Consider the following 57,671-nt stretch of genomic DNA (forward strand, 5'->3'; position numbering starts at 1 on the left):
CCTTCATCACTTCAACACTTTAAAATATACCAACAACAAGAACAAAGACAACAAAAAACCCGAATTAATTTTTTTAGACCTCAATATGCCAGTTATGGGAGGCTGGGAGTTTTTAGACCATTTCACTTCTTCTGACTATAAAGAATTCAACACCGCAAGTGTCATCGTATTATCTTCTACAATTGACCCAGAAGATTTAGCCAAGGCAAAAAAATATCCAATAATAATAGACTTCCTTTCAAAACCTATTACACAGCCAATGCTGGAATATCTTAAAAAGAAAATAGATCTTTAGATTAAATCCCAATACTAAAATTCCAAATTCCAACTTTACAAGAGCGGGGATTTGGAATTTTTTTATTTCAAAAAGAGATTTTGCGCTTCAAAACTTGAAACTTGAAACTTGAAACTTGAAACTTGAAACTTGAAACTTGGAACTTGGAACCTGGAATTTGATATAAACAAAAAAAGTCCTCGAAAAGAGGACTTTTTAATATCTAATAAATTGTTTTAATTACAATTTAGCAACATGTTTCGTTAATTTAGACTTCAAGTTAGAAGCTTTATTATTGTGGATGATGTTCTTTTTAGCTAATTTATCAATCATAGAGATTACAGTTGATAATTTTGCAGTAGCATCAGATTTATCAGTAGCTAATCTTAATGCTTTGATAGCATTACGAGTAGTTTTATGTTGGTATCTGTTAAGAACTCTTCTTTTTTCGTTGCTTCTGATTCTTTTTAAAGCTGACTTATGATTTGCCATTTCTTTTAATTTTAGATGTAATAATTATTATAAATACTAGTTAAAAAAGAAAAACCTCCCACAATTGCAAAACAATCACTTTGGTTTTAACTAATAAAACAAAAACCGAGACACCAATTTTTGTTTTACAAAACTTATTTACAACTAATTTTGTAGTCCGTAGGGGAATCGAACCCCTGTTACCAGGATGAAAACCTGGCGTCCTAACCCCTAGACGAACGGACCTCAATTCTCCTAAGTTGGAAATTATTCAATATGTAATATAACTTGTAGTCCGTGGGGGAATCGAACCCCCCTTACCAGGATGAAAACCTGGCGTCCTAACCGATAGACGAACGGACCGCGCTTCTGTATTGCGGATGCAAAGATACATCTATTTTTTATTTGCGCAACACCTAACGCAAAAAAATATATTATTTTTTAGTACGCCTTAGCAAAAAGCACTCTTTTAGATGAAGGATTCCCAGTAAACACGCAGGTTCCCGCCTCTTCAACAGCATCCAAAGGAATGCAACGAATGGTCGCTTTTGTCAAATCTTTTATCTTTTCTTCTGTCGCTGCAGTTCCGTCCCAGTGAGCAGAAATAAAACCTCCTTTGCCTTCTAAAACTTCTTTAAATTCCTCAAAATTATTCACTTGTGTAATATGAGTATTTCTATATTCAAATGCTTTAGTAAATAAGTCATTTTGAATCTGCTCAAGCAAATCATTTACATAATCAACGATTTTCTCCGCTGCAACAACTTCTTTTGACAAATTATCACGTCTTGCCACTTCAAAAGTTCCATTTTCTAAATCTTTTGGACCTACAGCAATACGAACAGGAACTCCTTTCAATTCCCATTCAGCAAATTTGAATCCTGGTTTTTGAGTCGTTCTATCATCATACTTCACTGAAATTTTCAGCTTTCTTAGTTTTGCTGTCAATTCATTAACGGCTGCTGTTATCTGCGCTAATTGCTCATCTGTTTTATGGATTGGCACAATTACAACTTGTATTGGAGCCAAATTTGGAGGCAACACCAAACCTTGATCGTCAGAATGCGTCATAATCAACGCCCCCATAAGACGAGTAGAAACTCCCCAAGAAGTTCCCCAAACATGTTCTTGTTTTCCTTCTGCATTTGCAAATTTCACATCAAATGCTTTTGCAAAGTTCTGCCCCAAAAAGTGAGAAGTTCCAGCCTGCAATGCTTTTCCGTCTTGCATTAATGCCTCAATACAATAAGTTTCATCTGCACCAGCAAAACGCTCAGTTTCCGTTTTAAGACCTTTCACAACAGGAATCGCCATAAAGTTTTCTACGAAATCCGCATAAACGTTCATCATTTTTTCAGACTCCTCAATCGCTTCTGCTTTAGTAGCATGAGCCGTATGTCCTTCTTGCCATAAAAATTCGGCAGTTCTCAAAAACAAACGCGTACGCATTTCCCAACGAACCACATTCGCCCATTGGTTAATTAATAAAGGCAAATCTCTGTACGATTGCACCCATCCTTTATATGTAGACCAAATGATCGCCTCACTTGTAGGACGAACAATTAATTCCTCTTCTAGCTTTGCATTTGGATCGACCATCAATTTTCCTGGTCTTTCCTCATCATTCTTTAATCTATAATGTGTTACAACAGCACACTCTTTTGCAAATCCTTCCGCATTTGTTTCTTCTGCCTCAAACATGCTCTTCGGCACGAACAAAGGAAAATAAGCGTTCTGATGCCCCGTTTCTTTAAACATTCGATCTAATTCAGCCTGCATTTTTTCCCAAATAGCATATCCGTATGGCTTAATTACCATACATCCTCTAACTCCTGAATTTTCAGCTAGGTCTGCTTTTACAACCAGTTCATTATACCATTTAGAATAATCTTCTGATCTTGTAGTAAGGTTCTTACTCATATTATATAGTTTGGCACAAATTTTGTTTTAAATAATTTTAACTAAATAGTTTGACAAAACTAACTATTTTTGTAATGTGCAACAATAAAAAACACCACAGATATGAAAACTTCTACTTATCTCCGCCAAAACTCAAGTTACTTTTACTTAATTGGACTACTGAGTTTTCTCCTTGCTTCGTGTGGCTCTTACCAAAACACTTCTTATTATGACAATGATGGGGTTTATGGCAAATCTACAAACACGTATGCACAAACGACTGTCACAAGCACTAATAGTCAATATAAAGATTACTTCAAGTCATTACAAGACGCGAATCAACCTACCGAAATTTTTACTGACGTAGATAATTACAGCAATTATGCTGTAAACGATAGCACACAAACAGCATCCGTAGCAGCTTATCCAGGCTGGGGAGGCTACAGCACAGAAACTTCTGTAGCTGTTTACTCTGATCCATCATGGTATTTTGGAATCGGATTTGGATGGGGATATCCTTATTATGGATACGGATGGGGATATCCATACTATGGCTGGGGCTATCCATACTACGGATGGGGATATTATCCAGGATGGGGATACCCAGGTTGCGGTTACGGATATTATGCAAATTACAATTATAGCTACGGAAGAAGAGGATCAGCTGCTTATTACGGATCTAGAGGATACGCAACAAGAAGCTCATCATACGCAGGAAGAAATTATGCTGGCAGAAGTTATGCCGGAAATGATTTCACAACAAGAAATTATGCTGGAAGAAGCAGCTACAATACAAATGGAAGAAGCTATTCAGATTACAGAAGAAGTTCTTCTGTAAACGGCAGAACCTATTCAAGTCCAACATTTACTGATAGAAGAAGCACTGCGCAAGGCCAAAGCAGTGGTTATGATTATTCTAACAGAAGATCAAGTGCAGGAATGACCAACAGAAGCTACAGCACTCCAAACAGCAGTTCATCCAGAACTTACTCTCCTAGCCCATCTCGTTCATCGATGAGCAGTGGCAGTGGTGGAAGATCCTACAGCGGTGGCGGTGGTGGCTACAGTGGCGGTGGCGGCGGAGGAGGAAGATCCTACGGCGGTGGCGGTGGCGGAGGAAGAAGATAATTCCTCTTTTTCACCAAATCATTCACTTACTTTAAAAATCTAACCAGATGAAAAAAATATTCTTCCTTTTTACTATAGGACTATCTTTTAGCGCCTTACATTCTCAAGAAATATCTGATGCTGTACGCTATTCACAAGACAACTTAACAGGGACGGCAAGATTCCGAGCCATGAGTGGTGCATTTGGAGCCGTTGGAGGAGATTTATCAGCCTTAACTGTCAATCCAGCCGGATCAGCAATATTCAACAACAATCAAATTGGGGTTTCTTTTAGTAATCAAACCAAAAAGAACAACTCCAATTATTTCGGAACTGAAACCAGCGAAAAAGACAATTCTTTTATCTTAAATCAAGCTGGAGCTGTTTTTGTTTTTCATGACCATAATCCAAATAGTAATTGGACAAAGTTTGCCATTGGAACAACTTATGAAAACACCAACAATTTCAATAACGAAATGTTTTCTGCCGGCACAAACCCTAGAAACTCAATTGACCAGTACTTTTTGACTTATGCTAATGGAATTCCTTTGAACAACATTACAAATATTCCTTATAGAGATCAATATTACGACGAACAACAAGCTTATTTTGGATACAAAGGATATGTAATAGATCCTGTAAATCCAAATGACGGCAACAATACACAATATGTTTCTGCCGTTCCTGCTGGAGGAAATTATTACCAAGAAAACTCAGTTTACACTACAGGCTACAACAGCAAACTAAGCTTCAACATGTCAACGTCATATAAAGACAGAATTTATTTTGGAGCGAACTTAAACTTACATATTTTAGATTACAGAAGATCAAGCAGTTTCTACGAAGACAATAGCAATCCATTAGAAGCACGCGAAACAATATCTAGCTTGCGTTTCAACAACGATTTATACACTTACGGAAACGGCTTTTCTTTCCAATTGGGTGCAATCGCAAAAGCTACTGATGCCTTGAGATTTGGTGTTGCTTACGAATCAAATACTTGGTACGATCTTTATGACGAGGTTTCACAGAGCTTAGGAACAACTAGACAAGCCGCAGGTGGTCCTGAAATAAACGAAAATGTTAATCCGAATATAATTAATGTGTATGACAGATACACTTTGCAGACACCTGATAAATTCACTTTCAGCGGTGCTTATATATTTGGGAAATCGGGCTTAATTAGCGTTGATTACTCGATCAAAAATTACGGAAACACAAAATACAAACCAACTAGTGATCCAGGATTCAGAGGATTAAATGCTGACATGAGCAATCAACTGACATCAAATGGAGAGCTAAGAATTGGTGCTGAATATAAAATCCAAAGATTAAGTTTGCGTGGGGGTTACCGTTTTGAGGGAAGCCCTTATAAAGACGGCAGAACAATTGGCGATTTAAACAGCTACTCAGGAGGTTTAGGATATAGCTTTGGAGCAACAAAATTAGACTTAGCTTATTCTTATATGGAAAGAAAATCAAATCAAGGATTTTTCGCAACAGGGTTTACAGATGGAGCAAACATCACTTCTAAACTAAACAATGTAACTTTAACTTTATTATTTGAATTGTAATTAAAAATCAAAATAGATGATTGAAGATTTCCGTCAAGTATTTTTCTTGGCGGATTTTTTTTTAGCTTAAAAAGAAGCGGTTTCATTTTACACCACTCAGAATCTATTAAAATTCAAAAAAAATATAGCGGACAGCGGGATTAGCTTCATAAAAAACATCTAAAAGAAACCGAAACAAGCGGTGTTTGAATAAAAAAGTGTAATTTTGCACTCCAATTTATAAAAGTATGAGAACCAAGTCTTTAAAAAAGAACAAAATTAACGTAATCACTCTTGGGTGTTCAAAAAATGTTTATGACAGCGAAGTCCTTATGGGACAGTTGCGTGCGAATGGAAAAGAAGTTGAACATGAGGCTCCTGCAGAAAAAGAAGGAAACATTATTGTAATTAACACTTGCGGTTTTATTGACAATGCAAAAGCCGAATCTGTTAATATGATTTTGGAATATGCCGACAAGAAAGACAAAGGATTAGTTGACAAAGTTTTTGTTACTGGATGTTTATCTGAACGTTACAGACCAGACTTAGAAAAAGAAATTCCGAATGTGGATCAATATTTTGGGACAACTGAGTTGCCTCAACTACTAAAAGCATTAGGCGCCGACTATAAACACGAACTATTAGGGGAGCGTTTAACAACAACTCCAAAGAATTATGCTTACTTAAAAATTGCAGAAGGTTGCGACAGACCTTGCAGTTTTTGTGCTATTCCTTTAATGCGTGGTTCTCACGTTTCTCAACCAATTGAAAAATTGGTAAAAGAAGCTGAAGGCTTAGCTAAGAATGGTGTTAAAGAATTAATTTTAATTGCACAAGACTTGACTTATTATGGTCTTGATCTATATAAAAAGAGAAATCTTGGAGAACTTTTGGAAGCATTAGTTAAAGTAGAAGGAATTGAATGGATTCGTTTGCATTATGCTTTCCCAACTGGTTTTCCTATGGATGTTTTGGAAATCATGAAACGCGAGCCAAAAATCTGTAATTATATTGATATTCCGCTACAACATATTTCTGATTCGATCTTGAAATCAATGCGTCGTGGTACAACCCAAGCTAAAACGACTCAATTATTAAAAGATTTCCGTGCTTCAGTACCAGGAATGGCAATCAGAACAACTTTGATTGTTGGATATCCAGGTGAAACTCAGGAAGATTTTGAAATTCTGAAAGATTTTGTTCAAGAAATGAAATTTGACAGAATGGGATGTTTTGCTTATTCTCACGAAGAAAATACTCACGCTTATTTATTGGAAGATGATGTTCCGGATGATGTAAAACAAGCTAGAGCAAACGAAATAATGGAATTGCAGTCACAAATTTCTTGGGATTTGAACCAAGAAAAAGTTGGAAAAGTTTTCAAATGCATTATCGACAGAAAAGAAGGAGCACATTTTGTTGGCCGAACTGAGTTTGACAGCCCAGATGTTGACAATGAAGTTTTGATTGATGCCTCTAAACATTATGTAAAAACTGGTGAATTTGTTAATATCAAGATAATTGAAGCAACAGAATTTGATTTATACGGAGAACCTGCTTAAATTTACGCTAACTATTATCAATTTAGATAAAAAACTAATTATGAAACCTACGAACATTTTTTTTCTTTTGATTTTTACTTTATGCTGTGTTAACGCAGCATCAGCTCAATATGGTGGCTATAACAGTGGTTATGGTGGAGGTTATGGCGGTTATGGACGTGGTGGCGGAATGGGAATGGACAGAAGCATGATGGCTGGCCCGCAAAGCACTCCAAGCAAGCCAAAAGAAATTCCTGCAGAGGAAACTGCCGCGAAAATCGTTGAACAAATGAGACCTGAACTAAAACTTGATGATCTTCAAGCAATTGCTATCACTAACGCTTTAGCAGATAGTATTAGAGAGCAAGGTGTACTTTTAAAAAACGAAAGCAGTAGTCAAGATCAAAAAGTAGAGCAAATTAATGCCCTAAGAGAAAGCACTACTAAAAAGATTAATGCTTTTTTGAATCCTGACCAAATAGAAAAGTACAAAGAATTCATGGCCAATTTCAAAGGAGTTCAAAAAGATAAATCAAAGAAGAAAAAAGACTCTAAAGATCACAAAGAAGCAACCGAAGAAGAAAAAACAAAAAAAGCTGAAGAATAATATTCAAAAAACTTCATCTCAAAATGTAAATGATCATGATAAAAAAACATTTATGTTATTTGGTTTTAGCAATTATAATAACTTCTTGCTCTACAAATCCATATAAAAGCACTGAAAAGGTTTACGATCAGCAGCTTAAAAATTTAGAAAATCAAATTACAAGCAAGGATCCACAAGCGATTCCTCCTGTAAGCCCAGTGGTGATTGATACTACTTACGCACAACAACTTGGCATTATTAAAGATACTTTATCAAAAACAGGTTCAACTCATTTAGTAAATGGCATCACAACAGAATGGATTGGAACTGTGAACTTTAATTTAAGAAAACCAAGCTTTATCATCATTCATCATACAGCGCAAGATTCTCTTAAACAAACGATAAACACTTTCACAAAAACCAAAACACAAGTAAGCGCTCATTATATTATTTCGGAAAACGGAAAAGTGGTGCAAATGCTTAATGATTATTTAAGAGCATGGCACGCAGGAGCGTCAACTTGGGGAAAAAATACTGATATCAATTCAAGCTCGATCGGGATCGAGTTAGACAACAACGGATTTAAACCTTTTACAGAAAGCCAAATCAGCAGTCTTGTTGCTCTTTTGACAAAATTGAAAAAAGATTATAATATTCCGACGCAAAATATTTTAGGACATTCTGACATTGCACCGGGAAGAAAACAAGATCCGAGCGCTTTATTCCCTTGGAAAACATTAGCCGAAAAAGGTTTCGGAATTTGGCCAGATGAAGTTTTAGAAGAAGCTCCTTTTGATTTTAAAATTGAGCCTGCTTTGAGAATAATTGGTTACAATACAAAAAATCTTTCGGCGGCGATTATGGCTTTTAAGTTGCATTACATTCAAACTGATGTAACCCCTACTCTAGACCGAAAAACAATAGATACTATTTATTCAATTTACAAAAAACAAGTTCAGTAATATAGTTCTGTAAAAAATACAAAGAGGCTGTTTTATAAAAACAGCCTCTTTTTTTATGCCAATATCTTAGTTATAATAGCACACAGATGATGCAGATCAAACAGGTTGTCGCTGTTTTTTTTTATCTGTAAAAATCTGTTTAATCCGCGTCATCTGCGTGCCATTTAAAGATATTATTTCAACAAGATAAATCTTCACAAAGAAAGGACGCACCGCAGTACGTCTCTACCATATAATACATAAATACATTACCGATTAACGCAATACATTTCACATTTTCACATTATCTCATTGTCCTCCTAATAAAAAAGCTGCCAAAACATTAATATGTTTCGACAGCTCCAAAAAAAAAAAAAAAATATCAATCTTTATCTCTAGAAAGAGTATGTTGTAGCAACCAGAGCAAAAATCGAACCGCCTGTTGGCATTGCATCTTTATCTAAAAAGATATCTTCTGATGCTGCATCGTATCTTAACTCAGGAATTATTGTCAATTTTCCAACTTTGTAATTTAAAGAAACAGTATTTGCAAAAACATTTGAGCCAGTCAATGTTCCTAAACTTGGCGCCGCGCTTTTAGCATCAAAATATTCCATTCTGTAAGCCAATAACAAAGACGGAGAGAATGAATAATTTGCATATCCTACTAATGAGAACCATTCCCCATCGTCAGCGCTTATAAAATCATTTTTAGTTTTTGCATAAGTTGCATTAAATCCAAGTGCGAAACTATCACTTAATGTTTTTGAAGCAACTAAGTCAAATTGCGTTTTATTTTCATCTGAAGCCGGATTTGAACTTCCTGATGTAAAATTCAAATATGCACTTCCTGTTTCACCTATATATCCAACTTGTCCGATATATGTTTTTTGTGACGAACCCGCATCCATTGCCGATTTAAAATCTGTTGGGTTAGTAATACCGAACATCGCTGTAAACTTTCCTGAAGTATATTGCGCTTTTAAACCTGTATTAAAGAACGGCCCATAAGAAAAGGCATATGACATACTGTAGTTTTTATTATCAACAGCATCTAAGACCTCATATCCTATGTGAGTACCAAAACTACCCACAACAAATTTGAATTTTTCGGTAACTTGGTAAGTGAAAAATAATTGTTTAATTAAAAATTTTGCATTTATATCTTTATCTGTTGTTTCATTATATGAAAATTCACCCGCTCTTTTTCCGAATCCTAAATCTACAAATACAGAGGCTTTTCCAAAAGTGTGTCCTGCTTCAACAGACGCCATTCCTAATTCAAATGAATCCTGAGAGTTGGTAAAGCTCGTTAATCCATTCATTTGTTTCGAAAAATCGTATTTATAGTACGCATCTGCTGATCCGCCCCATGTCGTCGCTGGTGAAGTTGCAGTTTCTGTATCATCTTGGGCAAAAGCAAAAGAACTCGTTAACATCGCGGCAAAAATGTGTAATACTTTTTTCATGTTTTAATTGGTTTTTGGTTATTAATTGATTCTGGTTAGTTAATCTTTATATATTTTAAAAAATAGTAAATAGCACTTTTAAAACCCTTAATCGCCCTCTAAAACCCCCTCATTTTCTTTAGCGAATTTATTAACTTTTGCATGAGTAGAACAATCCAAAAGTACTTTTTTGACGTTTTAGAAGCAGAATTATGGATTACAAAAATTAAACAAGCAATAATCGTTATTTGACATTTATACGGATTCATTTTTGAAAATTCAACAATGCATTTTTAATCACTAACCACTTTAAAACACACAAAACGCAAAACAAAACAACAAATGAAACCAAAAAACCACTTAAAAATACATTAAAAAACAACTACCCCCTAAATTTTTAGGGGGTAGTTGTAAAAAATAAAATAAATAAGAATTTACAACAAAAATAAGCAACCTTCGAAAACCTTTATTAACAGAAAATAAAATTCTTACAAAAACACCCCTACAAAACTTCTAAAACCTCATGATGATGCAGATCATTTTTTTGGTTTAAAAAAACAAAAAAGCCTGTCCAAAAATTGAACAGGCTCATAAAAGAAACAGGACGACTAAATTAATCCTGTGTATTGTATTTTTTCAAAAACTCCCTAACCTTGATTCCCGATTCTTTCAAATCTTCATCTTTCCATTTCCCTTCAGACTTTGCCGATTTCTTCAGAATAGAACAAGTTTCATCTTTATCAGAAACCGACCATGTAATCCAGCTGAGTTTTCTGGCTTCCATCCAATCAATGTATTCTTGCCAAGCTTTCATATTTAACGGCCCATCACCCGAAGCTTCCATTCCAGCAGATTCTGAAACAAAAACAGGTACTCCTTTTTTTATTGCTGCGTCGGTTCGATCTCTTAATTCCTTTCCATGCGTTGCTGCATAAAAATGCATCGTATACATTATATTAGAATATGCCATAATAGGATCTTCTGCCGGAAGATCAATATCTTGATCCCAATGCGGGCAACCAACCAAAATGATATTATTAGGATCATTTTCTCTAATTATACGGATTATTTCCTCGGCATATGCTTTGACTTCCCACCAGCTTTCATAATCCGGCTCATTAAACACCTCATATATTATATTAGGGTATTTAGCATACTTTTTTGACATCTCTGCAAAAAATGCCGAAGCTTCCTTCAAATTAATATTATGACTGTGCCAATCAATAATAACATAAATATCTGATTTGATAGCGCCATTTACAACTGCTTCAATCTTTTCTTTAGCAAACTGTGGATCTTTCATATAAGACATCTCCCCTAATTCGATTCCATTCGCCGCCCGAACCACATTGCAATTAAAATCTTTTTTCAGCCAGCTCACTGCTTTTTCATTATAAAATCGTGGCCACATACTATGCCAGCCAAAGCTCAAGCCTCGCAACACAATAGGTTCATTATTTTGATCCACTAACTGAGTGCCTTTCAAACTTAATTGACCGTGTTTTTTCACAAACTGAGCCTGCAAATTACCAACAATCAATAATAAAACAACAGTAAGGAAGTAAGCTTTTGATTTCATAAATTTTAAGTTTAAGGAGTTAGACGAAGTGTAATTACATCATGAGAAGCAAGATCTGAAATAAAATTCTTTTTAGTTGTACCTATTTCTTTATTTTTCCAAAGATCTTTTATTTTATAAGTCACTTTATTGAAATCAGCTTCAAAACCAAAATCAGCATCTTTAATACTATTCTTTTTAAAATCGAAATTAACCTTTTTAGCAACATCACTTCGGTTTAAAAAAGTAATTGCCCAATTTCCATCTGCTAAAGGCTTAACCCAAACTTCTAAACCATCTTCCACCGAATATTTAAATCCTTGAATCCCTAATTTATCTTGGTTAACTGCAATTAAATCCTTATTTGTCAAAATTGCCAATGTTTCGTTCGACATTTTTCGGTAGTCGTTTCCTGTAAATAATGGTGATGAAAGCATGCACCACATTGCAAAATGCGCTTTGTCTTCGGTATCATTCATTTCATTTCCAACTTCCATCATATCAAAATCATTCCAGTGATCTGGGCCAGAATATTTGCGAATATCTTTTCGCATTTCAGCAATTTTCATGAATCCCCAAGACGACCAATTTTCTGGATGTTTGAATTCACAATCAAAACAAGGATAAATATCGCCTGAAATCCTCCAAAGATTCCCAACAGGTTTCCCCCATTCCCAAGGCTGATTGTCTCCCCATTCACAAAGACTAAAAACAATTGGCCTACCAGCGGTTTTCAATGCGTTGCTCATTGTTGTATAAGCTTCGGGAGCTGTAATACCTTTAGTGTTACACCAATCGTATTTCAAGAAATCAATTCCTAATTTTGCATAAAAACGAGCATCTTGATATTCGTAACCGCGAGTCCCTGGATATCCCGCACAAGTTTGAATGCCGGCGCAATTGTACAAGCCAAATTTCAAACCTTTGCTGTGCACATAATCAATAAGCGCTTTCATTCCGCTAGGAAATTTAACTGGATCCGGAACTAAATCGCCATTTGCATCGCGTTCGTGCGTCATCCAGCCGTCATCTAATACTATATAATTATAACCCGCAGCCGCCAATCCTGAAGAAACCATAATATCAGCGGTTTCTTTTACAAGTTTTTCATTGATATCTGTCCCAAAAGTATTCCAAGAATTCCATCCCATTGGCGGTGTCATTGCCAAGCCTTCAAATTTCCCTCCCGTTTGATTATGTGTATTTCCTTGCCCAAAACTTAAACTCGAAACAAACAAAACGAGTACTGAAATAATCTTTTTCATTTTTAAAACTTCTAATTAATTATTCTAAAAAAAAGTATTCCCTAATTTTCTCAATTAGGGAATACTCAAACAAAACTCAAAACAAATTACTGCTTACTATTTCAAAACAAATCCCATGTCATCCATAAGAATTGTATTTCCTCCAAAATTCCCTGATTCCTGAAGCGTTAACTGATCAAAAGTTGTTGGATTTCCGATATCAGAAAACGGAATCTCAATTGTTGTCCATTGTGATGTAATTGTTTTTTTGATTTGGTAAGCCCAACCTCCAAAAACAAAGATCACACTCGCTGCAGTATTAGTTGAAACACTTTTCACTTTTACTCTGAATGCTTTGTATTTTGAAACATCTCTTGAATTAAACTTCATATCAGCTCCATTCCATCCTCCAAAAACAAATTTAATCGCAGCTTCACCCTGAACTTTATCGTCTTTGAAGTTCGTGTCAAATGTATCTCCGCCACTCCACATCCAGTGCCCAGCATCTCCTTGTAAAACATCATCATATAAAGCTGAACCAACAGCTTCTTCTGAAGTTGTAGACCCTGAAATATTTGTTACAGTCACATATTTATCTGTAGCATTTGCTGGCATTTTAAATTTAATTTCTGTCAATGTTGAAGAAATAACCGGCACATCAATTGTTCCCACTTTTACTGTTGGATTCAAGAAATAATCACCATAAACTGTTACAACATCGCCAGCAGCAGCATTAATTGAATTATAGCTATTGAATTTTGGCGTTGGTGGTGCCACTACAAAGTCGTATAAAACTGTCCCTTGCTTTGTAACTAACTTCAATTTGTTGCTTGAATTTGCATAAGGTGTTTTCTCATCAATCAATACAAATATTGCTGTATCTGTTACTAATGTAGGATTGAAATACGTATCAAAATCATTAAAGTAGATTTTTGTTACGGTTGAAAGTCCAGTTCCTTGAATGACATAGTAATTTTTAGGATCACCAACTGTTACTGGAACCAAAGGCCCTTCTACAGATTTTGAAACACTCGTAATTACCGGCCCGCCTCCACTGCTTGATGCTTCATCATTACTGCAAGACGAAAACACAGCCAGCACCATAAATGCCATTATAAAAGGCAAAAGGTATTTTATTTTTATATTTTTCATAATTGTCATTTTTTTTAGTAATTATTTAAAAGTATACGGAACTGGCGCTTGCAATAATTTAGGGTTTTTAGCTACCTCGTTGTCCGGATAATCCATATAGAAGTCATTTGTTGCATGATCTTCGCTATAAACTGGCGTGTAATGACGCTCGCCATATCTATCTCCTCTATTTTGTGCCGACATAATTGCGATTGCTTTATTTTTGTCGATACGCCCTAGATCAAACCAATAATCACCCTCAAAACACAATTCTTTTCTTCTTTCTAAAAAGATATCATCAAATGTAATTGAAGTTAAATTTGCCAAACCAGCTCTCTTTCTAACGGCATTAATTGAGCTTAATGCGCTAGCATCTGTAGTACTTGCATTTGCTCCTAAAACTGCTTCTGCGTGAATAAGCAGCAATTCAGCATAACGCATTACATAGGTATTATTATCCATCATTGCCCATGCATCGGCTTGACCAGTAGCGCTTCCGTTTACTAGACCAATACAGTATTTTTTAATTCCTCCACCAGATGCCTGAGCCAAATCTTTTCCAGTTGGAACTGTAAACCCTATACCTTGAGTCGTTTTGATATTCGGGTAAGAATCTCCGCCTACCATAACTGTTTCATGCTTTCTCACATCTCCTGCTCCATATAAAGAAAGAAGCACTTCCTGGCTCGGACCAAAAACTCCCGCATACGAAGCGTTTGATGTAGACAATGTTCCGTCTTGGAATCCAAATTGTGTATTACAGTTGTTAGCAGAACCATAAGCTCCGTCACCTTTCCATTGAATAGCAAAAATAGATTCTTCGTTATTATTGTTTGGATAAGTAAACAAATCTCCAAAACTCTTAGTTGGCAATTGATCACCTCCTAGCAATTTAAACTCCCCACTACTGATTACAGCTTCTGCCATTGCTTTTGCATTTGCATAATCTTTTTGGTACAAATAAACTTTAGCCAACATTGCTCTAGCAGAACCTTTAGAAACGTGTCCGTTGTTAGCATAATTAGTTCCTCTTGTTTTTGTAGCCAACAATTCAATTGCTTTTAAATAATCCATTGTGATTAATTTATAAATATCTGCAACTGTATTTGTGTTTACATAAGGATTGCTCGTGTAATCAAGCGGATTTTCAATAATTGGCACTGGTCCCCAAAGTCTTACCAAATCAAAATAAGCCGTAGCTCTCATGAAATAAGCTTCTCCCATAGTGTTATCCAAAACTGATTTATCAACATCTGGACCTACTCTGGCTGCCAAAAAGTTAATAATCATATTTGACTGTTGCACATTTGCCCATAATGATGACCAACCGTTTACTAATTCAGGATCACTTCCGTTTAACGAAAATGTTCTCAATCCGCTTACGTCTGGAGAACCTGAATACATGTTTCCTGAACCCACTTCAAGCGCCCACCAAAACTTGTTATACATTTGGAACCAAGTTCTGCTGTACATACCATTTGTTGCTGATGAAACTTGATCGTTTGTGCTGTAATACGAATCCAAACTTATTCCATCTTCAGAAGGTCTGTCTGTAAAATCATCTGAACATGATGCAAAAGTCAGAAATGCTGTTGCTATAAAAAGCAAACTATATCTATTTAAAAAAGATTTCTTTTTCATTTTTTTTAATTTTTAAAATTCTAAGTTAAGACCAATTAAAAACGTTCTTGCAATTGGATATCTTCCGTTGTCGATTCCTGATAAAAGCACATTTTGATTAAATGAACCAATCTCTGGATCGTAACCAGTATACTTAGTAAACGTGTATAAATTCTGAGCAGATCCGTATAATCTTAATCTTGAAATTTTATATTTTGAAATAACATCTTGTGGCAAAGAATACCCCAACGTAACGTTTTGAATTCTTAAATAAGAACCATCTTCTACATAACGATCAGAAATCAATAAGTTGTTATTTGCCGAATCTGCAATTGGTCTTGGATTATTGCTCGCTGTATTTGTAGAAGAATAATAATCCATTGCATCAACTAATTGGTTGTCATACAAAGAAGCATTTGTTGTTCCTGCTCTTTTTGTCAAGTTCATAACATCATTTCCATAAGATCCTTGAAGGAAAATAGAAAGATCTACATTTTTGTATTTGAAATTGTTTGTGAAACCGTAAGTGAATTTTGGATGTGGATTTCCAATAAATGTTTTATCATTTGCATCAATTTTTCCATCTCCATTAACATCAACATATTTCACATCTCCAAGGGCAGTTTCTCCAGCTCCAGTTCCTACAGGCTGTCCAAATTGAAGTGGCGCTTTGTCTAAAACTGCTTGATCTTTGAAGATTCCGTCTGTTTTATATCCGTAGAACAATCCAATTGGGTTTCCAACTGTAGTATTTGTTACAACAACTGGCTGATACCCATTTGTATTTACTTCTTGTGTCAACACGATTCCGTTTGCGATTTCATCCAAGTTATTTTTGTAATGAGAAACCACCGCTGTAGCATTCCAATTGAAATTACCTGTAGATCTCAAATCATAACCAAGCGTCAAATCAAAACCTTTATTGCTCATTGTACCTAAATTAGAATACGGTGCAGAAACTCCTCCGTATTGACCTCCACCTCCAGTTAAGTAAAGTGGCAATGGTACTTGGAACAAGAATCCTTCTGATTTTTTATCATAAACATCAAAACTTGCAGAAAGTTTGCTGTCAAACATAGTAAAATCGATACCAATATTGGTTTGATTTAAAGATTCCCAAACTAAATTTGGATTTGGATAATTTGAAGGCAAAAATCCGCTTCCTAATCCTGAATTTTGAGTTCCTAACATAGCAGAGTAACTGTTGTTTGGAATTTGTTGATTTCCAGTTTCTCCGTAACCAATTCTAAATTTAATGTTGTCAACATATTTGCGTGTTCCTTCCATGAAAGGCTCGCTAGACAATCTCCAAGAACCAGAAATCGCGTTGAAAACACCTTTTTGATTGTCAGTAGTTGGGTCAAATTTAGACGAAACGTCCTGTCTGATTGAAGCCGTAATACTATACTTATCATTGAAATCGTAAATTACACGAGCAAAAAGAGACGAAAGTGATGCACTACCTTTATATTGTGTAACTGTATTATTATCTACATCAGCTAAATTAATAGTATGAATTGAATTAGTTTTGAAACCTTGTGCCGATGCGATTAAACCTTCCCAATGAGAATCGTTTGCTTCTTGACCCGCTAAGATTGTAAATTTATGTTTACCGATTGTTTTATCGTAAGTCAATAAGTTTTTGATGTTTGTAGAATACCAATTTTGTCTTCTTACATCAAGATCTGCCAATAAATTAGTTTGGCTACCCCATTTGTACGATGGTCTAAAATCATCATTTTCAGAAAACTCAGTATTTGCTGCTAATTCGATACGGTATTTCAACCCTTTAATAATCTCAGCTTCAGCATATACATTTCCTAGGAAATTTTTTCTAACCAATTTATTATCTCTCGTCAAAGCCTCAGCAACTGGATTGTAATACGTAACGCTTTGTTCTGACGATGGTGGTCCAGCAAAAGTTCCGTCGCTATTTCTAACTGGGATATCTGGCGATTGCAATAAAGTATTTGAAATCAAACCAGAGAAACTTTGGTTTACCGTAATTCTTTCATTTGTGATACCACCTGTTAGGTTTCCTCCAACTCTCAACCAAGATTTGATTTTAGAATCTAAATTCAATCTTACTGTATATCTTTTCAAACCAGAATTAATGATTGTTCCTTCGTTATCTAAATAACTTCCAGACAAATAGTAGCTTGTTCCATCTTTAGCACCAGAAAATGACAATTGATGGCTGTTTGAAATTGCAGTTCTATAAACCTCATCTTGCCAGTTAGTTCCAGGTCCTAATAATTCAGGATGAGAAAATTCTTGACGTGTTTGAAAACCCCACATTTTTGCTAAATCAGTTTTTAAAGTTGCATATTGCGACAAATTCAAAACATCTAATTTATTTGCAACAGTAGCAAATGATGTATAGTTTTCATAAGATACTTTTCCTGTTCCTTTTTTACCCTGTTTAGTTGTGATAATGATTACACCATTTGCACCTCTAGATCCATAAATTGCTGTTGCCGAAGCATCTTTCAAAATATCCATCGATTCGATATCATTTGGATTGATCATTGAAAGCGGGCTCATTGCGTTATTTCCGCTTCCTCCTGAAGAAGAAAACCCATCTTTTCCTGCCAAAGTTTGACCACTTGTTGATTTTCCAGTTGCATCACCAGAAATTGGCACACCATCAATTACATACAAAGGCTCATTTGTACCTGTAATAGAAGTAGTTCCACGAACCCTTACAGAAGCCGCACCCCCAGGCTGTCCTGAATTGTTTGTTACAGAAACCCCAGCCGCTTTACCTTGAAGCATCTGATCTATAGAAACTTGTTTTAAATTTTCAATATCTGTTGATTTTACTGAAGATATTGCACCGTTTACGTCTTTCTTTTTCTGAGTTCCGTAACCAATTACAACAACTTCTTTTAAATCTTCTGAACTAGATTGTAGCGTAACATTGATTTTTGTTCTGCCACCAATAGCTATTTTTTGAGAATCAAATCCAATAAACGAAACTAATAAAGTTCCGTTTGCAGGAGCATCGATCGTGTATTTACCATCAAAATCAGATGAGGCAGTAGTTTTTGTACCAACAACAGAAATGTTGGCTCCAGGAATGGTCAATCCCTTGTCATCAGAAACTACTCCTGATATTTTAACCTGAGCAGTAATAAAATTACTAGTCAGTAACAAGAATAAAATCAAAGGAACTGCTCTGTGGTTAGCATTCCAATGAATAAAGTTAGTCATTAGTTTTTTCATAATAAATGTTTGGTTAGTTTAAATTTGTTTTACTCATAATTAAGTAATAAAAAGGGTGTGATTTATTTTCTAAATTATTTAACAAATCTATAACAGAACAAAACATCAAATCGATAATATTATATCATTTAATGATAATATTTTTACTATATCTTCTTAAAAAAACATATATGAAAATAAAAACAAACATTAATTGCATTTTTCGCAATAGCACCCTTTCAATAAGCACTTCTTATAAATAAAAATGAACGAATTTGCCAAAAGCAAACGATTTCGTTAAAAATAATATTTGTTTGTGAAAAAAAAGTATCATTATAAAATACGTTTCAATCCTGAAAATTCTTCGCGATATTGGCTAGGGGTACAATTTTTAGTAGCCTTAAAACTGCGATTGAAGTTGGCAATATTATTGAAACCCGACTTAAAAGCAACTTCAGAAACACTCATGTCTTTCTCAACCAGCCAACGTGCCGCATATCCTATTCGGATATCATTAATATAATTGACAAAAGTTTTTCCTGTACGTTTTTTAATAAATCGGTTAAATGAAATTATAGACATGCTTGCGACGTTTGCAGCATCTTCTAAAGTGATTTTGTCGGCAAAGTTTTTTTGGACATATTCATAAACCAGCTTCATTTTATCATAATCATCAAACGTATCATAATCTACTGTATAAGTAGAAAGCAAACGCTGATTTCTGGAATTTGCCAAATCATATAATAAGGATGTGATTTCCAAAAAATAATCCATACCATCTAATTTAGACAGTCTCACAAGCCTTGGTGTTAATTCTTCAGCCGTTTTTTTCGAAAATAAAATCCCATGGATGGATCGATTAAACATATCTCGAATCGGATTCATGATTCGTCTTGAAAGCAAAGATTCGTGAAACAAGTCATTATGAAATTGTATCGTGATTTCATGTATTTTTTTGCTGGTACATTTATTTAATTCCCATCCGTGATACAAATTCGGACCAATTAAAACCAATTCAACATTGTCGATTTCTTCAATATTATCTCCAACAACACGCTTCACTCCTTTTCCGTTTAAGATAAAATTGATCTCAAATTCCGGATGATAATGAACCGGGAAATCAAAACTATCTTTAACGCGATCGAAAACCAAAAAACTGTCTCCAGCCGAAAGTGGCGCGATTTCTCTATAAAAATTTTTAGCGTTGCTCATATCTTAAAAACTATTTCGTGAAATAATCAGGTCATTTTTTGTTTGCAATAATATGATATATAATTGATAAAATAATATTAATTACAGAATAAACATCCAATTATCTTTGAAAAATAGAATTATCGATTTTACAGAAAGTGTATTAATAATAAACATTAATCATTTTTTATAGAATATCTTTTTATAGTTTTAATAATTTTATCTAGAAAACAATGCCGAATTATCGATTGAATTTTACAGTCTAAAAAACACACTCTGAGATCCTAATTTTGTGCAGATTACATCAAAAAAGTCAAATGAAAAAAAATATACTTGCTGTCTTTATCACCATATTCATTGGAACTTCATGCTCATCAAATAGCATTGCAACTAATACTAATTTGTCACTTTCAGATAAAAAAGCAACACCTGAAACTGTTTCGCTATATAAAAAACTAAACCAATTGATCCAGAAAGGATACCTATTTGGGCATCAAGACGATCTTGCTTACGGAGTAAACTGGAAATATGAAAACGGCAGAAGCGATGTAAAAGAAACAGCGGGAGATTACCCAGCAGTTTACGGTTGGGATATTGCCGGCTTAGAAAAAGATGACTCAAAAAATATTGACGGAGTTCCTTTCGACAAAATGAAACAATATATTAAAGAAGCTAATGAGAGAGGCGGAATTTCAACGATAAGCTGGCACTTTGACAATCCTGCAACAGGAAAAAATGCTTGGGATAATACGCCAAATGCAATAAAAACAGTTTTGCCTGGTGGCGAAAATCATAAAAAATTCATTTCTTGGCTGGATAAAGCCTCTAATTTCTTTTTGTCTTTAAAAGATAAAAATGGAAAAAACATTCCGATACTTTTCAGACCTTATCATGAACTTACTGGAGGTTGGTTTTGGTGGGGAAAAGGAAATTGCACGCCTGACGAATTCAAAGCAATATGGAAATTTACGTTTGAATACCTTCAGAAAAAAGGCGTTCATAACTTAATTTATATTTACAACACAAGCAGTTTTGGCACAAAAGAAGATTTCTTGGCAAATTATCCTGGTGACAATTATGCTGATATTTTAAGTTTTGACAGTTACCAGAATAATGACGACAAAGACGGCAAAAAATTCATTGACGAAGTTCAGAAACAACTTAAAATCGTAAACGAAATTGGTTTAGAAAAACACAAATTAATAGCTATTGCCGAAGCGGGCTACGAAGCTGTTCCAGATCCAAAATGGTGGACAGGGACTTTAAGTAAAGCTATTGGTGATTACAAAATATCCTATGTTTTGCTTTGGAGAAACCACGGCTGGCAGGAAAAAGAACAAAAAATGCATTATTATGCTCCGTTCTCTGGACAAACGAGCGAAAAAGATTTTGTTGATTTTTACAATCTTGACAAAACGCTTTTTGAAAAAGACATTCAAAAAGCTTTAAAATAACAACCAAACTCAAATCACAACCTTAAAAAGAACTCAATGCACGACAAAATTAATTTAAAAGAAAAAATCGGTTACGGTCTTGGAGATGCTGCATCATCCATGTTTTGGAAAATTTTCAGCATGTATCTTCTCTTCTTCTATACCGACGTTTTCGGATTAGCGCCTGCTGTCGTAGGAACCATGTTTTTAATTACAAGAATCTGGGATTCCTGCTTTGATCCAATTGTTGGAATCATTGCTGACAGAACAAAAACAAAATGGGGGAAATTCAGGCCCTATTTATTGTGGGTTGCCGTGCCTTTTGCCGTAATTGGGGTTTTAACTTTTTACACGCCAGACTTTGATGAAAAAGGAAAAATCATTTATGCATACGTTACTTATTCGTTAATGATGATGATTTATTCTTTGATCAATGTGCCTTATGCGTCACTTTTGGGCGTTATGTCATCTGACAGAAAAGAAAGAACGACTTTATCATCTTACAGAATGGTTTTCGCCTTTGGAGGAAGTCTTTTGGCACTGTGGCTGATAGAACCTTTAGTAAATTACTTCGGTGGAAGCCTAAATTCAAAAAATGGCTGGTTAATCACTATTGCCGTTTTTGGTGTAATCACAACAGCATTTTTCTGGGCTTGTTTTTTCTTTACCAAAGAAAGAGTAAAACCAATTGAAAATGAAGAATCAAACTTAAAAGAAGATTTAAAAGATTTACTGCAAAACCGTCCTTGGTGGATTTTATTAGGAGCAGGAATTGGGACTTTGGTTTTCAATTCAATTCGTGATGGTGCGGCTGTTTATTATTTCAAATATTATGTAAGCAGCAGTATCAATTTCAATTTTTCACTTTTCGGAACCGATTTTCACATGACGCCAACTTCAATTTATTTGGTTTTGGGTCAAGCTGCAAATATCATCGGAGTGATTTTGGCAACTCCGATTGCAAATAAAATCGGAAAGAAAAAAACCTTCTTTGGTGCGATGGCTTTGGCTTCTATTTTAAGCATCATTTTCTATTTCTTCGGAAAAGAAGACATTTTCCTAATCCTGACTTTCCAACTTTTAATCAGCATTTGCGCGGGTTGCATTTTCCCATTAATCTGGTCAATGTACGCAGACAGCGCTGATTATTCTGAATGGAAACAAGGACGAAGAGCAACTGGATTAGTATTCTCGGCTTCCTCAATGTCACAAAAATTTGGATGGACAATTGGCGGTGCAGGAGCTGGATGGCTTTTAGGTTATTATGGTTTTAAAGCCAACGTGGAGCAAACAGCCACAGCACAACACGGAATTCAATTAATGTTAAGCATACTTCCTGCAATCGCAGCAGCAATATCAGTAGCTTTTATCCTTTTCTATCCTTTATCTGAAGAAAAACTGCAAACGATAGAACAAGATTTAAACGAAAAAAGAGACCAAAAATAATTAAACATAAATCAGATACAGAAATAAAAATATATGACAACAATAGCATCTTCAGTTGGTTTTCAAGATCGAAAAGCAGCATTAGAAAAAGAACATAAAACGCTCATAGAGCAAAAAAATGCTCCTGAAGTAAATGCAGGAAACGGAATTTATCAGCGTTATCAAAATCCTGTTGTTACTGCAGCTCACGTGCCTTTGAACTGGCGTTTTGACTTAAACGAAAAAACAAATCCGTTTTTACAAGAAAGAATTGGAATGAACGCCGCTTTCAACGCGGGCGCAATGAAATGGAACGGAAAATACCTTCTTGCTGTGCGAGTAGAAGGTATTGACCGAAAATCATTTTTTGCTATCGCAGAAAGTCCAAACGGAATTGATAATTTCAAGTTTTGGGAAAAACCATGCGTAATTCCACAAACCGAAGATCCAGACACAAACGTATACGACATGCGTTTGATCAACCATGAAGACGGCTGGGTATATGGTATTTTTTGCACCGAAAGAAAAGATCCAAAAGCGCCAAAAGGAGATACAAGTTCGGCTGTAGCCAATGCAGGAATTGTGCGTTCTAAAGATTTAATAAACTGGGAAAGACTTCCAGATTTAATTTCGAATACAGGACAACAACGAAATGTGGTTTTGCATCCAGAATTCGTAAACGGAAAATATGCATTATACACACGTCCGCAAGACGGTTTTATTGACGTAGGTTCTGGTGGTGGAATCGGTTTGGGATATGTTGAAGACATGACCAATCCAGTTGTGAAAGAAGAAAAAATCATTTTCGGAAAACAATATCATACGATTTACGAGCTGAAAAATGGTCTTGGTCCTGCTCCTATCAAAACAGAAAAAGGTTGGTTGCATTTGGCACATGGCGTTCGTAATACTGCTGCAGGTTTGCGCTACACATTATACATGTTCATGACCGATTTAAATGACATAACAAAAGTAACTCATGTTCCAGCGGGGCATTTCATGGGGCCAGAAGGAATTGAAAGAGTTGGTGATGTTTCAAACGTATTATTTTCAAACGGATGGATTGAAGATGCTGACGGAACCGTTTACATTTATTATGCATCGTCAGACACTAGAATGCACGTGGCAGTTTCATCTGTTGCAAAACTAATTGATTACGTTACAAACACACCTGCTGATACTTTTATTTCTGCGGGTTCAGTAGAAACGATTATCAGTCAAATTGAAAAAAATAACGCAATATAATTCATCGTGTCAGCAAAACTAAAGCACTTAAAATCTGAACTCTCAGCAGAGCTTGATGCTATTTTGAAATATTGGTCCAAACATACCATCGATACTCAAAACGGCGGATTTATTGGACAAATCGATTTTAACGATCACATCATTGCTAATTCTGAAAAAGGTGCCGTTTTAAACGCCCGAATTCTTTGGTCTTTTTCTGCAAGTTATCAGGTTACTAAAAAAGAAGAGCATAAGGAATTGGCAAAAAGAGCGTTTGAATTTCTTTCAAAATATTTTTATGATGCTGAATTTGGAGGTTTGTTTTGGAGCATAAATGTTGACAAAACACCAAAAGACACCAAAAATCAAATTTATGCCTTGGCTTTTGCGATTTATGGATTATCTGAATATTATGCTATTTCTAAAGATGAAAAAGCTTTAGAAATAGCCATCAATTTATATTTAAAAATTCAGGAGCACAGTTACGACTCTGAAAACAAAGGTTATTTTGAAGCTTTTACTCGCGATTGGCAAAACATCGATGATCTGCGTTTAAGCGAAAAAGATGCCAACGAAAAAAAGACAATGAACACGCATTTGCATATTATTGAAGCGTATGCGAATTTATTCAAAGTCTGGAAAGACAAAACGCTTCAAAAAGACAGCATTGAGTTATTAGAAACAATCGACAAGCATTTTATTAATACTGAGACTGGACATCTACGTTTGTTTTTTGATGAAAACTGGATCGAAAAGCCCGACGTTATTTCATACGGTCATGATATTGAAGCGGCTTGGCTTTTATTGCAATGTGCTGAAATTTTTGAAGATGAAAACCTAATTTCTCGTTATAAAAAACACGCCATTCAAATTGCTGAAGTTACACAAGAAGGCCTTGATTCTGATGGTGGTTTGTGGTATGAATTAGAACTCGAACACAACAATCTTATCGCCGAAAAACATTGGTGGGTTCAAGCCGAAGCAATGATAGGTTTTTATACCGCTTATCAACTTACAAATGATGAAAAGTATTTGGATCTAGTTTTGAAAAACTGGGATTTCACTAAAAAACACATTCTAGACAAACAAAACGGCGAATGGTTTTGGGGAGTTTACAGCGATTATTCTGTAATGCAAAAAGACAAAGCTGGTTTCTGGAAATGTCCGTATCATAACAGCCGAGCCTGTTTAGAACTTATTCAAAGAATCAAAGATTAAATTTTCCGCACTTCAAATTTAGCATTGAATTAAAATATTGATTATGAAAACATTATTCCTTTTTTACTCGCTATTTCTAATTACAATAACAAATGCACAAACCAATTTGGTCAAAAATGGTGGTTTTGAAATGGAACTGATTAATTGGCGTGGAGAGGAAAATGCAAAGCTGACTCCCTACGATAAAAAATCAGGAACAAACAGCGCTGTAATCACTCAGTTTGTGGGTGCTGAATGGAAAGCTTTGGATCAAATAATCACATTACCAAAAAATACTTTTGCTTTAGAAATTAGCGGTTGGATAAAGTCTGATGCTATTGAAACTCAAAAGGAAGATTATAAATGTGGTGCGATAATCGCTGAATTTACAAATTCGGCTGATAAACAAATTATTGCAGAAAGAATTGGTCAAGCAACAGGTTCTACCAATTGGACTTTTTTCAAAAAAACAATAAAAACGCCTGCCGATGCTAAGAAAATAAGAATCATGTTGGCATTAGCACAAACCAATGGAACTGTTTTTTTTGATGATATAAAAGCCATTGCACTTTCGGAAGCAGAATATCTAAAAGCAAACCCGATTTCAACTAATCCTGAAAATTAAAGGAAATGAAACAAAATACCCTAAAAATAACTCTCATAACCCTATTAATTCTGACACTTGGAAGCTGTTCAAGCAATGATGATTCAGAACCACAAGTAGTAGTTGATCCACCGGTTGTGGTCGACACTGATCCTTTGACGACTCAAAATGCAGCAACTTATTTAGTAGATCCAAGTGCAACCAAAGAAACTGTGGCTTTGTTTTATAATTTGAAAAAATTAGCCAAAACCAAAACTGCAATTGGACAGCAAGATGCTTTTAACAGCTATTACCAAGATGCAGGCGGTGATTCTGACATTAAAAAAAATACGGGTTACGACCCAGCAGTTTTAGGTTCTGATTTTATGTTTATTACCGATAAAAACAATAACAGTCAAGCAGATAATTGGTATTATCAGCAAGAGCAAAAAATTGTTTCTGATGTTAAAGCGGCTTACGCGAAAGGAATAATCAACACCTTTTGCTGGCATTTAAGAGAACCAAACAAAGAGGAATCTTTTTACGCGGCCGATATGACAACGGACCAAAAAACGACTGCTTTTAAAAGCATTTTGCCCGGCGGTGCAAATAATGATTGGTACAAGAAAAAGCTTGACAAAGTAGCCAGTGTTGTTTTGAATTTAAAGGGCACAAATGGCGAATTGATTCCGATAATTTTCAGGCCTTTTCATGAATTTGACGGAAGCTGGTTTTGGTGGGGATCGAGTTTTGCCACCGCTGATGAATATAAGAAAGCTTATCAATTCACGGTTGATTATTTAAAGAATACAAAAGGCGTTCATAATATTTTATATGCTTTTTCTCCTGACAACTCATACACCACTCAAGCAGATTATCTAAGCCGTTATCCAGGTGATAGCTATGTTGACATTATTGGGATGGACAATTACGGAGATTTTAATAATCAAGGACAAACGGGCGCTGACAGAGCAAATAGCAAATTAAAAATGCTCTCAGATTATGCGAAAACAAAAGTAAAAATCGCTGCTTTGACTGAAACTGGATATCGCGTAACAAGCTCAACTCCGGCAATTACAGATTGGTTTTCCACTTTATTGTACAGCGCTTTGACCAAAAATGACATTCAAATAAGTTATGTCATGTTTTGGAACAATAATAAAGACGGTTATTATGTTCCGAATGGTTCGGTTTCAAATTCGACTGATTTCAAAAATTATAGTGCTAAAACAAAATCGGCTTTGGTGAATTCCTTGCCGAAGATGTATGAGTTGCCGAAATAACTTTTTTGTTTCAGGTTTCAGGTTTCAAGTTACCGCAAAAAACATTAAAAAACGTAAAGTTCTAGCCCTGATAGAAGCGGCATCCTTTTGTGGCGGGGTTCGCCATAAAAGATACAGCGGATAGCAGGATTAGCTCCTTAAAAAATAAATTATGAAAAATAAACTTCTAAAAAATATTTCTTTCGCTTTAATTTTCTCATCAATTGCTTGTCAGGCGCAGGAAAGAATTACTGTAAAGGGAACTCAATTTTACAAAGGCGATAAACCGTATTCCTATATTGGAACAAATTATTGGTACGGAAGTTTATTGGCTTCAAAAAAAGTGGGCGATCGAAAAAGACTGCTTCGCGAACTCGATTTAATGCAAAAAAACGGAATCGATAATTTACGAATTCTAGTTGGCGGTGACGGCGGAAAATATGATTTTACTGTTCGTCCGGCATTACAATATGAACAAGGAAAATACGATCAAGATTTGCTTGATGGTTTGGATTTTTTGATCAGCGAAATGAGCAAACGAAAAATGTATGCGGTTTTGTACTTGACCAATAACTGGGAATGGTCTGGTGGTATGTCACAATATTTGGAATGGAACGGCAAAGGTCCGGTTCCGGTTCCGGGAATTGCGCCAAATACTTGGCCTCAGTTTATGGCTTATACCGAGCAATTTCATAGTTGCGAACCTTGTATGCAGGCTTTAGAAAATCATGTAAAATTTATAATGGGAAGAACGAATGCATATTCCCATAAAAAATACACAGAAGACAATACCATTATGGCGTGGCAAGTTGGGAACGAGCCACGAACTTTTACTGCTGAAAATGAGGCAAAATTTACGGTTTGGTTAAACAACATTGTAAATCTGATGGATAGTTTAGATAAAAATCATTTGATTTCGACTGGTTCTGAAGGCTTGAACAGTTCAAACGACAGTATGGAAATTTTTGAAAGAACACATCAAAATCCGAATATTGATTATTTGACGATGCACATTTGGCCGAAAAACTGGAATTGGTTCAAAGCTGATAATGCCGAAGTAACGATGCCTACAACGCTAGAAAATGCTGGAAAATATATTGACAAACATATTGCTGTTGCAAATCATTTGAAGCGACCAATTATTATTGAAGAATTTGGTTTGCCAAGGGAAAATGAGAATTTAAATGCAAGCTCATCTGTAGCAAACAGAGATATCTTTTACAATTATATTTTTAGCCGAGTTGCTGAAAGCCGTAAAAATAATGGGCCACTTCAGGCAGCAAATTTCTGGGGATTTGGTGGCGAAGGAAAAGCCGTTAACCAAACTGGAAAATGGAATCCTGGCGATCCGTTAACTACAGATCCTCCTCAGGAACCGCAAGGTTTGAATTCGGTTTTTTCTTCAGATAAATCGACTTTGAAAATTGTAAAAGACTATAATTTAAAATTCAAAAAATAAATGAAATCATATCAAATTGTATTCTTTATTTTCTTCTCGATACTTGTAAACGCCCAAACTTTTGACATTACAAAATATGGCGCAATTGGCGACGGAAAAACAATAAATACAAAAGCGCTCCAAAATACAATTGATACTTGCTTTAAAAATGGAGGCGGAATGGTTTACGTGCCTTCGGGCGTTTTCATGACAGGAACTTTAAACTTAAAAAGCAATGTAAATCTGTATCTTGAAAATGGAGCAATTTTGAGAGGAAGCGCTAATTTACAAGATTATACTCCGGTAAATGGCGTTCATTACGGAATGTTTTTTACTGAAAATTCAGAAAATATTACAATTTCTGGAAGCGGCAATATTGATGCAAATGGCGATGTGTTTTTTGATACTACGAAAGCTAAAAAAATTGAATGGGGCGGTGTTTCGGGAACACGTCAAAAAGAAAACTTCAGAAAAGTTGCAGATGGCGGCATTGGCGATGGCCCAATTGTTCCGAAAGACAGACCCTACCAAACTTTAATCTTCAGCAATTGCAAAAGAGTGACCATTAAAGATGTTTTTATTTCTAATTCTTCTTTTTGGACCATGTTGATTGCCGATTGTGACAGTGTTTTGATTGACGGCATTCGCCTATGGACTAATATGTTGACACCAAATGCAGACGGAATTGACATTACTTCTGGAAAAAATATTACGGTAAGCAATTGTGATATTCGCACAGGAGACGATGCTATTATTGTTGTAGGTTATGCTTCGCACTTTGAAGTTCCTGGATTTAAGGATTTACGCCATACATCGGAAAATATTAATATTGTCAATTGTAATCTGCAATCAGCTTCAAGTGCAATTCGAATTGGATATTTTGATCAAAATTCGGTTCGCAATATCAATATTTCAAATTGTAATATTACCAATTCGACTCGCGGTATCGGGATTTTTTTAAGAGATCAAGGTTCATTGGAAAACATCAATGTTTCAAATGTCAATATCGAAACCAAATTGAGAACTGGCGATTGGTGGGGAAATGGAGAACCGATTCATATTTCAGCTGTTCGCGGAAAAGCGAAAGTGGCTGGAACAGAAACTGAAAAACTTGGCGTAATCAAAAATGTAACGTTCAGCAATGTAAATTGCAAAGCCGAAAACGGAATCTTGATTTTCGGTTCTGAAGAAAGCCGAATTCAAAACGTTACTTTCAAAAATATGACATTCGATTTTATTGACAGCAAACTGAATGACGTTGCTGGCGGAAATATAGATTTACGTGGTTGTTTAGACGAAAAACAACAACTTTTTGCTCGAGATATTCCTGGAATTTACGGACAGTATGTTGACGGTTTGACGATTGAAGATTTTAAATTAACTTGGACTGGAACGAGAATGCCTTATTTTACAAACGGAATCGAAATCAATAATTTCAATGATTTAAGAATTGATCATTTCAAAGGAACTGGATCGCCAATAAACAAAAATGCAGTTCCTGTTTTATTAGAAAACGGATCAAAAGCCGAGTTCGATTTAGATAAAAAGTTAACCGTAAAAATGGTTAATGTCAAAAATTAAAAATTTCTATTCACCATATAAGTGTTATAAGTTCATTTAATTGTTTTGGCTTTAAGCTTTTAACTAAATTGAACTTATATAACTTATATGGTTTAAAAATACCCACATGAAAAATGCATTTATTCTTTTTTGTTTTCTAGTCGTAAATCTTTCCTTTTCTCAGAAAAAACAAGACTTCACTGTAAATTCTCCGAACGGAAAAATTGAGATTAAAATTTCTGTAGATGATAAAATTTCGTGGTCGATTTCTCATGAAAAAGATTTGATTTTGGCACCTTCCGAAATGTCTTTGACTTTAGATGAAAATCAGGTTCTAGGGAAAAATCCTGTTGTTCTCAATTCAAAAAAAGAAACTGTAAATACTTCATTTGAAACACCTTTTTACAAAAAGAAATTCGTTCAAAATCATTACAATCAACTGACTTTAAACTTTAAAAATGATTTCAGCATTGAATATCGAGTTTTTGATGATGGTGCTGCGTATCGATTTATTACCAAAAAGAAAAAAGATATCATCGTAAAATCAGAAGAAGTAGTTTTAAATTTTGACAAAGATTATAACACTTTGATGCCTTATGTGAGAGATTTAAGAAATCCTAAAGATCCTTATATTTCTTCTTTTGAAGCGCATTATGAAAATAAAAAAATCAGTGAATTTGCAAAAGACACTTTAGCATTTTTACCGTTTTTAATTGATTATAAAAACCATAAAAAAGCGGTTTTTTTAGAAGCTAATTTGGAAGATTATCCGGGATTATTTGTTACGAATAACAAAAATAAATCGGGTTTTGAATCTCGTTTTTCAAAATATCCTTTAAAAGAAACCAACGGCGGATTCAACAATATCAACCGATTAATTACAGAAAGAGCGGATTATTTGGTTAAAACCAAAGGAACAAGAGCGTTCCCTTGGAGAGCTATTGTAATTTCTGAAAATGATGCTACTTTAGCGAATAATGATATGGTTCAGAAGTTATCGGAACCGTCAAAAATCAAAGACATTTCTTGGATAAAACCTGGAAAAGTAGCTTGGGATTGGTGGAACGATTGGAATATTTACAATGTCGATTTTAAAGCTGGAATCAATACACAAACTTATAAATATTACATTGATTTTGCTTCTAAAAACAAAGTTGAATATGTGGTTTTAGACGAAGGCTGGAGTTTGGAAGAAGACATCATGAAACACAATCCGAATGTCGATTTAGAAGCTTTAATCGCGTACGGAAACGAACGAAATGTTGGAATTATCTTGTGGAGTTCATGGATGGCTTTGACCAAAAATACAGACGGAATTTTAAAAAATTATGCCAATTTAGGAATCAAAGGTTTTAAAGTGGACTTCTTAGATCGCGATGATGCTAAAATGGTAAATTCGGTTTATGATATTGCTCAGAAAGCAGCGAATTATAAATTAGTTTTGGATTTCCACGGCATGTACAAACCAACTGGAATTCAGAGAACTTTTCCAAACATTTTAAATTTTGAAGGCGTAAAAGGGCTGGAAAATAACAAATGGACACCAAACGACGATGTTCCGTTATACGATACTACAATTCCGTTTATCCGAATGATGGCAGGGCCGATGGATTATACGCCGGGCGCAATGCGAAATGCAACCAAAAGCGAATTCAAACCAAGTCATTCGACTCCTATGAGTCAGGGAACAAGATGCCATCAATTAGCACTTTACACCATTTTTGAAGCGCCTCTCCAAATGATGGCCGATAGTCCGACAGCTTATATGGCGGCACAAGAAAGCACCGATTTTATTGCTAAAGTTCCGACCGTTTTTGACGAAACTGTTGCTCTTGATGGAGAAGTTGGAAAATTCGTCGCAATAGCTAGAAAAAAAGAAAATACTTGGTATTTAGGTGCCATTACAAATTGGGATTCAAGAGACATTACAATTGATTTTTCTTTCCTTGAAAAAGGTAAAAAATTCCAAGCCGAAATTTTCTCCGATGGTGTAAATGCTGATAAAGCCGCTGTCGATTATAAAAAAGAAATTATTACGGTTGATGCTACAACAAAGTTGACATATCGTTTAGCAAATGGTGGCGGATTGGCAATAATCATCAAATAAAAAAGGGAGGACAATTTGTTCTCCCTTTTTTATTTGATGATCTATAAGTATTAAACCCGACAGGTTTTGAAAACCTGTCGGGTTTCGTTCGAAATATATTAATTACGCTAATATCTTCTCAATCGCATTCAATTCATCATGAGAAAACTCCGTATTCTGAAGACAATCAATATTATTGCATAATTGTTTTACCGAGCTTGCACCAATTAAAACCGAAGTAATTCGTTTGTCTTTTTGCAGCCAAGCCAAAGCCATTTGTGCTAAAGATTGATTTCTATTCTGAGCAATTTCATTCAGTTGAACCAATTTCTGAATACGTTCTTGCGTCACCTCATCTTCTCTCAAATGCCCGTTTGGATTATGAGCGCGTGAGTTTTCTGGAATTCCGTTTAAATATTTGTCGGTTAAAAGTCCTTGTGCCAAAGGCGAAAATGCAATACAGCCCACTCCTTTTTCTTCTAAAACATCTAACAAACCATCTTCAACCCAACGTTGCAGCATCGAATATTTCGCTTGATGAATCAAACAAGGCGTTCCCAATTGTTTCAAAACATCAACTGCAACTCTAGTTTGTTCCGCAGAATAATTACTGATTCCAACATATAAAGCTTTTCCGCTTCGAACAGCATGATCTAAAGCCATCATTGTTTCTTCAATCGGAGTTTCAGGATCTGGACGATGCGAGTAAAAAATATCAACATAATCAATATTCATTCGCTTTAAACTCTGATCTAAACTTGACAGCAAATATTTTCTAGAGCCCCAGTCTCCATAAGGTCCTTTCCACATTGTATAACCTGCTTTTGTCGAAATCACAATTTCATCACGCAGATTTCCTTGAAAATTATGCCATAATATTTTTCCAAAATTCTCCTCCGCAGAACCTGGAACAGGGCCGTAATTATTCGCTAAATCAAAATGTGTAATTCCTTTATCAAAAGCTTCAATCGCAATGCTTTCGGCATTTTCAAAATTATCAACTGAACCGAAGTTATGCCATAATCCTAGAGAAATCTCAGGCAACAGTAACCCGCTTTTCCCACATCTATTATATTTCATTATTTTAGTTTAAGGTTCGTATTTAATAGATTTTAAAGGTAGAAAAATATCGAAAGCTATTAATTTAAAAAGTTGTGTTTTTTTTAAATCTCGCAAAGACGTGAAGTCGCAAAGTTTAAACTATGTCAGCTTTAACTGGATGTGAAAATAGCGAGTATAAAAAAAGGCTTTAGCCAAACTAGCGACAGTTTGGCTAAAGCCCTTCTAAATTCAACTCTTAACCCCTAGCTGAAGCTAGAGGCTACTCAAAAAAACTTTGCAACTTAGCGTCTTCGCGAGATTATAAAACTTTGAACCTTTGTTACTTTGTCCCTTTGAACCTTAAAAAAAACTATTCTTTTATTTCAAACCCACTCTGCAAACCTTTATCAGAGCTTCCTCCAACCATGATTTTGAAGGTTCCCGGCTCAACAAAATACTTTCCTTCATTATCATAAAAACCAAGTTCTTTATCTGTTAAAGTAAATTTTACGGTTTTTGTTTCTCCTTTTTTAAGATTCACCAATTCAAAACCTTTCAATTCTTTAATTGGGCGAATGATGCTTGCAAATTCATCATGAATATACAGTTGAACTACTTCTTTTCCGTCATAATTTCCTGAGTTTGTAACCTCAACGCTTACCTCAACTTTTTCTCCTTTTGCAAAAGAAGTTTTATTCAGTTGCAAATTCTTATAATCGAAAGTCGTATAACTTAATCCAAAACCAAATGGAAACTGTGGCGTTTTTTCCACATCCATATAATGCGACCAGAAAACATTTTTATCACTGTCAGTTGGTCTTCCTGTGCTATATTTGTTATAATAAATTGGAACTTGACCCACATTTCTTGGGAACGACATTGGCAATTTTCCACTCGGATTATAGTCTCCATATAAAACTTGCGCCACTGCATTTCCGGTTTGAGTTCCTAAATGCCAAGCTTCGACAATTGCTGGAACATTTTCTGCAGCCCACGGAATACTCAACGGACGACCATTATTTAAAACCAAAACGACATTCGGATTTACTTTGTAGATTTCTTCTAATAATTCTTGTTGCAAACCTGGCAAATTCAAGTCAGTTCTACTTCTTCCCTCACCGCTTTGGAATCCGTATTCGCCTAAAACCATTACGACAACATCGGCTTCTTTTGCTGCTTTTTTCGCCGCTTCAAAACCGCTTTTATCTGTGGTGTTGAAAACGGTTTCGGTCAAGAAAGTTGCTTTCTGTGTCAATAAATCAGCTCCTTTTTCAAAGACCAATTGATTGTCTTTATATTGCTGCATTCCTTCTAAAACGGAAACGGCAGTATTATCATCGGCTGCAATTCTCCAGCTTCCTAGCGGACTATTTTTATCATTTGCCAAAGCACCAATCAACGCGATTTTCTGTCCTGATTTCTTTAGCGGAAGCAGATTCTTTTCATTCTTCAATAAAACGATAGATTTTTTCGCCATATCCAAAACGCCGTCGTTATTGGCTTTACTTCCAACAACTTCTTTCTCACGTTTTTCATCACAGTATCTATACGGATCATCAAACAATCCTAACTCAAATTTCACTCTTAAAATTCTGCGAACGGCATCATCAACTAAAGATTCTTTTACTTTACCTGATTTTACCAAATCAACCAATTTTGCAACATATAAATACGATTCCATATCCATATCAGAACCTGCAATTACCGCTTTTGCTGTCGCATCGGCTTCATCTTTTGCGTAACCATGCGCAATCATTTCACGAATTGAAGCATAATCAGAAATCACAAATCCGTCAAACTTCCATTTCCCTTTTAAAATATCTCTTTGCAAAAAGGCATTTCCAGTTGCTGGAACACCATTCAACGTATTAAATGAATTCATAAACGTACGAACTCCTGCTTCAACCGTCGCTTCAAAAGGAGGCAAAACCGAATTATACAATTTAGAATTACTGATATCTACAATATTATATTCCAATCCAGCCTCCACATAACCATAGGCTGCAAAGTGTTTTGCACAGGCCGCAATTGTATTTACTTTAGCCAAATCAGCAACAGTTTCTCCTTGAAAACCTTTTACACGTGCATAACCAATTTTGCTTCCCAAATAAGGATCTTCTCCTGCACCTTCCATCACACGGCCCCAACGTGCATCATTTGCAACATCGACATTTGGTCCGAAAGTCCAATTAATTCCAGATGCCGAAGCTTCGTCAGCCGCAATCGCCGCCGACTTTTTAATCGCTTCTAAATCCCAACTCGCAGCCTCTGCCAACGGAATCGGACTTAACGTTTTATAACCATGAATTACGTCAAAACCAATAATTAACGGAATTCCTAATCTCGTTTCTTCAACAGCAATTTTCTGCACCGCACGAACTTCTTTCACACCACGAACTGTTAGCATCGATCCAACCAATCCTTTTCTTAAATGTTCGTATTTTAATTCGGCCGTTCCGCCTTTTGGAGCTGGACCTGTAACATCCCAAAAACCATTATATTGATTCATCTGCCCCACTTTCTCTTCTAAAGTCATTAAAGGCAAAAGCAAATCTATACGTTGTTCAATAGTTTTATTTTTATCCAAATACGGCTTTTTTTGTGCATTCATATTTCCAACAGTAAACAGGGACAAAACCCCAATAATTATTATTTTTTTATTTTTCATGGTTAGTTAGTTTTTAAGCTACTAAGGTGCTGAGATACTAAGATTCTTAGTTTAATGTTTTGGGCGTGCCCCTCCGGGTCGGGCTATCCGTTGCAAGTCCTCGCACTTCCTTCGTCAGGCTGTGGGCTTTCCACTGCTATCCCTCACGCAAACGGGTTCACGACAAATTTTTGTTCGTTACGTCTTTGCTAGATTCAAATTACTCAATGCGGGCTTCGACTTCGCTCAGTCGGACAAAGCAAATACCTGTGTAAATCCGTTAAATCAGCAAAATCCGTGGGCAAAAACCTAAAATCTCAATCCTCAAAACTAAAACAAGAAGCAGGCAGATTTGCTTTGTTAAACAAATCCGACTGCGTTGTATTTCCCCATGCAAACCTCACTTTTGCTGGATTTACAACTTTTTTACTTGTCAAAATCACTTGATTATTTTTTATCAAAGCTTCAGCAGGAACAAAAACACCGTCGGTTCCGGCAACTTCAAATTGATTCGATTTTTTGTCTTTAAAATAAAGTCCGTCAGCATAGTCAAAGGAAACGATCACTTTATTTTTCTCAATTTTAATGTCTTTAAAAAGTGGGCCGTTTACCAAATTAGAATTGGTTTTATAGGTTTCGGCCAAAGCCAGATTCGCCAAACGAATTCCGACTGATTTTTTATTTTTTGGATGAATATCAATGGTATCTGAAATATCTGAAGTCAAAACCATTCCGGTTTTTTGAACTTCTTTCAATAATTTTCTTTGCGAATTTCTTACCGTTACATTTGAGAAATTATTGCTTCCTGATTTAAAAGGCGCAATCTGAACATAGTAAAACGGAAAATCATCTTTCCATTCTTTTCGCCATGAAGTAATCAATGCACCTAACGTTTTATCATAAACCAACGAACCAACATTCGATTCGCCTTGGTACCAAAGCGTTCCAGCAATTTTAAATCCAACTATTGGATAAATCATGGCATTGTAAGCACGTCCTGGCTGTCTTGGTCCGTATTCTTGTTCGTTTAGTTTTTTGGCATTTTCTAATAAAACTGGATCATTGTTTACGACTTCTTCCGGCATCCAGATTTCCGCAGGAGTTCCTCCCCAATTTGAAGAAATCAATCCGATGGGAACATTTTTCAAATCTTCGCGAAGGCGTTTAGCAAAAAAGTAGCCAATCGCACTAAAATATTTCATGGTTTCCGGAGTCGATTCCGTCCAATTTCCAAGCAAATTATTCTGCGGACTAGTAGCCGTTAATTTCGGAACAGTAAAAAAACGAATGTTTGGATTTGTAGCATTTTTGGCTTCTTCTTCTCCATTATCAATTCCCCAACTCGCAGACATTTCCATATTCGATTGCCCCGAACAAAGCCAAACTTCACCAATCAAAATATTTTTTAAAACAACTTCATTGTAGCCTTTTATAGAAATAGTAAAAGGTCCGCCGGCTTCAGGAGTTTTAATCCATAATTCCCATTTTGCTTGATTATTCGCAACCGTTTTATATTCTTGATTATTCCAGCTCGAAACTAATTTTATTTCTTCTTTAGGACTTGCCCAACCCCAAATTTTCACTTCGGAGTTGCGTTGTAAAACCATATTGTCACTAAAAATATTCGGAAGCGAAACGTTTGCCATCATAGTACTGGAAATCAATAAAAAGAAAACAAACTTATAGATATTATTTTTCATTTAGCAACTTCTTTAAAAATGGACCATATTCATTTGCCATCACTTTTTGATCGGCAACATCTGGATGTCCTAGACAGCCGTGCGGTGTCATTGGCTTGAATTTGAAAATCAAAATCGGTTTATGCGCTTTATCATCCGCGAAAGCGTTTTTAACTTTATTCAGGCAATCTTCAAAAACAATTGCTTTCTCGCCATTTACCATTGGACTGTTTGTAATCACAATTTGTGCTTTCGGATTATGTTCATAAAGCATTTTTATGAAACTCACATAATTGGAAACATACTTTTCAGCATTAAAAGGCAGTCTTTCTTTTTTACCATCTCCGCTAGAAAAATCATTCGTTCCTAATGCAATACTGATAATATTTGGCTGAAAAGCAAAATCATATTTGGGTTTCGAATTGTCTTTCGTCAAATACAAATTCTGGTAAACATCTGGCATTATTGCTTCGTCTTTGTTCTCATCATTCCAGTTGCGATACATTCCAATTCCAGAAACAGAGCTTACTAGATAATTCACTCCAATTGCTCTTGAAAGCGTAGGTCCATAAGCATAATAACTGTTATGATGATCCATATATTCCCCTTTATCGCACGGAACGTCTGATGCATCGCTCGCCGCGCCACAGGTAATCGAATCTCCTATAAATTCAATTTTCTTTCTTTTTTGAGCCGAAATTGTAGTCAGTTTTGCCGTTGTGCCTGCAAATAATACACCGCCAGTATGGGCTTCGGTATTTTTGTAAATTTCCAGTTTATGTTCTTTTTTATTCGAAGCAACTTTGATTGGGAAAGATTGAACAGCGCCTTTTTCTATTCTGATTTTCCCCATATATTTCCCGTCCAAAACCAACGAAACATAATTATGATGTTCATACGAATCAACACTTTGAAGCGAAATCGAGCATTGATTTCCACTAAAATTAAAAGAAACGAAAGAAGCTGTTCCAATTAAAATGACATTATCATTTTGAAGTTTTTCAACTCGGCCTTCGTATAAAAAAGTTTTATTCTGATTTTGGTTTTGCGAAACACAAACGGTTGCAATATGCAAAAACAAAATTAAAAAAGGTATTTTTTTGAGAAACATAGGTTATTTGTTAAAATCTAAATAGAATTCACAAATATATTTGAAACTCTTGATTCAAAAAGATACTAAAATGTCAAAACGTAATAAAAAAACACCACATAAACACATCATTTTCGAGGTCGAGAACGTTATTTCTTACAATTGAAACAAAATGTATTCGTTTGAGATTAAAAATTTAGCCTTATCTTTATACTTTAACCCTTTTTTGCATTTACAAAATGAGATTTCGTTTTCTAATTTTCATACTCCCAATTATTCTATTTTCTTCTTTCAATGCAAAAAAGGAAAAACAGGAAATTAGTACTATTCAAACCCAAATTGATCGTGATTCAATTGTGGCGTATGCCAAAAAATATTTGGGAACACCTTATGTGTATGCGAGCAGTGATCCGAAAAAAGGTTTTGATTGCTCCGGTTTTGTAAGTTATGTTTTCAAGAAATACGGAATTACTTTGCCAAGAAGTTCTGGCTCTTATAAAAACATTGGCACAAAATTAAATCCAGAAGAATTTAAAGTTGGGGATATTTTGGTTTTCTATGGATATAAAGACAAAACCATTATTGGCCACCTCGGAATTATTTGTGAGGCCAATGGCATGCAATCCAAATTTATTCATGCCTCTTCTGGAAAAGCACAATGCGTAACTATCACTTCCCTTGATACCGAACATTACACCAAACGTTTTTATAAATGCATTGATGTTTTATCTGAATAATTTATTTCACGCAGATTTAAAAAGATTTAAGCTGATGTGCGCAGATTTATTTTATAAAAAAATCTATTTAAATCTGCTGTAATCTGCCAAATCTGCGTGAAAAATCACTTTATATTTTTTACTCTTCAGTCAATAATTTTAGCAGACTTTCATCTCTTCCGTAAATATCTTTGTAGAAGTTTAGATTTCCTTTTCGATCTACCCAAGCAGTAAAATATCCAATATAAACAGGAACTTTCTTTTTTAAAGTATACCAACTTTCTTTTCCTGCATGCATAGCTTTATCAATTCGAGCTGGAGTCCATTGTGGATCATTTTTTAATAATTCGATAGCCAATTCACGAGGTTTTGCAACACGCACACAACCATGGCTAAAAGCTCTGCTTTCTCTTTCAAATAAACTTTTTGCAGGCGTATCATGCAAGTAGATATTGCTTGAATTTGGAAACAAAAATTTCACTAAACCAAGCGAATTATTCTTCCCTGGAAGTTGGCGAACGGCGCCATTATTCCATTCCAGATTTTTCTTTTGTAAATAGTTTTTATCCTTTGCCATTCCGGGTTTAATCTCTGAATTGATAATACTCGTAGGAACATTCCAATACGGACTAAAAACAATATTATTCATCATACCACTGAAAATAACCGTTTTTGTCATTGCTTTTCCAACCACAACCGGCGAAATAAAAGCGATTTTACCATCTTCAATGATATACAACCTAAATTCAGGAATATTGACTTCGATGTATTTTTGTCCTTTTTCCAATTTAGGATCGATCCAACGGCAACGCTCCATATTAACAATAATCGTTTTGATTCGGTCAGAAACCGGAATATTCAAATCGTCAATATGTTCTTTAAGAATCGTATTTTTTGGTGTATAACCATGACGCAATTCATACGTTTTAATTGCATTGATCAAAACGGTATCACAAATCGCGCTTTTAGTATCTTCTTTTATGTCATGCGTTACAAAAAGTCTTTCTCGAATTTGAGCCACAACATTTGACGAATCGCCTACTTTCAAACTTTTAAAGTCCTCACCTGTTTCAATAGTTTTCCAACCTCCTTTTTTTTCAATATCACGATATTGCTTCAAAACATCACGCAGTTTGTAATACTGGCTGAACATTTTGCTTTTATGATCATCATTTATAGTTGATTTTTGAAAAATAGAATCGGTTAAGGCGCGATAATCCATTTTTTTTCTCGGCAAAAGCCATTCTAAGGAAATAATCGTTTTTTCATCAAAACCGGCGTAGACTTTTTCAGCATAATAGAAATACAGGTTTGAAATCATTAAATCTGTACTTTCTTTCGAAAGTTTATTATCGGTATTACTTTCAAAAACAGCATTGATTTCTTTATAAGGAAAATTTGCTTTTAAGCCTTCTTCATCCAAACCTTTGTATTTATTGAATAAAGTATGAGCAAATTCATCGATGCCCTTATTATCCTGCCACAATTGGGTTGATTTATTTTTTTTGTATAAAGTCGAAACCTCATCTTGAAATTTGGCTAATTTCGGGTATGTTGTATAAAAAGAAGCAATTTTCGAACTATCAATAGTAAGATGAAGTTCTGGAATTTCAACTTTGGCTTTTACTTGATTTTCTTCTTTTTTATCTCCTTTTGAATTACATGAAACAATAGCAAAAAGGCTAACGGCAACAATAAATTTATACCCAATTTTCATAATAAAATTTTTAATAAAAATAGAAAAGTTTTCATAAAAACAAACCTTTCCAAAATGAATTTTTTAATAAATCTCACCTCTCAAAATAAATAAAAAAAAGCCCCAAATACATTATGTACTCGGGGCTCACGATATAACCAACCTATTAAAATTCTATTAAATAACGGTTCCTTTTAAAGTAAGTATTTTTGGAGTCGTTTCAGCACTTGTCGTAACCGTTACTGTTTTTGTAAAAGCGCCTTTGTTTGCTGCATTGTAAGTTGCCGTAACTTTAGCCGTTTTTCCTGGCTGAATTGGCTCTTTTGTATAATCTGTTGCTGTACAACCGCAAGATCCTTGAACATTCGTAATTACAACTGCTGTTTTTCCAGTGTTTTTGAATTCGTAAACAATTGCTTTTGGAGTTCCTTGCGGAATTTGTCCAACATCGATTGTTTCGGCTTTCCAAACAATTGTTGAAGCTGTTTCGATTGCTTTTGGCTCAGAAACCAAAGATTTTACTGGCGCAACAGCTGAGAAAGACATTAAACCTAATGCCAATGCTAACATGGAGATTTTGATCATTTTCATAGTTAAATATTTTTAGTGATTTATAGTTCTAAATTTGTATTTCAAAAGTATTTCAGAATAAATCAAATCGCTGTTAACCGGTTTCAAATCTTTGTTAACGACTTGTTAAGGGGTGTTTTTAAGCATAAATTTGATTAATATTACACTTTTAAAAAGCCATTTTTCTTGAAAATAAACAGACTCAATAGTATTATCCTCCTCGGACTAATTGCCATTATTAGCATCTTGGTAGCGCAATTGCTTTGGACAAAAGAGGCTTTTACATTAGAACAAAAAAAACTCAGCCAAAAAGCACATATTGCCCTGCTTGAAGTTTCCCGAAAATTATATGAAGGAACGGATCATGAACATTCTTGTCAAAATCCTGTTCAGAAAATTTCGAACGATTATTATATTGTCAACATTGAGAATGATTTTGAACCGGATATTTTAGAGTTTTATCTGAAATCGGAATTCAAAAAAATGAACATCACAACCGATTTTGAGTATGCGATGTACAATTGCCAAAGCGATGAAATGGTGTATGGTGATTATGTTTCTTTATCCAAAAAAGGAAAGCAAAACAAAACGGTTTATTTCCCGAAACATAAAAATCTGGTTTATTATTTTGCTGTTCGTTTTCCAAACGAAACGACTTATTTGTTTAGCTCGATGCGTTTTTGGTTTGTGCTTTCGACGGCATTAATTCTGATTTTGCTTATTTACGTATATTCTATTTTTAAGCTTTTGCAACAAAAAAAATACTCCGAACTGCAACGGGATTTTATCAATAATATGACGCATGAATTCAAAACGCCCTTGTCTTCTATTTTAATTGCATCCAAATATTTGATTGAACAAACTCCGATTAAGGAAGATAAAAAACTGCATACGTATACCGATATTATTATCAATCAAAGCAATAAACTAAATAGTCATATTGAGAAGATTCTGAATATCGCTAAATCAGATTATGCGCCTTTAGAAATAAAAAAAGAAACCGTCTTAATTGTTCCGATTATTGAAGAAACGATTGAAAACATTCAATTGAAATATCCTGAAGCTTCTGTTAGAATTGAAACAACTTCAAAAGATTTTCAAATTGAAACTGATGTCTTTCACTTTCATAATTTGGTTTACAATTTGCTGGACAATGCGGTAAAATACTGCACCGAAAAACCAGAAATTCTGGTTCAGATTTCACAGCAAAACCAAACTTTAAAATTGGCTTTTGTTGATAACGGAATTGGGATTCCGGTTAAAAACATTTCTTTTATCTTTGATAAGTTTTATCGCGTAAAAAACGAGAAAAGCAATGAAGTAAATGGTTTCGGGCTTGGTCTATACTATGTAAAAGAAATCTGCAGTCTTCAAAACTGGAAAATTAAGGCCGAAAACAATCCAGAAAAAGGCATTACTATAACTTTATCTATTCCTTATAAAAAATGAAACAGTTCAAAATACTTTATACCGAAGATGATGAAACTTTAGCTTTTTTAACCAAAGACAATTTGGAACAAAACCACTATCATGTTGTGCATTGCTGCGATGGACAGTCAGGTTTGCAAAATTTCAAAAAAGAAAAATTTGACATTTGCATTTTTGATATCATGATGCCAAAAATGGACGGTTTTGATTTAGCAACCGAAGTCAGAAAACTAAATACTGATATTCCAATAATTTTCCTTTCAGCCAAAACTTTAAAAGAAGACCGAATTAAAGGCTTGCGTTTAGGCGCTGACGATTATTTGGTAAAACCTTTCAGCATTGAGGAATTGCTTTTGAAAATCGAGATTTTTTTAAAACGCTCGCAAAAAAATATTCCTTCAGAAAAATCGGTTTATGAGATTGGGAAATATAAATTCGATACTAATAATTTTATTCTTTTTAATGACGTTGAAAAAATTAGCCTGACACAGCGCGAAGCTGAATTGCTGAAACTTTTTCTAGACAACAAAAATTTGGTTTTAAAGCGAGAACAAATTCTGACCGCACTTTGGGGAACTGATGATTATTTTATGGGAAGAAGCCTTGATGTTTTTATTTCGCGTCTTCGAAAGATATTGACAAATGAAAAAGGCATTTCTATTGAAAACCTACACGGAATTGGATTTCGATTTGCGATTGAGTAAATATTTATATTCTGCCTAAAACATAAGGTAACCACAACGTTTGTCATTCCGACGAAGGAGGAATCTCCGCGACAATATTCCGCATCGTAATTGAAAACCTTTGGCGAGCTACTTGTAGAGATTCCTCTTTCGTCGGAATGACAAACTGTATCAATAAACTAAACCGCAAAAGCATGACCACAAAGCTTTGTCATTCCGACGAAGGAGGAATCTCCGCGACAATATTCCGCATCGTAATTGAAAACCTTTGGCGAGCTACTTGTGGAGATTCCTCCTTCATCGGAATGACAAACTAGGTGTTGAAACCTTGATAAAAAACTTTGTTCTCCCTTAATATTCTAAAAACTCTAAATTCGGATTCATTGTTTTTATTAATATAATTTCTTTTCTCTTCTCCAACCTTTTAATTCCTTTTCTCTTGCAATCGCTTCTTGAATCCATGTGAATTTTTCATAATAAACTAAAAACTCGACATTGTATTTTGATACAAAGGTGTTTTTCTCTAATAAAATATTTTCTTTATGCTTTAATAATCTCTTTTTTAGATTATTTGTTACACCAATATAAAAAACAGATTTCGCTTTATTTGTAAGAATGTAAATGAAATAAGTATGAAAACCTTCTTGTAGATGCATAATTCAAAAATAACAATTCAATTAAAAATAAAGAAAAATCTGTAAATACTATTTGAAAAATCTTCGTATTTTTAAGTTCTAATTTTGTCAGATATGAAAATACATCATTTGCGAAATGCCACTTTAGTAATTGAAACAGAAAAACATGTAATTCTGGTTGACCCGATGTTGGGTAAAAGAAAAACAATCCCGCCATTTACTATTTTTCGTTATAAACCAAAGAGAAACCCTCTTGTTGCTTTACCCAAAAACAGTCGAGAAATTTTGAGCAAAGTGACCCATTGTTTAATTACACATTTGCATCCTGATCATATCGACAAAGCCGGTGAAGTTTTTTTAAGACGAAAAAGCATTGCGGTTATATGCAGTTCTAAAGATGAAAAAGAACTGACAAAAAGAGGATTAAACATCGTACAAACGCTTAATTACTGGGAACCTCAACCTTTTCTGGATGGAAGAATTATTGGAATTCCAGCCCTTCACGGTTATGGTTTTATTGCCAAACTCATGGGCAATGTGATGGGATTTCATATCGAGCTTGCAAATGAAAAATCCATCTATATAAGCTCTGATACTATTTTTACAGATGATGTACAAAAAGTATTAATTGAACTCAAACCTGATATTGCGACTGTCGCGTGCGGAACAGCAAGACTCGATTTTGGACAGCCTTTATTAATGCGAATGAATGACATTTTGAAATTCGCGGCTCTAGCACCAGGAAAAGTTTTCGCGAATCATCTTGAAGCTTTAAATCATTGTCCAACAACACGTGAAGAGTTAAAGAAAGCGCTTTCAGAAAATGATCTTTTATCGAAAACCGCCATTCCCAATGATGGATATGCTATTGAATATTAAGATTACAAAACTAAAAGGCCAAATTCTCGCAACGTATTGACAGGTTTTGAATACCAAAACAATTCAAAATCCTCTAATGAAGTTTCAAAATCATTTTTCACTTCCTGAAAAGTATAGCTTTTAGCACCTGAAACTGAAATTTTATCCAAAATAGAAAGCAACCATTCGCCTTCATCTTTGTTGGTTTGAATAGTAAAGCTTTCTTTTTTGTCATGAAAAGTCAATGACATCATTTCCCAGCTTCTGCCTTTTTTTGATTTTGTGAAAATTTCTGCAAAAGGTTTTCCGCCAAGCCAAACTACTTTTGCATTTGGTTTTGTGTTGAAATCATTTTGCTCTTCCAAAGCATTAAAAATAAAATCAGGATGAATTTTGGTTTTCGGAATTTTAAAGTCGAACCAGTCTTGCAATTCATAATCAAAACAGATTCCGTGCATGAAATTAAAAAGTGATTTTTTCAATCCGAAACTGAATTTATCATGATTAATTCCTGTAGCATCACTGTATTCAATATCATTGTTAGCAAAAGTTCCAATTGCTTCAGTTTTTTTGGTTACACCAAATCGCTCTGGATACAACCCGACCGGACTATGTGCCGTAAGCGCAAACTGATGCCAAAATCCTGACTGTAAAACACCCGCCTCAAACAATTGACGAACCATTTCAAGACTGTCAACAGTTTCTTGAATGGTTTGTGTTGGATATCCGTACATTAAATACGCGTGCACCATAATTCCGGCTTCGGTGAAATTTCGCGTCACTTTTGCTACTTGTTCAACGGTGACACCTTTGTCAATCAATTTCAGTAATCGGTCTGAAGCTACTTCCAAACCACCGGAAACCGCAATACAACCGGAAGCTTTCAATAATAGACATAAATCTTTTGAAAAACTTTTTTCAAAACGAATGTTTGTCCACCACGTTACGGCCAGTTTTCGTTTTAGAATTTCTAATGCTACAGCTCGCATCAAAGCAGGCGGTGCGGCTTCATCAACAAAATGGAATCCGTTTTGTCCTGTTTGCTCGATCAATTCTTCCATCCGGTCACAAAGTAAACTTGCCGCGACAGGCTCGTACACTTTTATATAATCTAAAGAAATATCGCAAAAAGTGCATTTTCCCCAATAACAACCGTGCGCCATAGTAAGTTTATTCCAGCGTCCATCACTCCACATTCTGTGCATCGGATTTACGATTTCAATAACCGAAATATACTTATCCAAAGGCAAATCTGAATAATCTGGCGTTCCGACTTGGGATTGTTTGTAATCGTGTTTTAGAGAATTATTTTTATAAACAACTTCTTCGTTTTCTAATAAGAAAGTTCTTTTAAAAGAATCTGAATCTAGATTTTCTAAATGACAAATCAACTCTTCAATTGGAACTTCACCATCATCCAAAGTAATAAAATCAAAAAACTCAAAAACACGTTTATCTGAAAGCGATCGCAATTCGGTATTTGGGAAACCGCCACCCATTGAGATTTTAATCTCGGGATGATTTTGTTTTACCCATTGCGCACATCGGAATGCACTATATAAATTCCCAGGAAAAGGAACAGAAATTAAAAATAATGTTGGTTTTACTGCTTCGATTTTAGCTTTTAAAAGCTTAATCAAAATCAAATCGATATAAGTTGGTTCTTGTTGTAAAGCCTCGTATAATTCATCAAAAGAATTGGCACTTCGACCTAAACGTTCAGCATATCGGCTAAAGCCAAAATTTTCGTCGACACATTCTACAATAAAATCCGAAATATCTTCCAGATACAAAGTTGCCAAATGTTTTGCTTTATCCTGAGTTCCCATTGTTCCAAACGCCCAATCGAGTTCTTCTAATTGCGCAAAACGAGAAGCTTCGGGCAAAAAATCTTCTTGGCAAATCTGTAAAGCCAAAGTTGGATTTTTTCCCTGCAAAAACTGAATTACAGAATCAATGGTTTTAATGTATTCATCTTGAAGAGCAAAAATTCTTTTAGAATTATCTGAGATTTCAGAATCAACCTGAAACTTGACACTTGACACTTGAAACAAATCAATAAGTCCTTTTTTCGAAAACAATTCCAAAATAACATCAATACCCAAATCTGCCTGAACCGATTCGATATTTTTAGTATTCAAAAAACCTTTTATATACGCCGTTGCCGGATACGGAGTATTCAGTTGCGTAAATGGTGGCGTTATTACAAAAAGCTTTGTTTTCAAAGGGATTTATTTTTTTGCAAAAATACGTGTTATTGCCGACTTTTTTAGGAAAAGATTTTAACGTTCTGGGTTTTGAACTTTTAGTTTTGTTTTGTAGATATTTAATTACATTTGCGACAACCCAAATCAGTTTAAATGAATAAAAAATTACTTTTCCTTTTCTTTTTAATTGCTGCTCAATTATTTTCTCAAAACAAAAACCAATCTATTGGTTTTAAAGAAAATAAAGGTCAGATTATTGACCAAAAAGGGAAATCGAACATATCAGTTTTATATTTACTGAATTCTAACGGATTAAATGTTCAATTGAAAAAAAATGGCTTTTCATATGATATTTATGAAGTAAAAAAGATTCCTGTAACAGAACCTAAAGATCCGAGAAACGAAAGAGAACACTCTTCACATTTTCAAAACGATAAAAAGGACCAAAAAACTAATTTTAAATTAGAATACACTTTTCATAGAATTGATATTGACTTTGTTAATTCGAATTCTAAAGTTGAATTGATTGCTACCCAAAAATCAACTGATTTTGATAACTATTATAATGTTCCAAATAAACCAGAAGGAATTACTGGAGTACATCAATACAAAAAAATTACCTATAAAAATATTTACCCAAATATTGATGTTGTTTTTTCAATTCCAAGTGATCCCCAAAAAACGGTCGAATATAATTTTGTAATTCATCCAAAAGGAAAAATCTCAGATATTCAATTAAAATTTAATGGTGCTGAAACTGAATTAGCAGACAATAAAATTCAAATGAATGTTCGTTTTGGAAAAATGGAAGAAACGTTGCCAGCCAGCTGGATTGAAGAAGACGGAAATAAAAAAGAGATTGAAGTTGGTTATACGAAGATTAAGAAAAATATTTATGGGTTTAATTCTTCTAATGCTGTAAATGGAAAAACAGTTATTATTGATCCTGTGCCAATAAGGCTGTGGGGTACTTTTTTCGGAGATGAAACTAATATTCATATTACACTTGGCCCTTCTAATATCAGCACTGATTCTTTTGGAAATGTTTATGTATCAGGAACTACTACGGCAAATAATTCATCTTATGTGACAACAGGTGCGCATCAGACTTCAATTCCACCTTATGCTTATCTTAGCACAAATGGGATAATAGAAAAATTCGATCCAGATGGAAAACGATTATGGGGCACTTATTATGGAGGAGAAGGTTCTAATTCAATAAATGGAATAAAAATCGACCATCAAAACAACGTTTTGATAACAGGAGCAACTCAAGCTCAGACAAACATAAGTACAATTGGGTCTTACCGACCAAATTTAACAGGATACACTGATGCTTTTCTAGTCAAATTTAATGATTTAGGCAAGAGAATATGGGGAACATATTTTGGAGGTGAAAATGGGGAAACTGCTAATGCATTAGCCCTGGATGACAACGATAATATTTATATAACCGGAAACACAAATAGTAAAACTGCTATTAGCATAAACAACAATTTTCAAACACAATTAAACGATCCTTATTCTTCAAATTATGATGGATTTTTAACTAAATTTAATTCTGACGGAAATGTAATTTGGAGTACATATATTGGCGGTGAATCCCAAGAAGACATGAAAGCCATAGCTGTGCGCAACAATACAGTAGCAATTGGAGGTTTTTCTTCTAGTTCTACAAATATATCTACTCCTGGTGTTTTTCAGGAATCACACAATGAAATTTCAGACGGAATCGTTTACAAATTTTCAACCAGTGGACAAAGAAAATGGTCAACTTATTATGGAGGCGAACAAATTGACGAAATATACAGTATTGAAATTGATGATGAAGATAATATCTATATTGGAGGACAAACAGCTAGTAAAATTAATATGACAACTCCTGGGAGTTTTGACAGCTCAAATTCTTTCTCGTACAAAGGTTTTTTTGCAAAATTGAACACTAATGGACAAAGAGTCTGGGGAACTTATTTAGGTGAAGCTTATGTGTATTCAATATTTTTTAAAAATAATTCATTATACTTAGGTGCAACCAACTTTGGCTTTTCGTATTCTAAATTAACTAGCTCATGTTCTTATAAATCGAATGAAGATTTTGAAGGATACATTGGGAAATTTTCCAAAGGAGCAGATCTTATCTGGGGATCTTATGTAGGAGGAAGCAGTGTATTTAAAACCACAAGAATAGCACTTGCCAATAATAATATGATTTTTGTTAGTGGAACGTCATCTGAAAACAATGGTATTGCAGACACAAATTCTCATCAATCTGTCGTATTAGGAGATTTTGACAATTATTTTTTAATGAAATTTGAAGAACCACTTATACTTAATATTCCGAAGATTGAAAGCAACTCTCCAGTCTGCATTGGAAAAACATTAGAATTAAAAGCATCAGGCGGAACCACCTATTCATGGACAGGTCCAAATGGATTTACCTCGACAGATCAAAATCCAACCATAGTAAATGCAACAACAAATAATAGTGGCGAATACAGTTGTACAATAACGGGAACTGGCGGTTGTGATGATACAAAAAAAATCACCGTTTTTATTGGAGATAATGTGGCTCCAATTCCTGTTTTAGCAACTCTTCCAACAATAACAGGAGATTGTAATACGACTGTAACAACAATTCCAACAGCAAATGACGCTTGTTCAGGCTTAATCAATGCAACAACTACAAGTCCGTTGTCTTATGCTTTACCTGGAACTTATACAATTGTTTGGAATTACAGCGATGGAAACGGAAATGCATCAACACAAAACCAAACTGTTATCATTACAAGTCAACCCTTGCCAAGAGCAAATTCTCCACAAACTTTTTGTGTGCAGCAAAATGCAACTTTAAACGAAATTCAAATAACGGGTCAAAATATAAAATGGTATAGCAACTTAACTAACGGAACACTTGTTTCTCCTACAACTGTAGCTCAAGATAAAGCAACTTATTATGCATCTCAAACGATAAATGGTTGCGAAAGTGAAAGAGTCCCTGTCACAATCAATATTCAAGTTACTTCTTCACCAACAGGAAATGCAAATCAAACATTTTGTTCAAGCCAAAATCCAACAATTGCTAATATTGAAATTACTGGAACTTCAATAAAATGGCATGATGCGCCAAATAATGGTTCTCTATTGTTAGAAACTACAAGTCTTGTTAATGGGAAAACGTATTATGCATCACAAACTGTAAATGGTTGTGAAGGACCAAGAGTCGGAATTATAGTTTCTATAGTAAATACGCCTCCTGCTCCCACAGCAAATGCAAGTCAATCTTTCTGTAAAAGTGAAGATGCAACATTGAGCAACATTCAAATTTCTGGACAAAACATAAAATGGTTTGATACGGCAATGTCAGCTTCAACTTTACCTAATACAACTTTGTTGGAAAACAACAGAACGTATTATGCTTCACAAACTGTTGGATGTGAAAGCGACAGAACGCCAATTTTAATTCATGTCTATGACACTCCTAGGCCAACTGGAAATAACAATCAGCTTTTTTGTCTAGATGAAAATGCTACAATTGCGAATCTTAACATCATTGGAACAAATATTAAATGGTACGATGCAGCAACAAACGGAACTCTTTTACCAACAACGACCTTATTGCAAAATCAAACCTATTATGCAACCCAAACACTCAATAATTGTGAAAGTCCAAGATTTACTGTAAATGCAAAAATTCAAGATACTCAGGCTCCAATTGTTGCTTCTCCACAAATATTCTGCATCCAGCAAAAAGCGAAAATCAGCAATATTAATGTAATAGGAGAAAATATAAAATGGTTCGAAAGCGCTACTTCTACAATAAGTTTACCTGAGTCGACTTTTCTTGAAAACGGAAAGACCTATTATGCTTCAGAAACGATTAATGGATGCGAGAGCGACAGAATTCCGACAACAATTTCAATACTTGAAGCAACAGCAGGCAATTGTATTAATTTAGTTGAGGAACTTCCTTTTCCAAAATTCTTCACTCCAAATGGCGACGGATACAATGATCATTGGACAATTGATTTTGCCTATTTGGCTCCAAATACAGGAATCAAGATATTTGACCGATATGGAAAATTCATCAAAGAACTGAGCAATGGGGCCGCTTGGGATGGAAATTATCTTGGCCAACAACAACCTGCTTCAGATTACTGGTTTATTGCTACCCGATTAAACGGCAAAGAATTCAAAGGGCATTTTAGCTTAAAGAGATAAAAAATCAAAAGCCTCGGAAATATTGTTTTTTCATTTTCCGAGGCTTCAATAATTACTTTATTTCGTTTGCACCAAAAGCCAATTCGAAATTTCTTCTAAGGCAATTGGAGAAAATGTTTGTTCAAGAGATCCATATTCAGTTGGAGAGCCAGTTTGGCATTCCTGAAACAAATGATTTAAGTTAGGCAATGCTTTCGTAGTCACTTTTTTATTTCCCGATTTAGTCAATACATCTTTGATGATTTCTAAATTGACTTCAGCTGGAACTTGCAAATCTTTACTTCCATTTAACGCTAAAACTGGACATTTTACTTTTTTCAAATACAAAGTCGGATCAAGTTTCAAAAAATTGTATCTCCATGGATTTGTTATTTGGGCCGTCATTGATTTTGATAAATCATCAGTAAGATTGAGCTTGCTCTTAAAAATATTGGTGATGTTGCTTTTTAAATTATCATCATTGGTTGAACTAGCAATAATCAAATCATAAGCACTTTTAAAAGCCTCTTTTCCTTTTTGAATTTCATTTTCTGACACCCCAATTTGTTTCTCGATTAGCTCCTTTTGCAAAAGCAGTAATTTGTCGCCACGAAGTCCAGGTCCCGCCAGTAAAACAATAAATGCAACATCTTTAGAATCTCCAGCAATCATTGGGGCAATTATTCCGCCTTCGCTATGTCCAATCAAACCAATTTGGCGCTTATTAATTTCCTTTCTAGTTTTTAAATATTCGACTCCAGCTTGAACATCTTTCGCAAAATCAGTGGTAACAGCAGCTTTAAAATCACCTGTTGATTCAGCGGTGCCACGATCATCAAATCTCAGGACTGCAAAACCTTTTTTAGTCAAATAATCGGCTAATACCAAGAAAGGTTTATGTCCCAGAATTTCTTCATCTCTATTTTGAGCACCACTGCCTGAGATTAAAATTACGGCTGGAAAAACACCCTCTTTTTTAGGCATAGACAACGTTCCGGCTAAAGTTACCTTATCAATTTTGTTTTCGAATTTTACATCTTCCGTATAGTAGGGATAAGGTTTTTGCGGTTCCTGAGGTCTTAAATTTTGTATGTTTCCCTTAGAAAAAATGACATCAAATGATTGTCCACTTTGAGTAAATTTTCCAATAATAGTATTATCTGAATTTAATTTTCCTTCATATGAAGCGCCTGCAACTGCAATATTCAATTTTAATTCAGAATTTTCAAAAGTAGTCGTTGCAATTGGAATTCCCTTAGCCATCTGGTCCGGGCTATCCATAGTCGAAACGTAGCCTTTATCTGTTTTATCGATATGTACAACAATTCTTAAGTTCCCATTTGGAGTTTTTAAAACACCATTCCATTGTCCTGTAATTTCTTGTCCCACAACAAAAGAAGAAATTAAAAATGTTAGTACTGCAAGTATAATTTTAATCATTTTATCTTATTTAGGATTTATTTTTTAGTATCAAGGTTTCTGAATTTAAAATAGGAATAGACCATCGGAATGATTGCTATCGTCAGACCAATGCCTACAAATATTTTAGAAAAAGTAAATCCTGGAAAAATCAAAGCTCCAAAAACAACGACAAAGCCAGCAACGAGCCACAATTTCCCGGCGAAAGCATGAGTTGCTTTCCAAACCTTTTGATTCTCTAACGTCCAAGGTGTGCGAATCCCAATAAAATAATTAGGCTGTATTACTTTCAAATAGTTTCCAAAAATCATCAATAAGACACCAACTGCAGCATAAATTAAATTTGGATTTGAATAGGACTGGTTCTTTGCGAGATAAATAAAAAATGAAGCTGTCACAGACATAAATAAAATCAAAAAAAATCTTAATTGATAGAACTTTCTTCCCATCATCGAAATTCTCTTTTTAGGATCAATTTTTGACGCGGCAAGCAAAATGAAATACATTAAAACCGGCAACATAAAAATCAAAATCACTAAAATAGATTTACTTCCCCAATTGTCGATTTCACCTTTAAAATTCCAATGTACCGGAACTTTTTCAGGAAGACTGTCCCATATCAATGCCAGATAAACAAAAGGAGTCAAAATTATTCCAATTATTGGAAGCTCTTTTTTCAATTCTAAATTCATTTTTTATTTCTTAAAGGTTAGTATCCACTGCAAAACATCTTCCATTATGGTGGTATTGATGGAATATATGATGAATTGCCCGTTTTTTTCGGATGTAATTAATTCAGCTCGTTTTAAAATATCTAAATGATGAGAAATACTAGGCTTTGAAATATTAAAGGCATCGGCAATTTCTCCTGCCGTCAAATCTCTTTGCTTCAACAGCTCGAGAATCTCTCTGCGCGTTGCATCATTTAATGCTTTAAAAATTTCGTTCATCATTTAAATATTTAGACAAATATCTAAATACTTTTTTAATTAGCAAAAAAAAGCAGCAATTTTCTTATTGCTGCTTTTTTATATAATTGAAAATTAAACTAAAACTTATGCTCGTCCTTACTAATCACCAATAAAGAAATCAATGAAATAAAGGCTGCAATCATTAAATAGATACCAACATAGGTAACGCTATAAGTCGACGCCAACCAAATTGCAATCATAGGTGCAAAAGCAGCTCCAAGAATTCCGGCTAAATTAAAGGTCAAAGAAGCTCCAGAATAACGAACGTTTGTTGGAAACAATTCCGACAAAAAAGTCCCTAAAGGCCCATAAGTGAACCCCATTAAAGCCATTCCGATGCAAGCGAAAGTAGTTACTAATGTAATATTTCCTGTACTTAAAAAGAATGAAAAGAAAGCTCCAAAAACTGCAATAGCGGCCGTGGCCAAAATAAGCATTTTGCGTCGTCCGATTTTATCTGCTACCACAGCTGAAACCGGAATAAAAATCGCAAAAAACAATACTGAGAATAATTGTATCAACAACCCATCTCTTTTAACAATTCCTAAATCGGATGTTGCCCAGCTTAATGTAAAAACAGTCATTAAATAAAAAACCAAGAAAGTCGTAATTGCAGCAAAAGTCCCAAAAATCAATTGGTTTTTATACGATTTAACCAATTCAAGGAAAGGCACCTTTACTTCCTCTTGTTCTTTCTTAGAATTTTCAAATGAAGGTGTTTCTGTAATTTTTGTTCGGATATAAAAACCTACTACAACTAAAAGTGCACTCGCTATAAATGGAATTCTCCAGCCATAGTTCATAAAATCTTCATTACTCATAGAATCAGTCAATAGCAAAAAAGTTCCGCCAGAAAGCAATAAACCTATTGGGGCACCTAATTGCGGAAACATTCCGTACCATGCTCGTTTATGCGGAGGTGCATTTTCGATTGCAAGCAAAACTGCTCCACCCCATTCTCCACCTAAACCAACACCTTGACCAAATCGGCAAAGCATTAACAATAAAGGAGCTGCTACACCAATGCTAGCATAACTCGGCAAAAATCCAATTGCAACTGTAGAAATACCCATAGTCAATAATGCTGCAACCAAAGTAAATTTACGACCAATTTTATCACCATAATGTCCAAAAAAAGCAGATCCTAAAGGACGTGACAAAAATGCTATTGAAAAAGTTGCCAACGATTCCAGAGTCGCCATGGTAGAATTAGCACTCGGGAAAAATAATTGAGGAAAAACCAATACCGCTGCATTGGCATAAATATAAAAATCAAAAAATTCAATTGTGGTACCAATAAGGCTTCCAAAAAGAACATGTTTTAAAGAGTTCTTTTGATTTGGGTTATTTTTCATGTAAAATAGATATAACTTTTTTTTGATTACAAAAATATAGTTTCATTATTAATAATTCATCTTTTCAAAAAATAGTTTCAGAAGAAGTACAGGATTTTAACAAATTCAATATATTTTACATTTTACAAAACATCAAATTAAAATCAGAATTAAAAACTTGATTTTAGGCGTTTTAAAAAATCAAATCATAAGCTATCGTTAAAAACATTTTTAACTGCATATTTTCATTAAATTTACAGCTATCAAAAATAAATCTAAAATTATGCCTACCGACTGTATCAGCTATCAAACCTCAGGATATTTCTCTGCCTTGATACAAGATTATTTAGATCAAAAACCAACACTGCAATCTTTATATAACCATTTTCCAACTTTGGAAAATTTCGAAAAACAAATCCAGGAAAAAAAAGTCAATTTCAATCACAATGGAAATGAAAAAAGACAAACTTTAGTCAATGTATTAAAAAAGCAATATCAAAATATTGAGATTTCAGATTCGACAAAACAAAATATTGAGCTTTTAGCTTTAGAAAATACATTTACTATTACAACTGGACATCAGCTGAATTTATTTAGTGGACCATTATACTTTCTTTACAAAATCATTTCGACAATTAATTTAACCAAAGAATTAAAGTCAAAATATCCTTCCAATAATTTTGTTCCGATATATTGGATGGCAACTGAAGATCATGATTTTGAAGAAATCAATTATTTTAACTTTAAAGGAAAAAAATTCAGATGGAACAAAGAAAGTACAGGTCCCGTGGGTCGACTTTCAACTGAAGGTTTAGATGAATTTTTCGAAATATATTCATTAGAATTAGGATCGAGCACCAATGCAAATACTTTAAAAAAGCTTTTTGAAGACGCCTATTTAAAGCATGATAATTTGGCTGACGCAACACGCTTTTTAGCTGACAGCTTATTTTCAAATTACGGATTAGTTATTATTGATGCTGATGATGCCGACTTAAAACGTGCTTTTATTCCGTTTGCAAAAGAAGAATTAGAAAAAAACACATCGTACAAGGCGGTTCAAAAAACAATTGAATCTTTAAAAGATTATACGGTCCAAGTAAATCCGAGAGAAATCAATTTGTTTTATATTGAAGATGATTTGCGCGAAAGAATCATTTTCGAAAACGACAAATACCACGTAAATAATACCAAAATTGCTTTTTCAAAAGAGGAAATTTTCCAATTACTAGAAAGCAATCCAGAGAAATTCAGTCCGAACGTAATCATGCGTCCGTTGTATCAGGAAATCATTCTCCCTAATTTATGCTACATTGGCGGAGGCGGAGAAATCGCATATTGGCTCGAATTAAAATCATTTTTTGATGCTGTAAATATTACTTTTCCAATGCTTTTGGTCCGTAATTCTGTTCTTCTTGCAACCGAAAAACAAGTCAAAAAAGCAGATAATTTGAATTTAAGCTGGAAAGATTTATTTACCAAACAAGAAAATTTAGTAAATGCCATTACACATAAAATTTCAGCTTTCCCAATTGATTTAACACCTCAAAAAGAAGCACTAAAAATACAATTTGAATATCTTTACAATCTAGCCAATCAAACTCACAAATCATTTTCTGGCGCTGTAAAAGCACAGGAAGTAAAACAGACAAAAGGATTAGAAAATTTAGAAAAACGTTTATTAAAAGCACAAAAAAGAAAACTAGACGATCAATTGCAACGCGTGATTGATTTGCAATGTGAATTGTTCCCAAATAACAGTTTGCAAGAACGTCAAAACAATTTTTCTGAATTTTATTTAGAAAAAGGCGAACAATTAGTACCGCTTTTATTGCAAAAACTGAAACCTTTAGAAATGAATTTCAACATTATAACAATTTAAAAAGTTAGCCACGAAATACACAAATTTTCACAAATTGCATTTTACATTTTTACATTTTACATTTTACAATTTAAATTAGTGGAAATTGGTGTAATTTGTGGCAAAACATAAAAAACCAATAATTGACGAGAACCAAATAACCACCTATCTTCTCAAAATTATTGTCACATAAACCAAATAGCGATTTTTAAAAATTATTAACTAACCTATTTACCCTAAACCAATGGTAAAAGAACGCTTAATTTCGCTAGATGTCTTTCGCGGACTCACAATTTTATTAATGACAATCGTCAACAATCCTGGAGACTGGGGCCATGTGTATCCGCCACTACTCCACGCCGAATGGAACGGTTGTACTCCAACTGATTTGGTCTTTCCTTTCTTTGTATTTATTATGGGAGTTGCAGTTCCGCTCGCAATGCCCGATAAATTTTATGACGGCACGACTTTCAACAAAATCCTGATCCGTTCCGTTCGAATGCTTTGCCTAGGGATTTTCTTCAACTTTTTTGGAAAAATTCAGCTATTCGGACTTGAAGGCATTCCGCTTTTAATTGGCCGATTGGCAATAACAATTGCTGTAGGTTATGCTTTAATGGGAAGTTTTAGTTCAAAAATCAAAAACATTTTAGCATTTTCTAT

Annotated in this window: 42 protein-coding genes, 2 tRNA genes and 1 pseudogene (2 of these 45 only partly in view); 22 read left to right on the forward strand and 23 right to left on the reverse strand. The window is 34.6% G+C overall.

All coding sequences use genetic code 11. The features are described 5' to 3' along the window. Nucleotides 1–295, forward strand: the 3' portion of a protein-coding gene (locus AAYQ19_RS08155) for a response regulator (RefSeq protein WP_343535755.1). The gene continues 119 nt to the left of window position 1, outside the view; 295 of the gene's 414 nt are visible here — the last part of the coding sequence; its start codon lies beyond the left edge, outside the window; it ends in the stop codon at nucleotides 293–295. Nucleotides 296–514: 219 nt separating this feature from the next. Here the strand turns inward: AAYQ19_RS08155 and rpsT are convergent, their stop codons facing one another. From rpsT to proS, 4 genes are all read right to left on the reverse strand, one after another. Next, nucleotides 515–766, reverse strand: coding sequence for a 30S ribosomal protein S20 (gene rpsT / locus AAYQ19_RS08160; protein ID WP_253788774.1), 252 nt, complete (start codon nucleotides 764–766; stop codon nucleotides 515–517). A gap of 153 nt (nucleotides 767–919) precedes the next feature. Next, nucleotides 920–991 (reverse strand) — tRNA-Glu (locus AAYQ19_RS08165). 45 nt (nucleotides 992–1,036) lie between these two features. After that, nucleotides 1,037–1,108: transfer RNA gene (locus AAYQ19_RS08170), tRNA-Glu, on the reverse strand. Nucleotides 1,109–1,186: 78 nt separating this feature from the next. Continuing rightward, nucleotides 1,187–2,665 carry a proline--tRNA ligase gene (proS, locus tag AAYQ19_RS08175; RefSeq protein WP_343535756.1) on the reverse strand — a complete coding sequence of 493 codons (1,479 nt, stop codon included), beginning with the start codon at nucleotides 2,663–2,665 and terminating at the stop codon, nucleotides 1,187–1,189. A gap of 102 nt (nucleotides 2,666–2,767) precedes the next feature. On the opposite strand from proS, the gene AAYQ19_RS08180 reads away from it, so the two are divergent. From AAYQ19_RS08180 to AAYQ19_RS08200, 5 genes are all read left to right on the forward strand, one after another. After that, nucleotides 2,768–3,772, forward strand: coding sequence for a hypothetical protein (locus tag AAYQ19_RS08180; RefSeq protein WP_343535757.1), 1,005 nt, complete (start codon nucleotides 2,768–2,770; stop codon nucleotides 3,770–3,772). A 47-nt stretch (nucleotides 3,773–3,819) separates the two neighbouring features. After that, complete coding sequence (locus AAYQ19_RS08185) at nucleotides 3,820–5,325, forward strand: OmpP1/FadL family transporter (protein ID WP_343535758.1); 1,506 nt, start codon at nucleotides 3,820–3,822, stop codon at nucleotides 5,323–5,325. A 227-nt stretch (nucleotides 5,326–5,552) separates the two neighbouring features. After that, entirely contained in the window at nucleotides 5,553–6,866 is a 1,314-nt protein-coding gene (gene rimO / locus AAYQ19_RS08190) for a 30S ribosomal protein S12 methylthiotransferase RimO (RefSeq protein ID WP_132989732.1), read from the forward strand. Between the two features lie 40 nt (nucleotides 6,867–6,906). Continuing rightward, nucleotides 6,907–7,452, forward strand: a complete 546-nt coding sequence (locus AAYQ19_RS08195) for a hypothetical protein (RefSeq protein ID WP_343535759.1) — start codon at nucleotides 6,907–6,909, stop codon at nucleotides 7,450–7,452. Between the two features lie 35 nt (nucleotides 7,453–7,487). Next, on the forward strand, nucleotides 7,488–8,393 hold the full coding sequence (locus AAYQ19_RS08200; protein ID WP_343535760.1) for an N-acetylmuramoyl-L-alanine amidase: 906 nt from the start codon (nucleotides 7,488–7,490) through the stop codon (nucleotides 8,391–8,393). A 374-nt stretch (nucleotides 8,394–8,767) separates the two neighbouring features. Here the strand turns inward: AAYQ19_RS08200 and AAYQ19_RS08205 are convergent, their stop codons facing one another. From AAYQ19_RS08205 to AAYQ19_RS08235, 7 genes are all read right to left on the reverse strand, one after another. Next, nucleotides 8,768–9,841 (reverse strand): outer membrane beta-barrel protein, encoded by a 1,074-nt coding sequence (locus tag AAYQ19_RS08205; protein WP_343535761.1) that lies wholly within the window; start codon nucleotides 9,839–9,841, stop codon nucleotides 8,768–8,770. A 592-nt stretch (nucleotides 9,842–10,433) separates the two neighbouring features. Next, on the reverse strand, nucleotides 10,434–11,399 hold the full coding sequence (locus AAYQ19_RS08210; protein WP_343535762.1) for a glycoside hydrolase family 5 protein: 966 nt from the start codon (nucleotides 11,397–11,399) through the stop codon (nucleotides 10,434–10,436). 11 nt (nucleotides 11,400–11,410) lie between these two features. Then, on the reverse strand, nucleotides 11,411–12,643 hold the full coding sequence (locus AAYQ19_RS08215) for a glycoside hydrolase family 27 protein (RefSeq protein WP_343535763.1): 1,233 nt from the start codon (nucleotides 12,641–12,643) through the stop codon (nucleotides 11,411–11,413). Nucleotides 12,644–12,739: 96 nt separating this feature from the next. Beyond that, on the reverse strand, nucleotides 12,740–13,774 hold the full coding sequence (locus AAYQ19_RS08220) for an IPT/TIG domain-containing protein (protein ID WP_343535764.1): 1,035 nt from the start codon (nucleotides 13,772–13,774) through the stop codon (nucleotides 12,740–12,742). A 21-nt stretch (nucleotides 13,775–13,795) separates the two neighbouring features. Further along, nucleotides 13,796–15,394, reverse strand: coding sequence for a RagB/SusD family nutrient uptake outer membrane protein (locus tag AAYQ19_RS08225; protein ID WP_343535765.1), 1,599 nt, complete (start codon nucleotides 15,392–15,394; stop codon nucleotides 13,796–13,798). 12 nt (nucleotides 15,395–15,406) lie between these two features. Further along, nucleotides 15,407–18,598 carry a SusC/RagA family TonB-linked outer membrane protein gene (locus AAYQ19_RS08230; RefSeq protein WP_343535766.1) on the reverse strand — a complete coding sequence of 1,064 codons (3,192 nt, stop codon included), beginning with the start codon at nucleotides 18,596–18,598 and terminating at the stop codon, nucleotides 15,407–15,409. Nucleotides 18,599–18,910: 312 nt separating this feature from the next. Next, entirely contained in the window at nucleotides 18,911–19,789 is an 879-nt protein-coding gene (locus AAYQ19_RS08235) for an AraC family transcriptional regulator (protein WP_026728055.1), read from the reverse strand. Between the two features lie 296 nt (nucleotides 19,790–20,085). On the opposite strand from AAYQ19_RS08235, the gene AAYQ19_RS08240 reads away from it, so the two are divergent. The 9 genes from AAYQ19_RS08240 (at nucleotide 20,086) to AAYQ19_RS08280 (ending at nucleotide 31,997) form a co-directional block, all read left to right on the forward strand. Next, nucleotides 20,086–21,222 carry a glycoside hydrolase family 26 protein gene (locus AAYQ19_RS08240; protein ID WP_343535767.1) on the forward strand — a complete coding sequence of 379 codons (1,137 nt, stop codon included), beginning with the start codon at nucleotides 20,086–20,088 and terminating at the stop codon, nucleotides 21,220–21,222. Between the two features lie 36 nt (nucleotides 21,223–21,258). Continuing rightward, the gene (locus tag AAYQ19_RS08245) at nucleotides 21,259–22,647 is read left to right on the forward strand and encodes an MFS transporter (protein ID WP_343535768.1); all 1,389 of its coding nucleotides are present in this window, start codon (nucleotides 21,259–21,261) and stop codon (nucleotides 22,645–22,647) included. 33 nt (nucleotides 22,648–22,680) lie between these two features. Beyond that, nucleotides 22,681–23,871, forward strand: a complete 1,191-nt coding sequence (locus AAYQ19_RS08250) for a glycoside hydrolase family 130 protein (RefSeq protein ID WP_343535769.1) — start codon at nucleotides 22,681–22,683, stop codon at nucleotides 23,869–23,871. A gap of 6 nt (nucleotides 23,872–23,877) precedes the next feature. After that, the gene (locus AAYQ19_RS08255; RefSeq protein WP_343535770.1) at nucleotides 23,878–25,068 is read left to right on the forward strand and encodes an AGE family epimerase/isomerase; all 1,191 of its coding nucleotides are present in this window, start codon (nucleotides 23,878–23,880) and stop codon (nucleotides 25,066–25,068) included. Nucleotides 25,069–25,111: 43 nt separating this feature from the next. Beyond that, nucleotides 25,112–25,672, forward strand: coding sequence for a carbohydrate binding domain-containing protein (locus tag AAYQ19_RS08260; RefSeq protein ID WP_343535771.1), 561 nt, complete (start codon nucleotides 25,112–25,114; stop codon nucleotides 25,670–25,672). Nucleotides 25,673–25,677: 5 nt separating this feature from the next. Further along, entirely contained in the window at nucleotides 25,678–26,913 is a 1,236-nt protein-coding gene (locus AAYQ19_RS08265) for a glycoside hydrolase family 26 protein (RefSeq protein ID WP_343535772.1), read from the forward strand. A gap of 151 nt (nucleotides 26,914–27,064) precedes the next feature. Further along, nucleotides 27,065–28,351 carry a glycoside hydrolase 5 family protein gene (locus tag AAYQ19_RS08270; protein WP_343535773.1) on the forward strand — a complete coding sequence of 429 codons (1,287 nt, stop codon included), beginning with the start codon at nucleotides 27,065–27,067 and terminating at the stop codon, nucleotides 28,349–28,351. Beyond that, nucleotides 28,352–29,911 carry a glycoside hydrolase family 28 protein gene (locus tag AAYQ19_RS08275; protein ID WP_343535774.1) on the forward strand — a complete coding sequence of 520 codons (1,560 nt, stop codon included), beginning with the start codon at nucleotides 28,352–28,354 and terminating at the stop codon, nucleotides 29,909–29,911. 106 nt (nucleotides 29,912–30,017) lie between these two features. Next, nucleotides 30,018–31,997, forward strand: coding sequence for a retaining alpha-galactosidase (locus AAYQ19_RS08280; protein ID WP_343535775.1), 1,980 nt, complete (start codon nucleotides 30,018–30,020; stop codon nucleotides 31,995–31,997). Nucleotides 31,998–32,099: 102 nt separating this feature from the next. On the opposite strand, the gene mgrA is transcribed toward AAYQ19_RS08280, so the two are convergent. The 4 genes from mgrA to AAYQ19_RS08300 form a co-directional block, all read right to left on the reverse strand. Then, nucleotides 32,100–33,056, reverse strand: coding sequence for an L-glyceraldehyde 3-phosphate reductase (gene mgrA / locus AAYQ19_RS08285; RefSeq protein WP_343535776.1), 957 nt, complete (start codon nucleotides 33,054–33,056; stop codon nucleotides 32,100–32,102). 331 nt (nucleotides 33,057–33,387) lie between these two features. Next, nucleotides 33,388–35,685, reverse strand: coding sequence for a beta-glucosidase BglX (gene bglX, locus AAYQ19_RS08290; protein ID WP_343535777.1), 2,298 nt, complete (start codon nucleotides 35,683–35,685; stop codon nucleotides 33,388–33,390). 296 nt (nucleotides 35,686–35,981) lie between these two features. Continuing rightward, the gene (locus tag AAYQ19_RS08295) at nucleotides 35,982–37,364 is read right to left on the reverse strand and encodes a sialate O-acetylesterase (RefSeq protein ID WP_343535778.1); all 1,383 of its coding nucleotides are present in this window, start codon (nucleotides 37,362–37,364) and stop codon (nucleotides 35,982–35,984) included. Beyond that, entirely contained in the window at nucleotides 37,354–38,454 is a 1,101-nt protein-coding gene (locus AAYQ19_RS08300) for an SGNH/GDSL hydrolase family protein (protein WP_343535779.1), read from the reverse strand. Before AAYQ19_RS08300 ends, AAYQ19_RS08295 begins: the two co-directional genes overlap by 11 nt. Nucleotides 38,455–38,672: 218 nt before the next feature. Between AAYQ19_RS08300 and AAYQ19_RS08305 the strand changes: the two genes are divergently transcribed. Beyond that, entirely contained in the window at nucleotides 38,673–39,170 is a 498-nt protein-coding gene (locus AAYQ19_RS08305) for a C40 family peptidase (RefSeq protein WP_343535780.1), read from the forward strand. A 118-nt stretch (nucleotides 39,171–39,288) separates the two neighbouring features. Here the strand turns inward: AAYQ19_RS08305 and AAYQ19_RS08310 are convergent, their stop codons facing one another. Both AAYQ19_RS08310 and AAYQ19_RS08315 read right to left on the reverse strand, forming a co-directional pair. Further along, the gene (locus AAYQ19_RS08310) at nucleotides 39,289–40,866 is read right to left on the reverse strand and encodes a L,D-transpeptidase family protein (protein WP_343535781.1); all 1,578 of its coding nucleotides are present in this window, start codon (nucleotides 40,864–40,866) and stop codon (nucleotides 39,289–39,291) included. A gap of 156 nt (nucleotides 40,867–41,022) precedes the next feature. Further along, nucleotides 41,023–41,436 (reverse strand): DUF1573 domain-containing protein, encoded by a 414-nt coding sequence (locus AAYQ19_RS08315; RefSeq protein ID WP_343535782.1) that lies wholly within the window; start codon nucleotides 41,434–41,436, stop codon nucleotides 41,023–41,025. A gap of 165 nt (nucleotides 41,437–41,601) precedes the next feature. On the opposite strand from AAYQ19_RS08315, the gene AAYQ19_RS08320 reads away from it, so the two are divergent. Next, nucleotides 41,602–42,864: a sensor histidine kinase gene (locus AAYQ19_RS08320; RefSeq protein WP_343535783.1), complete on the forward strand. Its 1,263-nt coding sequence runs from the start codon at nucleotides 41,602–41,604 to the stop codon at nucleotides 42,862–42,864. Beyond that, a complete protein-coding gene (locus tag AAYQ19_RS08325) occupies nucleotides 42,861–43,547 on the forward strand; it encodes a response regulator transcription factor (protein WP_343535784.1) in 687 nt (228 codons plus the stop codon). The genes AAYQ19_RS08320 and AAYQ19_RS08325 overlap by 4 nt, the downstream gene beginning before the upstream one ends. 330 nt (nucleotides 43,548–43,877) lie before the next feature. Here AAYQ19_RS08325 and AAYQ19_RS08330 read toward each other — a convergent pair. Beyond that, nucleotides 43,878–44,182 (reverse strand): annotated as a pseudogene (locus tag AAYQ19_RS08330) (GIY-YIG nuclease family protein). Nucleotides 44,183–44,275: 93 nt separating this feature from the next. Here AAYQ19_RS08330 and AAYQ19_RS08335 point away from each other — a divergent pair. Continuing rightward, the gene (locus tag AAYQ19_RS08335) at nucleotides 44,276–45,040 is read left to right on the forward strand and encodes an MBL fold metallo-hydrolase (protein ID WP_343535785.1); all 765 of its coding nucleotides are present in this window, start codon (nucleotides 44,276–44,278) and stop codon (nucleotides 45,038–45,040) included. Between the two features lie 2 nt (nucleotides 45,041–45,042). On the opposite strand, the gene AAYQ19_RS08340 is transcribed toward AAYQ19_RS08335, so the two are convergent. After that, complete coding sequence (locus tag AAYQ19_RS08340; RefSeq protein ID WP_343535786.1) at nucleotides 45,043–47,244, reverse strand: B12-binding domain-containing radical SAM protein; 2,202 nt, start codon at nucleotides 47,242–47,244, stop codon at nucleotides 45,043–45,045. Between the two features lie 135 nt (nucleotides 47,245–47,379). On the opposite strand from AAYQ19_RS08340, the gene AAYQ19_RS08345 reads away from it, so the two are divergent. Continuing rightward, complete coding sequence (locus tag AAYQ19_RS08345) at nucleotides 47,380–51,444, forward strand: DUF7948 domain-containing protein (RefSeq protein WP_343535787.1); 4,065 nt, start codon at nucleotides 47,380–47,382, stop codon at nucleotides 51,442–51,444. 57 nt (nucleotides 51,445–51,501) lie between these two features. On the opposite strand, the gene AAYQ19_RS08350 is transcribed toward AAYQ19_RS08345, so the two are convergent. From AAYQ19_RS08350 to AAYQ19_RS08365, 4 genes are all read right to left on the reverse strand, one after another. After that, entirely contained in the window at nucleotides 51,502–52,863 is a 1,362-nt protein-coding gene (locus AAYQ19_RS08350) for an alpha/beta hydrolase family protein (RefSeq protein ID WP_343535788.1), read from the reverse strand. A 17-nt stretch (nucleotides 52,864–52,880) separates the two neighbouring features. After that, entirely contained in the window at nucleotides 52,881–53,534 is a 654-nt protein-coding gene (locus AAYQ19_RS08355; RefSeq protein ID WP_343535789.1) for an SdpI family protein, read from the reverse strand. A gap of 3 nt (nucleotides 53,535–53,537) precedes the next feature. Further along, nucleotides 53,538–53,792 carry an autorepressor SdpR family transcription factor gene (locus tag AAYQ19_RS08360; RefSeq protein ID WP_343535905.1) on the reverse strand — a complete coding sequence of 85 codons (255 nt, stop codon included), beginning with the start codon at nucleotides 53,790–53,792 and terminating at the stop codon, nucleotides 53,538–53,540. Between the two features lie 98 nt (nucleotides 53,793–53,890). Further along, a complete protein-coding gene (locus AAYQ19_RS08365; protein ID WP_343535790.1) occupies nucleotides 53,891–55,168 on the reverse strand; it encodes an MFS transporter in 1,278 nt (425 codons plus the stop codon). A 262-nt stretch (nucleotides 55,169–55,430) separates the two neighbouring features. Here AAYQ19_RS08365 and bshC point away from each other — a divergent pair, with 262 nt between their 5' ends. Together bshC and AAYQ19_RS08375 are read left to right on the forward strand one after the other, a co-directional pair. Next, nucleotides 55,431–57,029 (forward strand): bacillithiol biosynthesis cysteine-adding enzyme BshC, encoded by a 1,599-nt coding sequence (bshC, locus tag AAYQ19_RS08370; RefSeq protein WP_343535791.1) that lies wholly within the window; start codon nucleotides 55,431–55,433, stop codon nucleotides 57,027–57,029. A gap of 223 nt (nucleotides 57,030–57,252) precedes the next feature. After that, nucleotides 57,253–57,671, forward strand: the beginning of a protein-coding gene (locus AAYQ19_RS08375) for an acyltransferase family protein (RefSeq protein WP_343535792.1). The gene runs 853 nt beyond the window's last position; only the first 419 of its 1,272 coding nucleotides appear in the window; the start codon lies at nucleotides 57,253–57,255; its stop codon lies beyond the right edge, outside the window.

It is taken from the genome of Flavobacterium mesophilum, assembly GCF_039581405.1.
In the GTDB taxonomy this organism is placed as follows: Bacteria; Bacteroidota; Bacteroidia; order Flavobacteriales; family Flavobacteriaceae; genus Flavobacterium.

Excerpts from the sequence above, each read along its gene's own strand:
- rpsT (WP_253788774.1), bottom strand. The coding sequence starts at position 766 with ATGGCAAATCATAAGTCAGCTTTAAAAAGAATCAGAAGCAACGAAAAA.
- bglX (WP_343535777.1), bottom strand. The coding sequence starts at position 35,685 with ATGAAAAATAAAAAAATAATAATTATTGGGGTTTTGTCCCTGTTTACT.
- proS (WP_343535756.1), bottom strand. The coding sequence starts at position 2,665 with ATGAGTAAGAACCTTACTACAAGATCAGAAGATTATTCTAAATGGTAT.
- AAYQ19_RS08245 (WP_343535768.1), top strand. The coding sequence starts at position 21,259 with ATGCACGACAAAATTAATTTAAAAGAAAAAATCGGTTACGGTCTTGGA.
- AAYQ19_RS08365 (WP_343535790.1), bottom strand. The coding sequence starts at position 55,168 with ATGAAAAATAACCCAAATCAAAAGAACTCTTTAAAACATGTTCTTTTT.
- AAYQ19_RS08315 (WP_343535782.1), bottom strand. The coding sequence starts at position 41,436 with ATGAAAATGATCAAAATCTCCATGTTAGCATTGGCATTAGGTTTAATG.
- AAYQ19_RS08235 (WP_026728055.1), bottom strand. The coding sequence starts at position 19,789 with ATGAGCAACGCTAAAAATTTTTATAGAGAAATCGCGCCACTTTCGGCT.
- rimO (WP_132989732.1), top strand. The coding sequence starts at position 5,553 with ATGAGAACCAAGTCTTTAAAAAAGAACAAAATTAACGTAATCACTCTT.
- AAYQ19_RS08220 (WP_343535764.1), bottom strand. The coding sequence starts at position 13,774 with ATGAAAAATATAAAAATAAAATACCTTTTGCCTTTTATAATGGCATTT.
- AAYQ19_RS08250 (WP_343535769.1), top strand. The coding sequence starts at position 22,681 with ATGACAACAATAGCATCTTCAGTTGGTTTTCAAGATCGAAAAGCAGCA.
- AAYQ19_RS08280 (WP_343535775.1), top strand. The coding sequence starts at position 30,018 with ATGAAAAATGCATTTATTCTTTTTTGTTTTCTAGTCGTAAATCTTTCC.
- AAYQ19_RS08360 (WP_343535905.1), bottom strand. The coding sequence starts at position 53,792 with ATGAACGAAATTTTTAAAGCATTAAATGATGCAACGCGCAGAGAGATT.
- AAYQ19_RS08195 (WP_343535759.1), top strand. The coding sequence starts at position 6,907 with ATGAAACCTACGAACATTTTTTTTCTTTTGATTTTTACTTTATGCTGT.
- bshC (WP_343535791.1), top strand. The coding sequence starts at position 55,431 with ATGCCTACCGACTGTATCAGCTATCAAACCTCAGGATATTTCTCTGCC.
- AAYQ19_RS08205 (WP_343535761.1), bottom strand. The coding sequence starts at position 9,841 with ATGAAAAAAGTATTACACATTTTTGCCGCGATGTTAACGAGTTCTTTT.
- AAYQ19_RS08180 (WP_343535757.1), top strand. The coding sequence starts at position 2,768 with ATGAAAACTTCTACTTATCTCCGCCAAAACTCAAGTTACTTTTACTTA.
- AAYQ19_RS08240 (WP_343535767.1), top strand. The coding sequence starts at position 20,086 with ATGAAAAAAAATATACTTGCTGTCTTTATCACCATATTCATTGGAACT.
- AAYQ19_RS08355 (WP_343535789.1), bottom strand. The coding sequence starts at position 53,534 with ATGAATTTAGAATTGAAAAAAGAGCTTCCAATAATTGGAATAATTTTG.
- AAYQ19_RS08260 (WP_343535771.1), top strand. The coding sequence starts at position 25,112 with ATGAAAACATTATTCCTTTTTTACTCGCTATTTCTAATTACAATAACA.
- AAYQ19_RS08295 (WP_343535778.1), bottom strand. The coding sequence starts at position 37,364 with ATGAAAAATAATATCTATAAGTTTGTTTTCTTTTTATTGATTTCCAGT.
- AAYQ19_RS08305 (WP_343535780.1), top strand. The coding sequence starts at position 38,673 with ATGAGATTTCGTTTTCTAATTTTCATACTCCCAATTATTCTATTTTCT.
- AAYQ19_RS08275 (WP_343535774.1), top strand. The coding sequence starts at position 28,352 with ATGAAATCATATCAAATTGTATTCTTTATTTTCTTCTCGATACTTGTA.
- AAYQ19_RS08310 (WP_343535781.1), bottom strand. The coding sequence starts at position 40,866 with ATGAAAATTGGGTATAAATTTATTGTTGCCGTTAGCCTTTTTGCTATT.
- AAYQ19_RS08225 (WP_343535765.1), bottom strand. The coding sequence starts at position 15,394 with ATGAAAAAGAAATCTTTTTTAAATAGATATAGTTTGCTTTTTATAGCA.
- AAYQ19_RS08325 (WP_343535784.1), top strand. The coding sequence starts at position 42,861 with ATGAAACAGTTCAAAATACTTTATACCGAAGATGATGAAACTTTAGCT.
- AAYQ19_RS08185 (WP_343535758.1), top strand. The coding sequence starts at position 3,820 with ATGAAAAAAATATTCTTCCTTTTTACTATAGGACTATCTTTTAGCGCC.
- AAYQ19_RS08200 (WP_343535760.1), top strand. The coding sequence starts at position 7,488 with ATGATAAAAAAACATTTATGTTATTTGGTTTTAGCAATTATAATAACT.
- AAYQ19_RS08230 (WP_343535766.1), bottom strand. The coding sequence starts at position 18,598 with ATGAAAAAACTAATGACTAACTTTATTCATTGGAATGCTAACCACAGA.
- AAYQ19_RS08265 (WP_343535772.1), top strand. The coding sequence starts at position 25,678 with ATGAAACAAAATACCCTAAAAATAACTCTCATAACCCTATTAATTCTG.
- AAYQ19_RS08300 (WP_343535779.1), bottom strand. The coding sequence starts at position 38,454 with ATGTTTCTCAAAAAAATACCTTTTTTAATTTTGTTTTTGCATATTGCA.
- mgrA (WP_343535776.1), bottom strand. The coding sequence starts at position 33,056 with ATGAAATATAATAGATGTGGGAAAAGCGGGTTACTGTTGCCTGAGATT.
- AAYQ19_RS08270 (WP_343535773.1), top strand. The coding sequence starts at position 27,065 with ATGAAAAATAAACTTCTAAAAAATATTTCTTTCGCTTTAATTTTCTCA.
- AAYQ19_RS08335 (WP_343535785.1), top strand. The coding sequence starts at position 44,276 with ATGAAAATACATCATTTGCGAAATGCCACTTTAGTAATTGAAACAGAA.
- AAYQ19_RS08215 (WP_343535763.1), bottom strand. The coding sequence starts at position 12,643 with ATGAAAAAGATTATTTCAGTACTCGTTTTGTTTGTTTCGAGTTTAAGT.
- AAYQ19_RS08345 (WP_343535787.1), top strand. The coding sequence starts at position 47,380 with ATGAATAAAAAATTACTTTTCCTTTTCTTTTTAATTGCTGCTCAATTA.
- AAYQ19_RS08210 (WP_343535762.1), bottom strand. The coding sequence starts at position 11,399 with ATGAAATCAAAAGCTTACTTCCTTACTGTTGTTTTATTATTGATTGTT.
- AAYQ19_RS08350 (WP_343535788.1), bottom strand. The coding sequence starts at position 52,863 with ATGATTAAAATTATACTTGCAGTACTAACATTTTTAATTTCTTCTTTT.